Annotated in this window: 53 protein-coding genes (1 of these 53 running past the window's edge); 16 read left to right on the top strand and 37 right to left on the bottom strand. The window is 34.4% G+C overall.

The window, feature by feature from the left end; translation table 11 throughout:
- Positions 1-629, bottom strand: partial view of a methyl-accepting chemotaxis protein gene (locus D8M03_RS09425; RefSeq protein WP_170148423.1) — the beginning only. Its footprint begins 1,057 nt before the window's first position; only the first 629 of its 1,686 coding nucleotides appear in the window; its start codon is at positions 627-629; the stop codon falls past the left edge of the window.
- A 312-nt stretch (positions 630-941) separates the two neighbouring features.
- Between D8M03_RS09425 and D8M03_RS09420 the strand changes: the two genes are divergently transcribed.
- A complete protein-coding gene (locus D8M03_RS09420) occupies positions 942-1,277 on the top strand; it encodes an LAGLIDADG family homing endonuclease (RefSeq protein WP_121214519.1) in 336 nt (111 codons plus the stop codon).
- A gap of 69 nt (positions 1,278-1,346) precedes the next feature.
- Here the strand turns inward: D8M03_RS09420 and D8M03_RS09415 are convergent, their stop codons facing one another.
- Positions 1,347-1,568, bottom strand: coding sequence for a hypothetical protein (locus tag D8M03_RS09415; protein ID WP_121214518.1), 222 nt, complete (start codon positions 1,566-1,568; stop codon positions 1,347-1,349).
- A 913-nt stretch (positions 1,569-2,481) separates the two neighbouring features.
- Here D8M03_RS09415 and D8M03_RS09410 point away from each other — a divergent pair.
- The 5 genes from D8M03_RS09410 to D8M03_RS17700 all read left to right on the top strand — a co-directional run bounded on the left by D8M03_RS09410 (position 2,482) and on the right by D8M03_RS17700 (position 6,994).
- Positions 2,482-2,859 carry a DUF485 domain-containing protein gene (locus D8M03_RS09410; protein ID WP_121214517.1) on the top strand — a complete coding sequence of 126 codons (378 nt, stop codon included), beginning with the start codon at positions 2,482-2,484 and terminating at the stop codon, positions 2,857-2,859.
- On the top strand, positions 2,859-4,412 hold the full coding sequence (locus D8M03_RS09405; RefSeq protein WP_121214516.1) for a solute symporter family protein: 1,554 nt from the start codon (positions 2,859-2,861) through the stop codon (positions 4,410-4,412). The genes D8M03_RS09410 and D8M03_RS09405 overlap by 1 nt, the downstream gene beginning before the upstream one ends.
- A 453-nt stretch (positions 4,413-4,865) precedes the next feature.
- Positions 4,866-5,192 carry a DUF485 domain-containing protein gene (locus tag D8M03_RS09400; RefSeq protein ID WP_121214515.1) on the top strand — a complete coding sequence of 109 codons (327 nt, stop codon included), beginning with the start codon at positions 4,866-4,868 and terminating at the stop codon, positions 5,190-5,192.
- The gene (locus tag D8M03_RS09395; RefSeq protein WP_121214514.1) at positions 5,189-6,733 is read left to right on the top strand and encodes a solute symporter family protein; all 1,545 of its coding nucleotides are present in this window, start codon (positions 5,189-5,191) and stop codon (positions 6,731-6,733) included. The genes D8M03_RS09400 and D8M03_RS09395 overlap by 4 nt, the downstream gene beginning before the upstream one ends.
- Before the next feature lie 87 nt (positions 6,734-6,820).
- Positions 6,821-6,994, top strand: coding sequence for a hypothetical protein (locus tag D8M03_RS17700; protein ID WP_170148422.1), 174 nt, complete (start codon positions 6,821-6,823; stop codon positions 6,992-6,994).
- A gap of 27 nt (positions 6,995-7,021) precedes the next feature.
- Here D8M03_RS17700 and D8M03_RS09390 read toward each other — a convergent pair whose 3' ends face one another.
- From D8M03_RS09390 to parE, 3 genes are all read right to left on the bottom strand, one after another.
- The gene (locus D8M03_RS09390; protein ID WP_121214513.1) at positions 7,022-7,909 is read right to left on the bottom strand and encodes a DMT family transporter; all 888 of its coding nucleotides are present in this window, start codon (positions 7,907-7,909) and stop codon (positions 7,022-7,024) included.
- Positions 7,910-8,036: 127 nt separating this feature from the next.
- On the bottom strand, positions 8,037-10,478 hold the full coding sequence (gene parC, locus D8M03_RS09385) for a DNA topoisomerase IV subunit A (protein ID WP_121214512.1): 2,442 nt from the start codon (positions 10,476-10,478) through the stop codon (positions 8,037-8,039).
- The gene (gene parE, locus D8M03_RS09380; protein WP_121214511.1) at positions 10,475-12,451 is read right to left on the bottom strand and encodes a DNA topoisomerase IV subunit B; all 1,977 of its coding nucleotides are present in this window, start codon (positions 12,449-12,451) and stop codon (positions 10,475-10,477) included. The genes parC and parE overlap by 4 nt, the downstream gene beginning before the upstream one ends.
- Before the next feature lie 359 nt (positions 12,452-12,810).
- On the opposite strand from parE, the gene plsY reads away from it, so the two are divergent.
- Entirely contained in the window at positions 12,811-13,413 is a 603-nt protein-coding gene (gene plsY / locus D8M03_RS09375; protein WP_121214510.1) for a glycerol-3-phosphate 1-O-acyltransferase PlsY, read from the top strand.
- A 25-nt stretch (positions 13,414-13,438) separates the two neighbouring features.
- Positions 13,439-13,729 carry a HesB/YadR/YfhF family protein gene (locus tag D8M03_RS09370; RefSeq protein ID WP_121214509.1) on the top strand — a complete coding sequence of 97 codons (291 nt, stop codon included), beginning with the start codon at positions 13,439-13,441 and terminating at the stop codon, positions 13,727-13,729.
- A 36-nt stretch (positions 13,730-13,765) separates the two neighbouring features.
- On the opposite strand, the gene D8M03_RS09365 is transcribed toward D8M03_RS09370, so the two are convergent.
- Complete coding sequence (locus tag D8M03_RS09365; protein ID WP_121214508.1) at positions 13,766-14,950, bottom strand: serine hydrolase domain-containing protein; 1,185 nt, start codon at positions 14,948-14,950, stop codon at positions 13,766-13,768.
- 160 nt (positions 14,951-15,110) lie between these two features.
- Here D8M03_RS09365 and D8M03_RS09360 point away from each other — a divergent pair, with 160 nt between their 5' ends.
- The gene (locus D8M03_RS09360) at positions 15,111-15,473 is read left to right on the top strand and encodes a hypothetical protein (RefSeq protein ID WP_121214507.1); all 363 of its coding nucleotides are present in this window, start codon (positions 15,111-15,113) and stop codon (positions 15,471-15,473) included.
- Between the two features lie 96 nt (positions 15,474-15,569).
- Here the strand turns inward: D8M03_RS09360 and D8M03_RS09355 are convergent, their stop codons facing one another.
- Positions 15,570-15,944 (bottom strand): hypothetical protein, encoded by a 375-nt coding sequence (locus D8M03_RS09355; protein ID WP_147404817.1) that lies wholly within the window; start codon positions 15,942-15,944, stop codon positions 15,570-15,572.
- Positions 15,945-16,078: 134 nt separating this feature from the next.
- A complete protein-coding gene (locus D8M03_RS09350; RefSeq protein WP_121214505.1) occupies positions 16,079-16,903 on the bottom strand; it encodes a pentapeptide repeat-containing protein in 825 nt (274 codons plus the stop codon).
- A 140-nt stretch (positions 16,904-17,043) separates the two neighbouring features.
- On the opposite strand from D8M03_RS09350, the gene D8M03_RS09345 reads away from it, so the two are divergent.
- Positions 17,044-17,652 (top strand): TetR/AcrR family transcriptional regulator, encoded by a 609-nt coding sequence (locus D8M03_RS09345; protein ID WP_170148421.1) that lies wholly within the window; start codon positions 17,044-17,046, stop codon positions 17,650-17,652.
- 97 nt (positions 17,653-17,749) lie between these two features.
- Here the strand turns inward: D8M03_RS09345 and D8M03_RS09340 are convergent, their stop codons facing one another.
- The 3 genes from D8M03_RS09340 to D8M03_RS09330 form a co-directional block, all read right to left on the bottom strand.
- Complete coding sequence (locus D8M03_RS09340) at positions 17,750-18,478, bottom strand: CPBP family glutamic-type intramembrane protease (protein WP_121214503.1); 729 nt, start codon at positions 18,476-18,478, stop codon at positions 17,750-17,752.
- A gap of 103 nt (positions 18,479-18,581) precedes the next feature.
- Complete coding sequence (gene tlp, locus D8M03_RS09335) at positions 18,582-18,803, bottom strand: small acid-soluble spore protein Tlp (protein ID WP_121214502.1); 222 nt, start codon at positions 18,801-18,803, stop codon at positions 18,582-18,584.
- A 111-nt stretch (positions 18,804-18,914) separates the two neighbouring features.
- Positions 18,915-19,463, bottom strand: a complete 549-nt coding sequence (locus D8M03_RS09330; RefSeq protein WP_121214501.1) for a flavodoxin family protein — start codon at positions 19,461-19,463, stop codon at positions 18,915-18,917.
- Positions 19,464-19,621: 158 nt separating this feature from the next.
- Here D8M03_RS09330 and D8M03_RS09325 point away from each other — a divergent pair, with 158 nt between their 5' ends.
- Positions 19,622-20,518 (top strand): 3-hydroxyacyl-CoA dehydrogenase, encoded by an 897-nt coding sequence (locus D8M03_RS09325; protein ID WP_121214500.1) that lies wholly within the window; start codon positions 19,622-19,624, stop codon positions 20,516-20,518.
- 38 nt (positions 20,519-20,556) lie between these two features.
- Here the strand turns inward: D8M03_RS09325 and D8M03_RS09320 are convergent, their stop codons facing one another.
- Positions 20,557-21,204 carry a glycoside hydrolase domain-containing protein gene (locus D8M03_RS09320; protein WP_121214499.1) on the bottom strand — a complete coding sequence of 216 codons (648 nt, stop codon included), beginning with the start codon at positions 21,202-21,204 and terminating at the stop codon, positions 20,557-20,559.
- A 150-nt stretch (positions 21,205-21,354) separates the two neighbouring features.
- Between D8M03_RS09320 and D8M03_RS09315 the strand changes: the two genes are divergently transcribed.
- Positions 21,355-22,296 (top strand): oxidoreductase, encoded by a 942-nt coding sequence (locus tag D8M03_RS09315; protein WP_121214498.1) that lies wholly within the window; start codon positions 21,355-21,357, stop codon positions 22,294-22,296.
- A gap of 38 nt (positions 22,297-22,334) precedes the next feature.
- Positions 22,335-22,685: a hypothetical protein gene (locus D8M03_RS09310; RefSeq protein WP_121214497.1), complete on the top strand. Its 351-nt coding sequence runs from the start codon at positions 22,335-22,337 to the stop codon at positions 22,683-22,685.
- A 32-nt stretch (positions 22,686-22,717) separates the two neighbouring features.
- Here D8M03_RS09310 and D8M03_RS09305 read toward each other — a convergent pair whose 3' ends face one another.
- Together D8M03_RS09305 and D8M03_RS09300 are read right to left on the bottom strand one after the other, a co-directional pair.
- Positions 22,718-24,307, bottom strand: coding sequence for an amidohydrolase (locus D8M03_RS09305; RefSeq protein WP_121214496.1), 1,590 nt, complete (start codon positions 24,305-24,307; stop codon positions 22,718-22,720).
- Positions 24,308-24,324: 17 nt separating this feature from the next.
- Complete coding sequence (locus D8M03_RS09300; protein ID WP_121214495.1) at positions 24,325-25,041, bottom strand: SIR2 family NAD-dependent protein deacylase; 717 nt, start codon at positions 25,039-25,041, stop codon at positions 24,325-24,327.
- Between the two features lie 133 nt (positions 25,042-25,174).
- On the opposite strand from D8M03_RS09300, the gene D8M03_RS09295 reads away from it, so the two are divergent.
- The gene (locus tag D8M03_RS09295) at positions 25,175-25,489 is read left to right on the top strand and encodes a hypothetical protein (RefSeq protein ID WP_121214494.1); all 315 of its coding nucleotides are present in this window, start codon (positions 25,175-25,177) and stop codon (positions 25,487-25,489) included.
- Between the two features lie 33 nt (positions 25,490-25,522).
- Here the strand turns inward: D8M03_RS09295 and D8M03_RS09290 are convergent, their stop codons facing one another.
- The 12 genes from D8M03_RS09290 to D8M03_RS09235 all read right to left on the bottom strand — a co-directional run bounded on the left by D8M03_RS09290 (position 25,523) and on the right by D8M03_RS09235 (position 43,345).
- Positions 25,523-26,431, bottom strand: a complete 909-nt coding sequence (locus D8M03_RS09290) for a VanW family protein (RefSeq protein ID WP_121214493.1) — start codon at positions 26,429-26,431, stop codon at positions 25,523-25,525.
- 107 nt (positions 26,432-26,538) lie between these two features.
- The gene (locus tag D8M03_RS09285) at positions 26,539-27,654 is read right to left on the bottom strand and encodes a Ger(x)C family spore germination protein (protein WP_121214492.1); all 1,116 of its coding nucleotides are present in this window, start codon (positions 27,652-27,654) and stop codon (positions 26,539-26,541) included.
- Positions 27,644-28,771: a GerAB/ArcD/ProY family transporter gene (locus tag D8M03_RS09280; protein WP_121214491.1), complete on the bottom strand. Its 1,128-nt coding sequence runs from the start codon at positions 28,769-28,771 to the stop codon at positions 27,644-27,646. The genes D8M03_RS09285 and D8M03_RS09280 overlap by 11 nt, the downstream gene beginning before the upstream one ends.
- Positions 28,768-30,303 (bottom strand): spore germination protein, encoded by a 1,536-nt coding sequence (locus tag D8M03_RS09275; RefSeq protein WP_121214490.1) that lies wholly within the window; start codon positions 30,301-30,303, stop codon positions 28,768-28,770. The genes D8M03_RS09280 and D8M03_RS09275 overlap by 4 nt, the downstream gene beginning before the upstream one ends.
- Positions 30,304-31,516: 1,213 nt before the next feature.
- Complete coding sequence (locus D8M03_RS09270) at positions 31,517-32,365, bottom strand: CheR family methyltransferase (protein WP_121214489.1); 849 nt, start codon at positions 32,363-32,365, stop codon at positions 31,517-31,519.
- 16 nt (positions 32,366-32,381) lie between these two features.
- On the bottom strand, positions 32,382-35,594 hold the full coding sequence (locus tag D8M03_RS09265; RefSeq protein ID WP_121214488.1) for a response regulator: 3,213 nt from the start codon (positions 35,592-35,594) through the stop codon (positions 32,382-32,384).
- A gap of 25 nt (positions 35,595-35,619) precedes the next feature.
- Positions 35,620-37,686, bottom strand: coding sequence for an EAL domain-containing protein (locus tag D8M03_RS09260; protein WP_121214487.1), 2,067 nt, complete (start codon positions 37,684-37,686; stop codon positions 35,620-35,622).
- Between the two features lie 252 nt (positions 37,687-37,938).
- On the bottom strand, positions 37,939-38,712 hold the full coding sequence (locus D8M03_RS09255) for a PAS domain-containing protein (protein WP_121214486.1): 774 nt from the start codon (positions 38,710-38,712) through the stop codon (positions 37,939-37,941).
- Between the two features lie 335 nt (positions 38,713-39,047).
- Positions 39,048-39,503 carry a DUF2269 family protein gene (locus D8M03_RS09250; protein ID WP_170148420.1) on the bottom strand — a complete coding sequence of 152 codons (456 nt, stop codon included), beginning with the start codon at positions 39,501-39,503 and terminating at the stop codon, positions 39,048-39,050.
- 148 nt (positions 39,504-39,651) lie between these two features.
- Complete coding sequence (locus D8M03_RS09245; RefSeq protein ID WP_121214484.1) at positions 39,652-40,548, bottom strand: alpha/beta hydrolase; 897 nt, start codon at positions 40,546-40,548, stop codon at positions 39,652-39,654.
- 183 nt (positions 40,549-40,731) lie between these two features.
- Positions 40,732-41,913, bottom strand: a complete 1,182-nt coding sequence (locus D8M03_RS09240) for a CapA family protein (protein WP_121214483.1) — start codon at positions 41,911-41,913, stop codon at positions 40,732-40,734.
- A gap of 592 nt (positions 41,914-42,505) precedes the next feature.
- Positions 42,506-43,345 carry a pyridoxamine kinase gene (locus tag D8M03_RS09235; protein ID WP_121214482.1) on the bottom strand — a complete coding sequence of 280 codons (840 nt, stop codon included), beginning with the start codon at positions 43,343-43,345 and terminating at the stop codon, positions 42,506-42,508.
- Between the two features lie 194 nt (positions 43,346-43,539).
- Between D8M03_RS09235 and D8M03_RS09230 the strand changes: the two genes are divergently transcribed.
- Positions 43,540-44,085 (top strand): ECF transporter S component, encoded by a 546-nt coding sequence (locus D8M03_RS09230; RefSeq protein WP_121214481.1) that lies wholly within the window; start codon positions 43,540-43,542, stop codon positions 44,083-44,085.
- Between the two features lie 28 nt (positions 44,086-44,113).
- Here D8M03_RS09230 and D8M03_RS09225 read toward each other — a convergent pair whose 3' ends face one another.
- The 8 genes from D8M03_RS09225 to D8M03_RS09190 form a co-directional block, all read right to left on the bottom strand.
- Positions 44,114-45,202: a hypothetical protein gene (locus tag D8M03_RS09225; protein WP_121214480.1), complete on the bottom strand. Its 1,089-nt coding sequence runs from the start codon at positions 45,200-45,202 to the stop codon at positions 44,114-44,116.
- A gap of 100 nt (positions 45,203-45,302) precedes the next feature.
- Entirely contained in the window at positions 45,303-46,049 is a 747-nt protein-coding gene (locus tag D8M03_RS09220; protein ID WP_121214479.1) for an amidohydrolase family protein, read from the bottom strand.
- A gap of 72 nt (positions 46,050-46,121) precedes the next feature.
- Positions 46,122-47,183: a ribosome small subunit-dependent GTPase A gene (rsgA, locus tag D8M03_RS09215; protein WP_245987526.1), complete on the bottom strand. Its 1,062-nt coding sequence runs from the start codon at positions 47,181-47,183 to the stop codon at positions 46,122-46,124.
- 145 nt (positions 47,184-47,328) lie between these two features.
- On the bottom strand, positions 47,329-48,783 hold the full coding sequence (locus tag D8M03_RS09210) for an Msr family ABC-F type ribosomal protection protein (RefSeq protein ID WP_121214478.1): 1,455 nt from the start codon (positions 48,781-48,783) through the stop codon (positions 47,329-47,331).
- Positions 48,784-49,098: 315 nt separating this feature from the next.
- Entirely contained in the window at positions 49,099-49,143 is a 45-nt protein-coding gene (locus D8M03_RS18090) for an erythromycin resistance leader peptide (RefSeq protein ID WP_121214524.1), read from the bottom strand.
- Positions 49,144-49,303: 160 nt separating this feature from the next.
- Positions 49,304-50,239, bottom strand: a complete 936-nt coding sequence (locus D8M03_RS09200) for a nucleoside hydrolase (RefSeq protein ID WP_121214523.1) — start codon at positions 50,237-50,239, stop codon at positions 49,304-49,306.
- Between the two features lie 309 nt (positions 50,240-50,548).
- The gene (locus D8M03_RS09195) at positions 50,549-52,009 is read right to left on the bottom strand and encodes an aldehyde dehydrogenase family protein (protein ID WP_121214522.1); all 1,461 of its coding nucleotides are present in this window, start codon (positions 52,007-52,009) and stop codon (positions 50,549-50,551) included.
- A 51-nt stretch (positions 52,010-52,060) separates the two neighbouring features.
- Complete coding sequence (locus D8M03_RS09190; RefSeq protein ID WP_121214477.1) at positions 52,061-53,149, bottom strand: NAD(P)-dependent alcohol dehydrogenase; 1,089 nt, start codon at positions 53,147-53,149, stop codon at positions 52,061-52,063.
- 183 nt (positions 53,150-53,332) lie between these two features.
- Here D8M03_RS09190 and D8M03_RS09185 point away from each other — a divergent pair, with 183 nt between their 5' ends.
- Positions 53,333-54,022 carry a response regulator transcription factor gene (locus tag D8M03_RS09185; protein ID WP_121214476.1) on the top strand — a complete coding sequence of 230 codons (690 nt, stop codon included), beginning with the start codon at positions 53,333-53,335 and terminating at the stop codon, positions 54,020-54,022.
- Positions 54,023-54,233: 211 nt separating this feature from the next.
- Here D8M03_RS09185 and D8M03_RS09180 read toward each other — a convergent pair whose 3' ends face one another.
- From D8M03_RS09180 to D8M03_RS09170, 3 genes are all read right to left on the bottom strand, one after another.
- Entirely contained in the window at positions 54,234-55,145 is a 912-nt protein-coding gene (locus tag D8M03_RS09180; RefSeq protein ID WP_121214475.1) for a TPM domain-containing protein, read from the bottom strand.
- Between the two features lie 2 nt (positions 55,146-55,147).
- On the bottom strand, positions 55,148-55,732 hold the full coding sequence (locus tag D8M03_RS09175; RefSeq protein ID WP_121214474.1) for a LemA family protein: 585 nt from the start codon (positions 55,730-55,732) through the stop codon (positions 55,148-55,150).
- Between the two features lie 165 nt (positions 55,733-55,897).
- A complete protein-coding gene (locus tag D8M03_RS09170; protein WP_121214473.1) occupies positions 55,898-57,397 on the bottom strand; it encodes an Lsa family ABC-F type ribosomal protection protein in 1,500 nt (499 codons plus the stop codon).
- Positions 57,398-57,671 lie beyond the last annotated feature (274 nt).

Genomic DNA, 57,671 nt, shown 5'->3' with positions numbered 1-57,671 from the left:
TTCAATGGTATTGTAATATTTCTAATGATGAACAGTGATAAAATAATGGCTAAAAATGCACCAACAATAGAGATGATAACAACAAGGGTTTTACTGAAAGATGTACTATCTTTAGTATCGTCACTAATTTGATTCATTCGTTCTTTTTGGTAATCGACAATGTTGTTGATTGATTGTTGAATCGATTTATTTGTTGGAACAGCAAAAACAAAAAGCATATTTTGTGCTTTGTCAATTTGATCGTTTTTAACGTATTCGATAATTGTATCCACATATCCGCTATACAATGCTTGTTGTTCCTTTATGTTTCCAATTTCATACTGCATATCTTCTGTTTTAAAAAGTGGTTCGATTTCACTCAAGGTTTGTGTTACTATTTCTCGTTGTACTGATAGATTATCTATATCAGTTGAATCTTTTCGCAGCACATATGAACGAATATATAATCCTTGTAATGAAACGGCATTTTGAATTTTCGATGCTTCAATCACTTTATGAACATCATCGTCGATTAAATTACTATAATTCTTATCTATATTTGACATCTGAATTACAGCAAATGATGCAAGTGCGACAAGAATTACGATAATAGTACCGAAACTTGTCAATAATTTTTTCTTAATAGACAATTTGTTTATTCCTTTCAAAAACTTTTTTAGTAAAATATACATAATATACTTCGGCAAGATAGCTAGGACTTTAATAGTTTTTTTATATTTATATTAAAATTTAGTTAACTTATTTTTAAAAGATTAGAATGGTAAATATCGTTTTTTGTTGAATTATTGAAATCGAGAACAAATGTTTGTATAATTGAGTTAATTAGAAAATTTCGCCATCTAGTAAAACCAATTGGGGGATATTATATGCCGAGAAAAAAGGGGATAACAGATGAGATAATTATTCATTTATATAAAAGTGGAAAGCCTTACTAGGAAATCATGGAGTATACTGAGTTATCTGATCGTGCTATTTATAATGTTTTGAAGAAAAATAATGTTACTTTAAAACATAAACAATATAGTGGTCAACCTAGAAAACATAAAGTAAATGAAAACTTTTTTAAGGTCTTGTCTCATGTAATGGCTTGGATTCTAGGCTTGTTTGTAACAGATGGTACAGTTAGTGGAACAACACATTCCATTCACTTTGCGCAAAAGGATGAAAGAATTTTACAAGTGATTGCAAAATATATGGATGCTGATTATGTGTTAGCTCCTATGGGGAAAACTAGAACCGTACAGTTGCTGTTACTAAATATACAACTAACTTCATAAAAACAAAAAATAAACATGGCGGCTATGTCAAAAAACAACCCCGTAAACATTGCTTACGAGGTTGTTTTTTTAAGACATCGAATATAAACTTTCATCCGTTATTACTAAATCAGTTTGATTAAACTTCACCATACTCCCAACAATCGGCATATGGATCCATGCTTCTAAAACCGGTTTTTCACTTGCAACTTCTAAAGCATGTGCATAGATTTGAAGTTGTGGTAAATGTGATAGTGCGCGGTCGACCCATAAATCTTCACGACCAGGGAATGTTTTATGATATTGTTCCAAAGTGGAAGATTAACCTTATTAAAGAAACTTAGAGGGGATATACACACTTTAAGTTTTAAAATTTTTAGTTTACATAATATAAATTATACGAAGTTAAATCTCATTCTATAAGTATACTTATGATAGTGAGACGGAAACAAAAAATCCAATAAATCTAATGCAATTTAATTTGATTCAATTGAATATTACATAATCTCAACTAATTCATCTTACATTTTAAAATCTTGATTTCAATTCTCCAAACTTAACTTAAGCTATATTTTTGTAACTGGAATTTATAATTTTTATCTAAGTTATAATTTCAATTCAATTTCTAGTCGTTTTATTCAATTTGCTGCCATTCACAAATTCACCTTGGATTAATCCATAAAATAGATTCTAATTTTTATCCAATTTTTCTATTTCAATCTTCAATTTCAGCTTCTTTTATTCGAGTTCACCTTTATCAGATCCATCTTAAATTTCCTTATATTACTATTTATTAATGAAAAATTTAAAATTCATACTAAAAATTTTAAATTTTCTTTTATATCAAAAAATTATCTTTTCCCTGTGTACTATAACAATTAGTTCGGATAACTAAATAAAATTGGTAATAATCGCCTCAGATAAACGATTCATTATATTTCTAAAAGTTGATTTATATTTTCTACTTTAAGTATTATTTTTGTTATTATTATTTTAAAAATGTAATTATTGGTTTGAATTCCTTTCTCTTTTATGTAGTTTTTTTCTCCTTAAGCCTTGATAATTCTAGGCTCTAATTAATTATCTAAATTTTTTGTCAAGGGATTTTTTTGAAAAAATAGTATTGAATTATATAACACTCTCCTCTACAATATGGATTTATAACGGGGGTGGCAAAGAAATAAAACGCTTAAAGTAGAATAATATTTCATAAGGGGGAAATTTTATGGCGAATGTGGGAACTTTAAACAAACCAGTAGAAAAAGAAGCAAAACCAGCAGTAAATAATGTTAAAATTAAGGACATTAACTACTCTAAGATCAATCAAATGGAATCATTTAATGGATTCGTTAAGAAGAAGAACACCTTCTTGTTTGGCGTTACAGCTGCATTCTTAACGTTATATATCCTATTACCAATCTTAGCGTTTACTCCTGTATTACAACAGAAGTGGATCGGTAACATTACCGGAGTATGGGTATACTCTGCTGCCCTATTTATTATGACAGTTGTGTTATGTATGCTTTATACAAAAATGGCGCCAAAGTTCGATAAAATGGCAGCTGAAGTATTAGCTGAATATGAAAGAGATGGTGGTAGGTAATGAATTTAGTAACTATTGGATTTTTCTTAGGGATTGTTGGATTAACATTAATCGTTACTTATATTGCTGCTAAAAGAACTTCATCTGCAAGTGACTTTTATACAGCAGGTGGCGGACTGAAAGGTTGGCAAAATGGATTTGCCATTGCTGGGGATTATTTATCAGCGGCGGCATTTTTGGGAGTATCTGGCGCAATCGCACTAACAGGGTTTGATGGGTTCTTCTTCTCTGTTGGTTATGTTGTTGCTAATTTAGTTCTTCTATATATTATTGCTGAACCAATGAGAAATTTAGGACGTTATACGTTGGCAGATATGTTAACTGCTCGTTTTAATGAAAAGCGTATACGTGGGGTTGCTGCAACAGGTACGATTATTATTGTTATTCTTTATATGATTGCACAATTAGTAGGTGCAGGTGCTCTAATCAAATTATTATTTGGTATTGACTATTGGATGGCTGTATTAATTGTTGGTGTAATGATGACGACTTACGTATTATTTGGTGGTATGACTGCTACATCGTGGGTACAAATTATTAAAGCTGCACTTTTATTATTTGGTACTACCCTTCTTGCATTTTTAGTTTTCTCGAAATTTGATTTTAGTTTAATGAAAATGTTTGATACTATTTCAGCTGAACATGGTGATCAATTCTTAGTTCCTGGAATGAAGTACACATCTTCAATTGATTCTGTTTCAATGATGATGGCTCTTGTATTAGGAACTTCTGGTTTACCGCATATTTTAATGCGATTCTTTACAGTTAAAGATGCAAAAACAGCACGTGCTTCTATTTCTTGGACTACATGGATTACTGCAATCTTCTTCTCTTTAACTATTTTCCTAGGTTTCGGTGCGATGAATTTTGTTGGAATCGATGCAATTAAATTAGAAAATGCTGCGGGTAACACTGCTGCCCCACTTTTAGCTGAATTTTTAGGTGGAAATATTCTATTATCATTTATTTGTGCAGTTGCATTCGCTACGATTTTAGCGGTAGTTTCTGGTTTAGTATTAACTGGAGCTTCTGCAATTTCTCATGATATTTATGGAGAAATTTTAAACGATGGTAAATTAACAGAAAAGCAACAAGTAATGGCTGCTCGAATTGGTTCTATTTCTATTGCAATTGTTTCGATTATTTTAGCTTTATTTGCTCAAAGTCTAAATGTTTCATTCTTAGTTTCTTTTGCATTCTGTATTGGTGCATCTGCAAACCTGCCTGTTATTCTATACACAATCTATTGGAAGAAATTCAATTCAAACGGAGCGGTTGCTGCTATCGTTACAGGATTAGTTTCTTGTTTAGTATTAGGTGCAATGGGTCCAAACGTTTGGAATCCAGTTGAAGGTGCTGCTATTTTTGTTGGTGAGCCATTAGTAAAATTATCAGTTCCTGCGATTATTACAATTCCATTAGGATTTATTGCTGGTTACTTAGGTACGGTTCTTACTCAACATAAAGTGGAATCTAAAAAATCAAAAGAAATCTATCAAGAGATTCGTGTAAAAGCAAATACTGGCGTTTCTGTGTCAGATGTTTCACACTAAAAATAGAATATTTATAGTTTTTAAGAGAAGTCTAATTTAGTTTAGACTTCTCTTTTTTAATAAAAATTATTATTTTAATCTCTCTTTCTATGTTTTTTTTATTTTTAATATTTCTTTTTCACCATTGTTATTGTGGTAATGATTAACAAATTTTATCTATCGAAAAATACCTTTTTTTCTCGTTTGTGCACTTAAATAGTTTGTCAAGAGTTAGAAAAAAGGCTCTAAATCAACGTTTATAGGTACATGTAATTATTGAACATTCGTTATTTTTCTATAACCTGTAATAAATTTTCTCGTAAAATTCAAAAATTCTAGAATTTTTTTTAGATAATTTTATAAAAAACTATTGCAATTCTGTGAACTATTAAATAGAATGAAAATTGTAAAATCTATTAAATAGAATTTTACGAACATGAAGCAGTAAAAATAAACACAAACGGGGGTATGTTTATGGCGAATAATCAAAAACAGAATATTGATTATGACAAAATCGCTGAAATGGCATCGTTCAAAGCCTTAACGAAAAAGAAAAATTCGTTTTTATGGACGATGACAGTGATCTTCCTAGCGGCGTATATGTTATTACCAGTACTAACATCTTACACGCAAATTTTACATCAAAAGGCTGTTGGGGATATTACATGGGTATGGTTCTACGCTGCAGGACTATTCATCATGACTTGGGGGCTTGCTCACCTTTATGTATCAAAAGCTAACTCTTACGATAAAGATGCAAAAGCGATTATCGATGAGTACGAAAGAGGTGCTAGCAAATGAGTGTAACAGCTGTTGTAATGTTCTTAGCGATTGTTGGTTTAACTCTAGTAATTACTTGGTGGGCTTCTAAAAGAACAAGTACTGCAAGTGATTTCTACACTGCTGGCGGTGGATTAAAAGGTTGGCAAAACGGACTAGCTATTTCAGGTGACTACTTATCTGCGGCATCATTCTTAGGTATTGCAGGGTCAATCGCATTAACTGGATTTGACGGTTTCTTCTTCTCTATCGGATACTTAGTTGCTTATTTAGTGGTATTATATATCGTTGCTGAGCCATTACGTAACCTTGGTAAGTTTACATTAGCTGACATGATTAACGCTCGTTTCGATGCGAAAAAAGTTCGTGGTACAGCTGCTTTAAGTACAATTGTAATCGTTTTATTCTACATGATCGCACAACTTGTTGGTGCAGGCGCACTTATTCAATTATTATTAGGTATCGATTACTGGATTGCGGTTTTACTTGTAGGTTTCATGATGACAATCTACGTATTATTCGGTGGTATGACTGCAACATCTTGGGTACAAATTATTAAAGCTTGTTTATTAATGTTAGGTACAGTAATTATTTCATTCTTAGTATTAGCAAAATTCAATTTCAACATTCTAACAATGTTCTCTGAAATGACAACAGCAACTGATGCTGGTGAAGCTTACTTAAATCCAGGATTAAAATATACTAATGGTATTGATACTATCTCAATGTTAATCGCATTAGTATTAGGGACAGCCGGATTACCACACATCTTAATGCGTTTCTTCACAGTAAAAGACGCGCAAACTGCTCGTTCATCAGTTATCTGGGCTACTTGGATTGTAGGTTTATTCTACGTATTGACTATCTTCTTAGGATTCGGTGCTGCTGCATTCGTAGGTAAAGAAACAATCGTAGCTGCTAACCCTGCTGGTAACATGGCTGCTCCATTACTTGCAGAGGCTTTAGGTGGAGACATCTTATTCTCATTCGTTTGTGCCGTTGCATTCGCGACAATCTTAGCCGTAGTAGCGGGTCTTGTACTTTCTGGTGCATCTGCCCTATCACATGACATTTACGGCGAAATCATTAAAAAAGGTAAAATTAGTCCAAAAGAGCAAGTTGTTGCTGCACGTGTTGGTTCTATCATCATCGCAGTAGTTTCTATCCTATTAGCATTAGGTGCTCAAACATTAAACGTTGCATTCTTAGTATCATTAGCATTCTGTATTGCAGCTTCTTCAAACTTACCAGTAATTATCTACACAATTTATTGGAAACGCTTCAATACTGCTGGTGCTATCACAGCAATGTTAACTGGTCTAATTTCAGCATTAATTTTAGTAGCAGTATCTCCAAACGTTTGGAATCCAGAAGCTGGTAAAGCGATCTTTGTTGGTGACCCATTAATCATGTTAACTAACCCAGCAATTATCTCAGTTCCACTTGGATTCATCGGTGGTTGGTTAGGTACTATCCTTTCTAAAGAAACGAACGAAGCGAAATACCGTGAAGTTGAAGTTAAAGCTCAAACTGGTATCTCAGTACAAGACGTTTCTCACTAATAAAACATTAACCTCGAGTTATCACAACTCGAGGTTTTTACTTTTCCCCTTCCCTTTTTACAATTAATATAAGTATTGGGTGATGTTATGAGTAATTCAAACGCGAAGAAAAAACGATTGAAGCTATTAAGACAACATGGAAAAGATGTCACACTTTCTAGAGGCAGTGTGAGTTTTAGTACCCATGAACGTAAAACGAAAACAAAATTAGAAGCTTTAGAGAAAATGGATAAGAAATATAAAAAGCAATTCCTTGATTAGTAGGAATTGCTTTTTCGGTTTTGTTCTCTATTTACGTGATAAAATTAATATCGTCCCTAAAATGAATAGTGTTCCAATCCAATCGATCCAACTGAACGCTACCCCAAGGAAAATAACAGCTGTGATAGCTGCTGACAGAGGCTCAGCACATGCTAGTAAGCTCGTTTCCGATGCAGTTAGATATTTCAAGCTTTCTAGATAGCTATAAAATGAAAGGACCGTCCCACATAATACAACAAATAAAAAGGCAAAGTTTGTTGTCCAATACCATTCCCCTTCAAATTGCCATGGAGCGTGTACAAAACTGAACACAAATCCACCAATAACCATTCCCCATCCCACAACAATTAAAGCTCCCCAGCGTCTTAGTAAAGGTATTGGCTGTATAGTATAGAAGGCTAAGCCAAATGCTGAAATGATACCCCAGATGAATGCTGCTTTTGAAATCGATAACGTTTGGATGTTGCCGTGTGTTACCAGTAAAAAGGTTCCAACTAAAGCTAGAATTATAGCGAACACTTCTTTTTTATTTGGTAGACGTTTTGCTTTAAGAACATAATATCCAGTAACCAAGGCAGGCCCTAAATATTGTAATACTGTGGCAGTAGCAGCGTTTCCGTGAGTAATCGCAGCAAGGTAAGTATATTGAACACCAATCATCCCAACAACGCCAAAAATGACGATACCCACAATATCAGCTTTGGTAGTCCAAATATCAAAAATTCGCTTGCCTTCCTTCTTATAGGCGATTATTAATAATAGGAGGCCAGCACTTAGTAATCGAACAGTTGTTAGCCACTCTGTACTGATATGTAAGCCTTGGAATAAATATTGTGAAACCGTACCAGAAATCCCCCAAAATAATGCGGCAGTGAGGACAAGAATTATCCCCTTTGTTCGATCTTGTATAACCATATGCCCCTCCCTATGATGTAAACTTTCCAATATATTGTAATATGAATATATTATAACAAAAGCTAGATTCAAACAATGTGAAAAACGCAAGAATATATGGGCTGCCCATAATTCTTGCGTTGACTTTTTAAGATTCGTTATTTGAACTTGAAATAATTTTAACAACAGATAAATTGCCATCATTTGTAATGTCAATTTTTAATGAACCGTTTGAGTATCGATCTGCTTTTGATAGATCTGCTACTCTCACCTGTTCTTGTACCCGTTTTTCTGTTTCTAACAGAACTGTGTCATTTGGAGTAACGACTTTTACCGTGTAAATGCGATGAGGATTTGATTTTAATTCTTTTAAGATGACAACTCCTCGTTTCGCACGGCTACTTTTTTCAATTTCAGAGAGATTCATTCGCTTAATGGCTCCTCGATGTGTAACAACAATCACATCTTCTTCCCCGGTTACTAATGCATTGACGACTGCTAGGGAATCTCCTTCTTTAAGGTTCATTCCTTTTACGCCACCGGTTTTCACACCCGTTACTGGGAGCTCTTCAAGATCGAAACGAATACTATAACTTAAATAACTTGTTAACAGCAGTTCTTTATCTGTATCTGCATTAATTAAGCTTGCATGAACCATTTCGTCATTATCTTTAAGGTTCATTGTTCGAATTGGTTTTGAATATCTTGTTACAGCATAATCGGATAGTTTCGAACGTTTAATTTGCCCTTCTTTTGTTGCAGTTAAGATAAATAGATTGTCTTGGTCAAACTTTTCTACACCAATGACTTCGATGATTTCTTCATCTTTATCAATCGGCACAATACTTGAAATATGTTGTCCGAGATCTTTCCAACGTATATCTGGTAGTTCATGGACCGGTTGGTAAATATAGTTTCCTTTATTAGTGAACAAAAGGATAAAGTGTTGCGTATTCAATGTTTGCTCAAATAATAGATAGTCTGATTCCTTCATTGCGAAATCTTGACCATTTGAGGCAGCATGAGAACGAGTGCTTGTACGTTTTACATAACCATCTTTAGTTACAGTAACAACCACTTCCTCACTTGGTACCAACACATCTAATGTTAATTTAATCTCTTCTATTTCTGCTTCAATAACTGAACGTCTTGGTTCGGCAAATCTTTTACGGATATCAGCTAATTCGGATTTAATAACTTTTATTAGCTGTTTTTCATTCGCTAGAATATCACTTAATTTTGCAATAGATTTTTCTAGCTCTTCTTTTTCAGCTTTCAGTTCAGTAATATCCGTATTCGTTAAACGGTAAAGTTGTAAGCTTACGATAGCTTCTGATTGGATTTCAGTAAATCCGAATTGAGTTTCGATATTTTGTTTTGCATCGCTTTTATTTTTTGAAGCGCGAATTGTAGCAATCACTTCATCTAAAATGGAGATTGCCTTCATTAACCCTTCAACGATATGTAAACGATCATTTGCCTTTTGAAGGTCATATTTAGAACGTTTCGTTACGACATCCTTCTGGTGGGCAATATAAGAGTCTAACAATAATGGTAACGTCATCATTGTCGGGCGTCTGTTGTGAATGGCAATCATATTAAAATTGTAATTAACTTGTAGTTCAGTTGATTTATATAAATAGTTTAAAATGCCTTGTGCTTGAACGTCTTTTTTTAGTTCAATGACGATTCTTAGTCCAGTTCGGTCGGATTCATCGCGAATGTCAGCAATGCCTTCTAAACGTTTGTCAACACGCTGCTCATCTATTTTTTTCACTAGATTTGCTTTATTCACTTCAAATGGAAGTTCAGTGATGACGATTTGTTCTTTACCGCCTTTAATTGGCTCTATTTCAGCCTTCGCACGAACGATAATTTTACCCTTACCTGTTTCGTAAGCTTTCTTAATTCCATCAATGCCTTGAATAATTCCACCTGTTGGGAAATCAGGACCTTTTAATACAGTCATTAATTCATCGACCGTACAGTTACTATTATCAAGGCGCATTAGTACCGCATCGAGTGCTTCTGTTAAATTATGTGGTGGAATATCTGTTGCATAACCAGCAGAAATCCCAGTAGAACCATTGACTAAAAGATTCGGGAATCGTGATGGCAATACAGTTGGTTCAATATCTTGATCGTCAAAGTTTGGTACGAAATCTACAGTTCTCTTTGTGATATCCCGTAACATTTCAGCAGCAATGGATGATAGTCTAGCTTCTGTATAACGCATTGCTGCAGGTGGGTCTCCATCGACAGAACCGTTATTTCCGTGCATTTCAATTAACATATGACGCATTTTCCAATCTTGACTTAGACGGACCATTGCATCATATACGGATGAGTCACCATGTGGATGGAAATTACCAATTACGTTTCCGACCGTTTTTGCGGATTTTCGGAATGGTTTGTCATTAGTATTTCCATCGTTAAACATAGCGTATAGTATACGGCGTTGTACAGGTTTTAGTCCATCGCGGGCGTCAGGTAAAGCGCGGTCTTGAATAATATATTTACTATAACGACCGAACCGATCACCCATGACTTCTTCTAGTGGTAATTCTTGAAATACTTCCGCTGACGTCATACTTCTAATTCCTCCTCATGTTGGATGAATTCGCTTTCTAAAATATTCAAATCATCCTCCATACCAAAATCAACGTTTGACTCAATCCACTTACGGCGAGGTTCTACTTTATCCCCCATTAATGTAGTGACACGTCGCTCTGCACGGGCACCATCATCAATTGTAACGCGGATAAGAGTACGAGTTTCAGGGTTCATGGTTGTTTCCCATAGTTGGTCTGCGTTCATTTCCCCTAAACCTTTATAACGTTGAATCATGTAGCCTTTACCAACTTTTTTAATGGCAGCTTGTAATTCTTTTTCTGTCCATGCGTATTCGATGATTTCTTTTTTGCCTGTCCCTTTTGAAATTTTATAAAGTGGCGGCAATGCAATATAAACTTTCCCTGCATCGATTAATGGACGCATATATTTATAGAAGAAAGTTAGTAATAGCACTTGAATATGGGCACCGTCTGTATCTGCATCGGTCATAATGATGATTTTATCGTATGCTGCATCTTCAACGGCAAATTCTGGTCCTACGCCTGCCCCAATTGTATGGATAATTGTAGCAATCTCTTCATTTTTCATAATGTCGGATAGTTTTGCTTTTTCTGTGTTAATAACTTTACCACGTAATGGCAAAATGGCTTGGAATGTTCTGTCACGGCCTTGCTTTGCAGAACCGCCCGCAGAGTCACCTTCCACAAGATAGAGTTCATTTTTAGCAGCATTTCGAGATTGTGCAGGTGTCAACTTTCCTGATAGTAATGTGCTAGATTTCTTCTTTTTCCCATTTCGTGCATCTTCACGGGCTTTTCGTGCTGCTTCACGTGCAGATTGTGCTCGGATGGCTTTACGAACTAAAGAAGCGGAAAGATCAGCATTTTCTTCTAAAACATATAACAATTGTTCAGAAACAACTGCTTCTACAGCATAACGCGCTTCCGTAGTACCAAGTTTCCCTTTTGTTTGCCCTTCAAATTGCAATAAGTGCTCAGGAATACGAACTGATACGATGGCAGATAAGCCTTCACGAATATCTGTACCCTCTAAGTTTTTGTCCTTTTCCTTTAAAAGACCAACTTTTCGTGCATATTCATTGAAAACACGCGTCATTGCTGATTTGGCACCGGTTTCATGAGTACCACCATCACGAGTACGCACATTGTTTACAAAGGAAAGAATTGTTTCTGTATATCCATCATTAAATTGAAAGGCGAATTCTACTTCGATTTCATCTTGATTGCCCTCGACATATTTAACTGGATGAATGACATCTTTTTCTTCGTTTAAATAAGCAACGAAAGCTTCAATTCCATTTTCATAGTGGAATACATCCGATTGCCCTTCTCCACGCTCATCGATTAGTTCAATTTTTAACCCTTTAAGTAGGAAAGCAGATTCACGTAAACGTTCTGCTAAAGTTTCGTAGTTATATTTTGTACTAGAGAATATTTCTTTATCTGGAAGGAAGTGAACTTGTGTACCAGTTTCTTTTGTTGTACCGATTACTTCTAAGGTAGTGGCTGGTTTACCACCGTGTTCAAAACGTTGACGGAAGATTTGTCCGTCACGATGAATCGTTACTTCTAAAAATTCGGATAGAGCATTAACAACGGAAGAACCTACCCCGTGAAGTCCTCCACTTGTTTTATAGCCACCTTGTCCAAATTTACCTCCAGCATGAAGAATGGTAAAAATGACTTCAGGTGTTGGTTTCCCCATTTTATGCATACCAGTTGGCATACCTCGTCCGAAATCACGAACACTGATTGAATTATCTTCATGAATTTTTACAATGATATGAGAACCAAATCCAGCAAGAGCTTCATCCACCGCGTTATCGACAATTTCATAAACTAGATGGTGAAGGCCACGGCTGTCTGTGGAACCAATATACATCCCTGGTCTTTTACGAACAGCTTCTAATCCTTCTAATACTTGAATGGCATCGTCATTATATGCGATCCCTTGTTGATTTATTGCCAAATCAAATCCCCTCCAAAAATACAAACATCCGTTCTCTATTTCTATTAATCGTACTGTTTATAGGTTCTTCTGTCAATATTTCGCATAAGAACAAGCTTTTATATTGTAACAGAGAAAATTCAAGTTTCAAAACAAACTTCCTATTTTCATTTATTTACATATCAGTAAATTATAATATATCATAGTTCTTTTATTCATGATAATTTTCACTTTTTCCTTCAAGTTCATTCACTTTCTTTGAAAAATTATTTAGTATGATAAATGTAACGATTTTCGTTTACGATGAAAATACTCTTTCGAACATGTTCAAAAAAGAGTAAACTGTTATTACATTTATTAGTATTAGAAAGGAACTAAATATGATTAATGCAATTATAATAATTTGTGCTTATGTAATTGGGTCAATTCCATCTGGATTATGGATCGGCAAAATCTTCTATAATACAGATATTCGAGAACATGGAAGTGGAAACTTAGGTGGGACAAACTCTTTTCGTGTTCTAGGTAAAAAAGCAGGAATTGTTGTAACATTATTAGATATTTTAAAAGGAACAGCAGCAACGCTACTTCCACTACTGCCCTTCTTTGGGGATGCATCAATTCATCCATTAATTTTGGGTGCGATCGCAGTAGTAGGTCATATGTTTCCGCTATTTGCAGGCTTCCGTGGTGGTAAAGCAGTTGCAACGTCTGGTGGCGTATTGTTAGGGTATGCGTGGCCTTTATTTATCCTATTAATTGTCGGATTTTTCATTTCGTTAAAAATAACGAAAATGGTTAGTTTGTCTTCAATGATTGTTTCTGTTATTGCCGTGATTTATTGTATTATTTACATGTTTGTCACAGGTGATTATGCGCTATTAATTTTAGTATTAATTTTAGCTGGATTTATTTTCTACCGTCACCGTGCAAATATTCAACGTATAAAAGAAGGTACTGAACCGAAAGTAAAATGGATATAAAATCGTCTGAAGGGATGTCTTTAAATTGAAACTAATTATAACAAATGATGCACTAGATTGGTTTAAAAAAGAGATGGAAGCTACAAAAGGCGATTACATTCGTTTTTATGCACGATATGGAGGTTCTTCCCCATTTCATGAAGCATTTTCGCTAGGCATGAATCGTGAGGAACCGCATGATATCGGAGTAGAAACTGTTGAAGATGGTATTCATTTTTATATTGAAAACGATGATTTATGGTTTTTCAATGAGCATGATTTACATGTAAAAGTAGATTCAACTTTAGATGAGTTGAAATATGAATATACTAAGTAAAAAAATCGGGGAGCTTAATAGGCTTCCCGATTTTTTTTATAAATTAGCTTCTTTCACCAATCGTTTAATCATCATGTAGAGGTTAATCGAACTCACTTCACGTTCTACTTCCTTGTTCATAAAGATAATTAATCCATTCCCCTTTTCCCGATTGTACAAGCCGAGAGAAAAGAATCCAGGGTTTGAACCACTGTGTCCGATGATTTTGCCGTTATTTAATTTTTTCAGGTATAATTCGTCCAAAGTTGAATAGCTCCATCCTAATGCTTGCTTTCCTTTATTTAATTGTGGTTTTAGCATTTCTCCTATTGTTTCAGCTTGAAGAATGTTGGTTTCAGTTTCTTCTATTGACATGCTCGTTAAAAACTTAGCAAAATCGAGGATGTTTGTTTTTAACGCTCCAGCTGGATAGGTTGGGAATGAATATTGTGGTATTTCTTTTCCATATTCATAGGGTGAAGCAATATTATCTGTTTCGATATTTTGGTGCAACCATTCAGTTTTTCTCATTTTTAGCGGTTTGAAAATTGTTTCTTTCACATATTTCTCAAAGGGCATTTTCGTCACATTTTCTACGATATAGCCTAATAATCCGTAGCCCACATTACTATATTCAAATTTTTCACCAGGTTTGTTTTTGGTGAAGTTTTTTTCTTTTGAATACCATTCTCCACCTTCTTTAAGGTAGCCTTTTGCAAATTGTTCTAAGGTGATGTCAGAATCTCCCCCACCCTTTTTAATGGTATAGAGCTCGTCCAACACGTTCCAATTATCTTTAATACTTGATGTATGATTCAACAACATACGAATGGTAATGGCTTTTTTTGGATATTTAGGGTTTATCAATTTGAATGGTAAATAGTTATTCACATTTTCATCTAAATTAATTAAACCATCTTCAACTAACTTCATAACGGCAGTTGCGGTAACAACCTTTGAGAGTGGTGCAATTTGAAATAATGTTTCATCATTCACTTCCAATTTTTCGTTGGCATACCCGTAATTTATTGTTTTTTCAATTTTATTATCTTTTATGATGGCAATCGATGCACCTTTCACATTTGCCTTTTCAAGTTTGGTGTTTACATATTCCTCTAATTTAGTAGGATTGGAAAAATCTACATTTGTAAAGATGACAGCAATGGTTATTACTGTAAAAGCAAGTAAAAATATCAAAAGTATTTTTAGAGCTTTGTTTTTCAGAAAAATTCCTCCTTTCACTACTTACATTCTCTAACGTTATTATGATAGATTTGTTGCATTTTTCCAATTAAAGAAAATATTTTTTTAGTGGATGTTACATTTTTATTCCTTATCCGTTTTTATTTATGGAAAGACAAAGGGCCCCGTCGAACCAACTACTTATTAGAAGGAAATAAAAATGTTTAAAAGAGCAATTCTAGGTACTGCCCTAGCTTTAGTAATATTAACGGTAGGTTTTGTTCAACTTGCAGATCAACCCTTCAAAAATGTAGAGGCGAGTGAGATTCAACAACAAATTCAAAAATCTTCACTTCAAGTACGATTAGAAATGCTGGAGTTAAGTGTGATGCCAACTACGGCGGAAGAAGCAGTTCAAACTTTTGCAAAGGCTGTAAAATTGAGAAATGGCGGTTGCAATATGCAATCCTTACTGAAAAGGAAAAAGCCAGAGTTAAGAAGAGTTTCGAGGAAAGTCATTGGGTTACGGGCGTTTCAAGTCCATGGGTTGAAACATATCAAATTATTTGTGAAAAGGAATTAAAACCTGGAACGAAGATGGAGTATAAGTCGTTTGAAAAATGGAAAATGTAACATGAAAAAAAACTGCCAAAGAATGTCTCTTTGGCAGCAGGAATTATTATTTATATTTTTTAATATTTACAGCTTCATTTGGTAAGTCCAGTGCTGTAATAAGGGCGTTATAGGCGTTAACAATTTCAGGGTAAATCGTTTCAACCTGATCGATGTTTACTTCGCCTTCAAAATCATAACGTGCCGAATTAAATTCAGCATCAAATGATTGCAAGTTTTTTAATAGGTTTTGCATTTCCTCAGAATCTCGAATCGAAGGATCCATATTCGTATGGATTTGTAGGGAATGTTTGTTGGCAGTATATCGTTGAATATATGATCCGCGTTTTTTCCCACTTTTATGTGCAATTGCTCTTAACTCTTTTGCACTATCTAGTACATTTTTTGCTTGTTGAACTATCAATTCTTTTGGTTCCATCAATCTTACAACCCTTCCGAAAAATGTTTCTATTAATTTATTTTTATCGACATTATTTTATCATTTTTCCCCAAAGAGTACATACATGGCGCTTTGTGTCTAAATCGCACTATTTTCCAGGGAATTAAAATTTCCCATTATTTCAGCCAATGTTGGGGAATGTTTAAGTGCTGTGGTAATTTTGTTTGTTTATTTCCAATGGCCGCATTTACTTGTGCCTGAGTAAGGAATATACTGCCCGACAAGTTTGCATTGCTTAAGTCAGCATCTCGAAGGTCTGCACCTAAAAAGTCACAGTTTTGCAAATCTGCGTTACTTAAGTTTGTTGCTATTAATAATGAACCTCTAAAATTCGTCCCTTTTAATTTTTTGCCTTTTAAATTTGTACCAAATAGATTACCTGTTTTCTTGAGTTGTGTTTTTTCGTTTCCCCGGACGATTGAACTGATTTTCTCAAGAACGATTGAAACTTTCATTCTATGTTGGGGAATGTTTAATTCAAGGACGGAATTTGGACTAAGCTCCGTCAGTGCCTCAACTTCTTCCTTCACTTTTAATATTTCATTATGTAATGGTTGAGTTATTTCTAAATTGAGACCTTCTTGTAAATAATATAACATTTCGAATAATTGTTGCATTTTAGGAAATACGTTAAACATTTCGTCTGCAATTTGTGGATGTTTGCGCCAATCTTGGCCATTAAACGTATTTTGAGAAACTTGTTGACCAGCTCCGAAGCATTCATAAACCGTACATCCTTTAAAGCCTTTGTTTCTCAAATCACTATGAATACGACAACGAAAATGTTCATCTAAGTTTTTACATGGAGTGCCACCGTCTTTATCTACTGCAAAATCGGCAGACTTGGCATATGGCAATGCAACACAACACAAGCCGAAACAATTTTCACAATCTGCTTTATAAACGTTAGTCCGTTGATTTTTTAATAGTTTATTTGTCAATTTTTCTCGTCCTTTATATTTGCTTCTATGCTAATTTATTTCATGAGCAATAAAATTACAAGGAATTTTATATTATATAGTAATTTAAATTTAAAACTAACGAACGTTAGCGTATAATGAGATGTAAGGAGGCAATTGTGATGACACTAAATACGAAAGAAAAAATATTTTATACAGCACTTGATTTATTTTCTAAAAAAGGCTTCAGTGGTGTATCGATTCGTGAAATTACAAGAGAAGTTGGTATTAAAGAGAGTTCATTGTATAACCACTTCGCAAATAAAGACGAAATTTTAGAATCAATATTAACTTATTTTCGAAGCGATTTTTCCAAAACGTTGCCACCAATTGAGATGTTAGATGCCATCTTACAAAAAAGTACTGTTGAAGAATTTTTGAAAGCGGGTCATCGAAATTTTAAACAGTTTATGGAAGATGAAAACCGAGTAAAAATGTGGCGAATTTTGCAAATTGAACAGTTTCGATCGCCTCTTGCACGTGAAGTCATTTTAGAAGATTTATTTAAGACTACGATTCATTTCTTAGAAATTGTTTTCCAAAAGTTGATTGACTTAAACAAAATACGACCTTATAATCCAAAAACTTTGGCAATCGAGTATCAGTATCCGGTATTTTCCCTACTTACGGAATATACAATATTAAAATTTGATGGTAAAGATACAAGTGAGGTAGAGACAAGATTAGATAATCATATAGATTTCTTTTTAGAAATAGTAACAATAAAATAGCAGGTGTCCAAAAAGTGAAAACTTTTTGGACACCCTTTTCTTTCTAAAAAAATCTTATTCCTAATGTAGAGTCAAATGGTGCTGTTTCAAGCAGCCCCTACGCTAATGATATCCCTAAAGCAGCTAATAATACATACATCACCATTTGAAGATCCATAACGAAATGTGCGATAAGTAGAGGCGTTATGTTTCTTGTTTTATGGAATAAAAAAGCAACAACAAATGCTAACGGAATAAACGCTAACAATCTCCAAGTCATATAGTCTCCACCTAATACAATCGGCAGTGGCCCATGTTGAAGTGAAAGAAATAGTGCTGGTAACACTATTGCTAATGCAACACTTCCCCATTTTTTCTCAATTCTCGGAAAGGCATAGCCAAAATAAGTTGGTAGCTCCACTAATGCATTACTTAGTGGGAATAAGATTAATGCAATAACGGCTGCGCCCAGAGGAATAGCTTGCATCATATTCGTTGGAGGTTGCATTGTTCCAAACACTAAATACGCCACGCCATATAATCCGATTGCAGCGAAAGGAAAACTAATTAACAGATATAATAGTCCTTTTAGGATGTCTTTACCAAACTTCTTTTTCTTAAAATGTAAAATACTATTATACGATTTACCTTCACGTTTCAGAAAATACCTTAAAACAATAAAGCTTGCTATGTTGGCTAGAATTGCTTGATATGGCCACCACTTTTCTGCCTCTTTCATTGCATTTGTAGCCCCTGTTAACTCTAATACCGATATTATAACAAGCCCAAAGATAAGGAAAAATATAGTCCTCATTGTTAACGATAATAATATAGCTTTATTCCCCATAATATCCCCTTTTCAATTGTACTAACGTTCGTTAGTTATATATTATGCTAACGAACGTTAGTTTTCAATTACTAAATAAAAAAGACTGCAAAAAAAAGCAGTCTTAGATTTCCCCATTTTTTCGTGCTTGCATTTCATCTCGTATTTCCTCTTTCATCGCTGCTATGGAGTTTCTTCTTCGTTCATTTTTTTGTTTTAATCGTTCACGCTCTTCTGCTTCCGCAAATTCCATACTAATCTCAGCTTCATGGAGTTTATGTTCGGTATTCTCCACCATTTCCTGTAATCGTTCCACATTGTTATGTCTATTATCTGGTTTTGCCATTTGCTCTTCCTCCGTTATACTTGTTCTCGCTTTAGTTTGTTTTTTATTTACGTTCGTTATACTTTATAAAACTTCAAATAAAAAGGAGAAGAATTGTTAAAATTCCTCTCCTTAAATCTGTTCCTTTAAAATATTTCGTAATTGTTCAGCGGATACGAAGGCTTTTTTGTCTTGTGGGATTTCCCCTGGTTTACTTGCACGACCAATTAAATACCCTTCAAAGGATGTATTGAAGAAGTTAAAAATATATTGGAATTGTTGAATTAACGTAAGACCTTTTATGTAGGGATTATCTCCTCCTACTGCAATGACATATGCTTTTTTCTTTGCCATATCAGCTCGGAAATTTGGAAAGTTTTGATCGCGTAAAGTTTGTGACCAACGATCGATAAATAATTTCATCGTTCCCGACATGCTATACCAATAGATTGGAGTTGCAAAAATGAAAATATCATGTTTCATAACTCGCTCAATGATTTGATTATAATCATCCTCTACTTCCTGAAAGCCCTTTTCTGAATGTCGTTCGTCTACAATCGGAAGAATCTTATGATGTCTTAAGTAGATTTTTTCAACTGGTAAATCTTTAATCACTTGCTCCGTTAACATCTCTGTATTGCCATTTTCTCGAGTACTACCGTAAATTACCACTATGGACATTAGAATCGCTCCTTTGTTAATAGGTTATTCAAAATGAAGCTCTATTAAAACAATTGTACCGCTTTTATGTCCAAATGATTAAAAAATTTATGCATGTATATGATAAAAATTGAGCAATTATGTAAGTTGTTCAAATATTAGAAACGAGGAGATCTCAGATGACGTTTCAAAATGTAACTGTGGCTGGAAGTGGTGTGTTAGGAAGTCAAATCGCATTTCAAACAGCTTATAAAGAATTTAAAGTATCTGTTTATGATATTAATGAAGAAGCCATTGCCAATGCAAAAGAACGTATGTTGAAATTAAAAGAACGTTATAAGCAGGATTTAGGTGCGAGTGAAGAAGCATTAGAATCTGCTTATAATCGTATCTCTTTTTACACCGATTTGGCAGACGCAGTAAATGATGCTGATTTAGTCATTGAAGCAGTCCCAGAGTTGGTGGACATTAAGACGAAATTTTATCAACAGTTAGCACAAGTCGCACCGGAAAAAACAATATTTGCAACGAATTCATCGACATTACTTCCAAGTCAGTTTGCGGATGCAACGGGAAGACCTGAGAAGTTTTTAGCGCTTCATTTTGCAAATGAAATCTGGGTAAATAATACAGCAGAAATAATGAAGCACCCAAATACAGACCCAGCTGTATTTGAGGCAATTATTGATTTTGCAAGGGCAATTGGCATGGTAGCCTTACCATTACAGAAAGAACAACCTGGATACATTTTAAATTCTTTATTAGTACCATTTTTAGAAGCTGCACAAATGTTATTAGTAAATGGAGTTGCTGATGCAGAAACGATTGATAAAACTTGGATGATTGCGACAGGTTCTCCGAAAGGGCCATTTGCTATTTTAGATGTGGTCGGAATCAATACGGCATATAATATTGTTTACGCGAAAGGACAAGCTGGAAATGAACAATCGAAAAAAGTTGCCGACTATTTAAAATCTGAGTATATCGATAAAGGAAAACTAGGCACAGGAACAAATGAAGGATTTTACTCTTATCCAAATCCAAAATATTTAGAACATGATTTTTTAGCTGATTAAGATGATCTGGGCGGCAAATACACCGCCCTAATTTTTAATTAGAGCATATCTAAAATACGAGGATCAATTAAGTTTGTATTGATATGGAGATTTTCTGTATCCCTTCCATATTGCCAAGCCCAAACATTTGCATCACAATTTGGCTCAATTGGCTTAAATGGTGGTGCATCCTTAGCTGTAGTGAGTCCAACTTCAGGTTCTGCACTCCATAAGATTGATTGATTAGCTACCCTTTTATCTCGCTCTATGGCCTCACAATAAGATTCTACAAATTTACCTTCTGACGGATAATAGTAGAATCCTGGTTTGTAATTCGTATTGTATAAATAATCTACATATCCTCGAATCCAATCACTATCAACTTCTATGGAGCGATCGATGTATGCAAAAATCGGTGCGCCCATCTTAATGCCTAAACGCTTTGCTTGATAAGCTGCATTCATCGCTACAACTTTTGCATGATTTTCTCCAACAGCCCTTTTGAAATCATTATAAATGGGCATAAGTTTAGTTCCATTTTGAAGAATCAGTCGAATTTCATCATTCGTTAACCCTTCAGATGCACCCTCTACCCTTGTTAAGTATCTTCCCCAAAAATCCGGTTTACCATATGTTTGGCGAACAGCATTATACAACTGTTGTGTTACGTTTTGAGAAGAGTCTACACCCCAATGATAATGAACCATTTGCGTACCTCTTTTCTATTAAATTTTGTTGATGAAATCTGACAAGTCTAATCACCGTAGATTTTTAAACATATAATGTTTACTAGACATGTGACCTAATTTTTCAAATCTCCATCTATTTATATGAAACGGTTAAGGAGTGTGTGATAAATGATGAGCAAAGGATGGACGAAAAACGACATTGGTGATTTGACCGGTAAAGTAGTACTTGTAACGGGTGCAAATAGTGGTTTAGGCTATGAAACATGTTTAGCCCTAGCGGAAAAAAATGCGATTGTTGTTCTTGCTGTACGTAATTTGAATAAAGGACTTGAAGCAATTGATAAAATTAAGGCAGTAGTCCCTGAAGCAAAATGTCATGCCATGCAATTAGATATGAATGATTTATCGAGCATTCGTGAATTTGTACATCAATTTAAAGCAAGATATAATTCCCTTTCCATTTTGATTAATAACGCAGGGATTATGGCTTCATCGTATCAACAAACAAAAGATGGATTTGAATCTCAAATGGGTATTAATTATCTTGGTCACTTTGCGTTGACGGGCTTATTATTGGACCTTTTAATTAAAACGCCTAATTCACGGGTTGTTTCAGTAGGTTCTTTAATTGCCCATAAAATTAAACCGGAGTTCCATAATTTTAAAGGATCGAAGCGTATGAAACCGATAAAATATTATGGAGAAAGTAAACTCGCTTGTATGTTGTTTGCTAAAGAGCTACAATATCGTTTTCGATTGCATAACATGGAAACGAAAAGCATTGTGTGTCATCCAGGAATTTCCCAAACAAAATTATTTGCTCGAGGTTCGAATAAATTAAAGAGAAAATTGACACGTGCATCGGTTAAATTTGTTGGGCAAGGTGCTGAAACAGGTGCTTATCCGATTTTGTATGCAGCAACAAGTCCAAACATCCGAGGCGGAGAATATATTGGTCCAGATGGTCGTGGAGGAAGTAAAGGGGCTCCAACAGAATTAGAAATAATCGATGAACTTTACAATGAGCACGTAGCAAGTAATCTATGGAAAATCTCAGAAACGTTAACTGGGGTAACTTATAAATTTAAAAATGAACAAAAAGTGTTATAAAATAAGATTCTAGTTAAATAGAAAGGATTACACAATTTATGGAGACTGAAATCAAACAAGAATCAATCAAATCCTTCCAATCAACTATAAAAAAAACGGAAAAAGCATTGAAACAAATGACGGAAAAGAAAGCAAATACGACTTTAATTAAGAAAAGACTTAATGCTTTTCATATTGGTTTAGCAGTTTTAGAGAAGGCATGGAATAATCAACCTCATCCATATAACTCGAAAGATTTAGAAGAAGCTCGCAACACACTCATTGGTTTATTGCCTTCTATACAATCGATTTATGAGAAATCAAAAGAAGGTAGTCCACAAAAAACTCTTTTAGAAAGAAGAATAACATCAATGGAACTAGCGATTGAAGAAATCGAAAAAACCGTGTAAGTAGCTGTGAGTTACTTACACGGTTTTTGTTGTTAGTTTACTGTTTTTCGCTCAAAAACAATTTTCCCCGCAACTACAGTTTTTACTGCTTTTGCCTTTAGCATGTCTTCTGATGTTCCATCAAATAAATCGCGATCGAATATTGAAAAGTCAGCATCGTACCCTTCTTTGATTAACCCGCGTTCATGTTCTTTACAAATGGCTTGGGCACTGCCATAAGTATACATTTTGATTGCTTCAAACCGCGTTAATTTTTCAGAAGGTAGATATCCATCATGGTTTTCCCCCACTTTTTTACGTTCTACAGCTGCATAGATTGATAAAAGTGGATCAATATCTTCTATCGGCGCGTCGGTACCTGCTGCACACATAAACCCTCGATCAAGTAATTTTTTCCATGAATAGGCATTCTTCAATCGCTCTTCGCCGAGGCGATTAATAACCCATGGGAAATCAGAAGGAACAAAGGCTGGTTGTAAATCTAAAACTACCGGAAGCTTTGACATTCTCTCAATCAACTCTTCATTTAATACGCAACAGTGAATTAATCGGTCCCTTTTCCCAGTAGGAGCTGGATATTTCTCGATTGCACTAATTATTTGTTCGGCACCGGCATCCCCTATAATGTGAACCGCAATGGCCTCATTATATTGTCGTGCAAGTTTGACTAAATTTTCTACCTCCTCATCGGTTTGAATTAATAGTCCTTTGTTGTTTGGCTGATCTGTATATGGTTGTAATAATGCTGCAGTTGAACCACCTAAAGCACCGTCAGCAAAGATTTTCATTGCACCTAGTTCAATAAAAGGTCCATCAAATTCTACATTGGCCATCATCATTTCTTCAAAAACGGCATTATGACGTAATAAATGTACACGGAAATGTTGTTTTTCACCTACTACACGATTATAAGCAGTTAAAGGATTTGTAAAATGTCCGAAGTAGCTCATATCTTCTGAATGTGCACCAGTTAATCCTTTTGACAACATATCATCAATAGCGAAGTTGAGCAATTCCACTAATGAATCAATATAGCTTTGTCCTTCGCGAGGAATTGATTCTGTTACTAGATTGGTTGCTTTGTCATAAAGCAACCCGTTTAATTTTCCTTGAGCATCTCGACCAATTTCTCCACCAGATGGTGAAACGGTTTCTTCTGTAATACCACCATTCTTGAGCGCGGCTGTATTCCCTAACATTACATGATGACAAATACGTGTTAGTAAGATTGGTGCTTTTCGTATTTCATCCAGTTCACTGATTGTCGGAATTCTCTTGTCAGGGAAATTGTTTTCGTTCCACCCTTCCCCAAACAACCATTGATCAGCCGGCGTGTTTTTTGCCGCTTCTCTAACTAAATCGAGCATTTCTTCCGCTGTTCTTGCTTGGGATAAATCAAGACGTACTAATTTTTCTCCTTGGAAGAGGATGTGTAAATGGCTATCGACAAATCCAGGATACATCGTTGCCCCTTGTAAATCATGGAATTCATCTGCTTGAGTTTGTAACTCTACAAAACTTCCCAAGGCAATGATTTTCCCTTGTTCCACTAGTACTGCTTCTACAGTTTCTTGTTCTTTTTCCATCGTATATATTTTTCCGCCATACCAAAGCTGTTTCATTTGAACAATCCTTTCTACTAATGGGTAAGTAAAAGATTAATGTTTGTTAGAATTTCTTTTGCTTTACCCTCTATCACTAAATCAAAACCATTTGCATTGCTCGTAATATCTTTATTAATAAATACAGTTTTCCCCTTTGTCATCGTTGGGAGTTGATTGACTGGGTACACTTCCAGGCTTGTCCCAATAACAATGACTAATTCCGCTTCACGAATGGCATTAAGTGCTTTCATCCAACTATTTTCAGGCAAACTCTCACCAAATAATACAACATTCGGTCGTAATTTGCCTCCACAGTTCAGGCATTTTTCCTTGTTGAGAAACGCTTCTCTTGTTGCTTGAGATTCGCATTGATGACATCTGAAATTTTGGATCGAACCATGTAATTCAGCTATGATTTGATTCCCTGCTTTTGCATGGAAGCCGTCTACATTTTGGGTTGCTATTGTATGGACAAGTCCCCTTTTCTCCCAGTCCGCTAATATAAAATGGCCATCATGTGGCTCACAGGAATCTAAAGTTGATAGTCTCATAGAATAAAACTCATGAAACAGGTCATAATTATTTTCTAAAGCAGTTATATGTGCCACGGTATGAGGGTCAATATTTTTCCACCAGCCCGAAGATGAACGAAAATCAGGAATTCCGCTTTCTGTCGACATCCCAGCGCCTGTAAGAATAACCGTTTGTTTCGATGATTGAACCCAATCTCGAACTGTTTCTAACTCTTTCATCCACTTAATACCCCTTTCTACTACATGCTAGTCATTTAATTCGATATGTATTTTAAAAAATCCTATTCTATAGAGTAGTGAATATTTTGAAACTTTTATTCGGGTGATTCGTATATAAGATGAGGTGATAGGCATGAGAAAAAGTAAGTGGATGATTGTAATTGCTATCATAGTTGTTGCATTCATGGGAGTTGGATTTTATTCATTTAATGATGTATCGATTGAAGGTACCTTTGAAATAGAAAAAGAAAATATAGTTGAGAACAATGGTGAGTACTATTTGTTGATTGATGAACGCGAACTTGTTTTACCGAAGAATTTTTATGAAAAAATTGACTTTGATAAACATAACGAATATAAAATAAATTATGTTTATAATCGATTAAAAAATAATGATGGTGAAGTTGTAGGACTAAGACGATACGGTGAGCAGCCTTGGGGAAATTAAAAGCGTATTAGAAGAGCCTTTCTAATACGCTTTTTATAATTCATTTCTTAGTATTTCAGCATATTCTTGAGATGTTCGAATTTGAACGGTTAATGATCCAGGATGATAATAAGTTTTAATAACAAAAGGGACTCCTGTTGTATTTTTAAATTGATAGTCTAAGCCTCCAAAAGAAACAGTAGCATCTCTTCCTTTTGGAACATAGCCTATGTCTTTTGAGTGTCTGTGTCGTTCGATGGTTTTTACACCTAATCGATCGACCGCATTGAATAGTGTGGAAGAAGTTTGACAAATTCCTCCCCCAATACCCATTACTAATTTTCCTTTAATAATTTCAGGTGCCTCTTGATAGCCATTAGTGACATCTCTTGGCCCAACAATGGTATTAAAGGAGAAAATATCGCCAATCCCAACGATCACATTATTAATTGCCATAGCTGATAATTCGATATTTTTACTACGTCCAGTGTTAGCACTATTAAAAAAAGTTGTATAAGAAGCTAAAACCACTTCTGTTAAATAAGGTACGTCTTTAGTGTCATAATCACTCTCTGTATAAATTAATGGTAATTCCACTTCTCCACCGGAAAAGGATAGTTCTAAAATAGAATGAACTAATGATGTTTCATCAATGGTGATGCGCGGTTTCCCCTTAGCCACTTCCCCATTATCCTCTAAACGATCAAGTATCATAGGCTTTTTATAGATTCTTGCATATTCTGAAACCCATTTTTCAATGTTTTGCTTATAGGATTCTATGTTAGTCAGAAGCTGCAAATCATCTGGTTCGAATTCTTTGACGATTTTTTCTGTTAGTGGATCTATAATTTTTATCGTTTGATCTTTAGGATTAATTTCTGTAAATGGAACAAAAGCGAATGTTTGATAAGGGTAAAGCAATATTAAGATAGAAAAGAAAAAAACAGTACATTGATTCTTCAATACATAACCCAACCTTGTCTTTTGAAATTATGTAAGTTCTTAAATGTACTGTTCCCTATTCGATATGGTTTTATCCTGTAAAATGTTAATCAGCTCACCACAAAATATTATTCAAATATTCCATTTCGGAGTATTTCAACTTTCACTTTAGGATTCATCTTCGCATTTGGGTACATTTCGTACCATTTTTCCTCTGTTAAACCGGAATGACGCACGCTTGCATGATATACATCACCAAAGCCAAAAATATCTGAATTTTTCTCTTGTGTAATTTTAATCACTCGAGCTAGTTCTTTTTCTATCTCTGCAGCAATAGCCTTTTCTAATTTTTTGGTTACCTCTGGTTCTCCAGTATTTTCATTAGAGTGGAGTTCAACCAATCGACATTTAATTTCAACGTTAATATCAAATTCTATTGTTGAAGCATCAACTAATTTTAAGGATCGATTGGATCTAATCGAATTGATTCCTACTTCTAATTTATTATCCTTATCCTGAGTACTACTTAACGTGTTACCAGGTAAGGTTAATTCCAACGCTCCAGACTCAAATTTATCACGTAGCATTATGACATAAAAGGTATCCGTTGAAGATAACTCGCCAACCATTTTAGATTTTTGAAATAGAGCAAGACCTTTAATACTAATAACTTGGTCATTTTTTTTGATAATAGGAATCGCGTTATCACGAAAAGGTGAGTAATCGTTACGCACAATTTCATGCAACGTAGGGGAAACGGAATGTTGGGATTCTACGTTATGATGGATTAAATTATAAACATGTTGCCCTATGTCTGTAATATGTTCATACTCACCTTCAATAATTTCTTTCGCAGTTCCATCAGCTATTGCGAAATAAATACTATTACTAATTTCTGAATTCATCATGTTTCTTTGCAAAGGTTGTTCAATTCCTGATTTCGCAAGTTCATTTCCAACTAATATTACACGTAGTTGGCCGGCCATTACTTTTTTCGCCGTTTGTAAATCCACTTTTATACGGGTTCCGAAGCTAGTATCTTCGGTATTTGTTTGCGTTTCAACACTACTTTTATCATCGGGGGATACTTGTCGTACAGTTACTGTTGTCGTCACTTTATTTTCTTCCTCTAGGTCATATCCGAGTAAAGTTGTGATACTGATTCTTTCAAGAATTCTTGATTCTGCACAACCAGTCAAAATTATTATGCAAATGAGAACAATTATAAAGTTTTTAATTTTCATTATTATGCTCACCTGCAGTTTTTATTTTTCTAAATTTTTTCTTTATCCATGCTAAGAGAAATAGGATAAAAGGATAAATAAATACAATAAAAAACGCTACTCGACCATAATACTTGTCATATATATTAATTGTAGACCTTTTATAGAAAAGGATATTAGCTATAAAAATGATAATAGCAAAGAAAACGGAAAATTTTACAGGACTTATGACCTTCATTCTAATAATCCCTCTATAAGCGGACCACATGAATAAACAAAGATTTGGTAAAATAATAATCAACCAAACACAAATAGTAATAATCTCCACTCTCTCTATAAACGGGAGACGAATAATACTAAATAACGTTAAAGTTGCCCAAATGGTTTTACTTAATTGTCCCCCACTGAAAAAAGTGAGGGATATCAATAAAATTGCTAAATATAATAAAAAAGTGAAAAGTAAACCCAAATGGACATAGCGTTTATATTTATCTTTTTCTTTTACAAAAGGATAAATAACATTAATAATTTCAAACCCAATTATCGTAAAAGTCATCGAAAGAACACCTTTTGCAATATCCTTAAGTTCATTATCTAATATAGGTAATAGGAAATTCCAATCAGAATATTTTAATGGAATAATAAGTATTGGTGGAATCCAAAGAATAAAAAAGAAGCTAAAAAAACAAAGTCCAACGATTATTCGAAGTCCACCTGTAAACGCATAAATGGTAATAATTAATATAGTTAAGCACAAAAAATTTGGACTTAAATACGGGAATACCCATGTATTAATTACTTCAATATAATTTATTACTATAGCTATAAATGCGAACAAAGGATAAAGGCAGTAGATACAATTTAGAGTTGTCCCAAAGTATTTACCGAAAATATCTAAATGTATGCCGTAAAGATCATTAGATTCAAACATATCTAATGTTTTCATCATGACAGTAACGACAATATGTGCAAATACAAAGCTTAAAACTAATGATATCCATGCATCTTGTTTTGCGTCTTCGTATAGAACTCGTTGAAACCCATGAATTCCTACACCAATTTGTGCAGCGACAACAATATAGAAAAGTAAAAATGCATTAAATTGTTGAGTGTTCCCCACATAAATAGTATTTTTCACTTTGACACCTTCTTTCCACTCTGTTCTGAATCATTTTTTTTGTTTCGAGAATTCACAGCTTGGCGTTGGATAAATGTAATTGGAAAGCGAATAATACTATTCGGCCACTGTTTGAATCTTGGTGGATAAAAAGGAGCCATATATGGTGCACCTAATGTAGTTAAACGTAATAAATGGATGAACAAAATACATACTGCTATCATGACACCATAATATCCCCAGAACCCAGCTAATAATATAATGGGAAATCTTATAATGCGAATTACATTACCCATCATATAGTTTGGTGTTGTAAAGGAAGATAGAGCTCCAAGTGCAACGATGATGATTAAAATATTACTCGTAATCCCAGCTTCAACCGCGGCAGTACCGATAACAATACCACCTACGATACCGATTGTTTGACCTACTTTTGTAGGTAATTTAGCACCAGCTTCTCGTAACAATTCAATAATCAGTTCTAAAATAAGTGCCTCGATAATTGGTGGAAATGGAACAATCGCTCTTGATTCACTTAATGGTACTAATAAAGGCTGTGGAATTACTTCATAATGAAATGTAAGAGAAGCAACGTAAATGGGCGTAAGAAAAATCGAAATTAGAATGGCAAAAAATCGTAAAAGGCGAATAAAAGATGCAATTGGCCATCGTAAGTTCTGGTCTTCTCTACTTTGGAAAAATTCTATAAATGAATAAGGGCAAAGGATTCCCATTGAACTGCCATTCACAATAATTCCAATCTTGCCGCTTAATAAACCGTCACAAAATCTATCTGGTCTTTCCGTTAATAGCATTTGTGGAAATATAGATCTCGAATTATCATCAATTAATTCAGCTAAAACGGAACTATCTATTAAATCTTCAATTTCAAGATCAGTAATTCTTTGTTTTACGGTGTTGATATACTCTTCAATGGCAATCCCGTGTATATACAATACGGAAAGTGAAGTTTTGGTTTGTTTTCCTAAGACAAATTTTTCATTACATAAATTTGGATTCGTTATATATCGTCTAATAAGGGAAATATTGGTTGATAAGTTTTCATTAAACCCGACTTGCGAACCAATAACTTGCGATTCGTTTTCTGGTGCAGATAGTCCTCTTGATTGATATGCTGAAATCTTGGCAACGACCACTTGATCATATCCATTTACGTGAACAATGGCGGCACCTTGTAGCATATCACCAATGAATTTGTTTAGTTCATTAACAACATCAACTTCAGGAATGCTTAATTTTAGGTGGATTGCTTCAGGTATTTCTTCTACTTCGTGTAATTGAGTTAAGATTATTTCGTTTAACATTTTGTTATCAACTAAGTTATCAACGTAGACTAATGTCATGTTGTCGGAAACAAAGCGAACAATGAAATCCGATGGTGAATGAAGTTTTTGTTTTACATCTAAAAGAAATTGATTTTTGTCAGGAGAAATTGGTTCGTGTTTTGGTTTTTCTTCATTCTGTTGTTGTTCTTTGTTTTCTTGGTCTTTGTTTTCGTTTTTTTCTTTGTCTTGCTTTTTTTTGTTGAACATCGCAATCTCCCCATTTTTATTCTTGTTTATATATTTTTTACAATGGATGCAAAAACTATACGGTAATTCATTTTTTGCCTTGTAAAAGTCGAATAAAAATTATTTAATAAGGATTTTAATTAAGTGTGGTTAGATGTGAGCGGACTACGCACACAAGTCGCAAAGCCAACTTGTGGTTGTCTTTACGACTTGTCTTAGTGCTTGTGTTAGGTCCGCTCACAAACTGTTCAGCTTTTAAAACTTCTAATTGAGTAGGCGGCTTACAGTAGTAGGCCGCCTTTGTTTTAAAGGAATTGTTTCCTTTTTATAAAAATATAATTTAGGATTATTTTTGATTGGTTTTATGAATTAGGATTCTAATAAAGTGTGTAATTGATGTGAGCGGACTTGGCACACAAGCCGCAAAGCCAACTTGTGGTTGTCTTTACGACTTGTCTTAGTGCTTGTGTAAATGTCCGCTCACAATATGTATAGCTTCTAAAACATGTAATAAAATAGGCGGCTTACGGTGGTAGGCCGCCTTTGTTTTAAAGGAATTGTCTCTTTTTTATAAAAATATAATTTAGGATTATTTTTGATTGGTTTTATGAATTAGGATTTTAATAAAGTGTGTAATTGATGTGAGCGGACTAAGCACACAAGCCGCAAAGCCAACTTGTGGTTGTCTTTACGACTAGTCTTAGTGCTTGTGTTAGGTCCGCTCACAAACTGTTTAGCTTCTAAAACTTCTAATAAAATAGGCGGCTTACAGTGGTAGGCCGCCTTTGTTTTAAAGGAATTGTCTCCTTTTTATAAAAATAATTTAGGACTATTGTGATTGGTTTTATGAATTAGGATTTTAATAAAGTGTGTAATTGATGTGAGCGGACTAAGCACACAAGCCGCAAAGCCAACTTGTGGTTGTCTTTACGACTTGTCTTAGTGCTTATGTTAGGTCCGCTCACAAACTGTTCAGCTTCTAAAACTTCTAATAAAGTAGGCGGCTTACAGTAGTAGGCTGCCTTTGTTCTAAAAGAATCGTCTCCTTTTTTTAAAAAATACCGCCATTGTTTTATGGGGATTAAACATTTTTAATAAAAAATTTAATATATGTACTTACACAAAATCTTCACCCTATTCCACCGTTTATACACTGAATAATTAATGAGTCATCACAAAAAATTCAAAAAGCAACCAATAAAAAAACGGCCTACCTCAGTAAGCCGTTTCTAACTTATTTAATCTTTCGATAAATCTTTTGGTGATGATTAATTGCTTCGTAATAATTTTGTAGTTTTGTGTAGTTAATAGATTCCTTATTACCTAGACATAAAACTCCAAACATGCCTAAGCTATTGTAGAATAATTCATGCACACTATTTTGTAATTCTTTATTAAAATAGATTAAAACATTACGACATAGTATGACGTGGAATTCGTTAAACGAACTGTCTGTTACAAGGTTATGTTGAGCAAATACAACGTTTCTTGTTAAATCCGAATTGAACTTTACGCCAACATCTGTCACCTTATAGTAGTCGGAAAAGGATTTTTCTCCACCAGCTTGTAAATAATTATTCGTGTACTTCTTCATTGCATTTAATGGAAAAATGCCACTTTTCGCTGTTTTTAAAACATCTGAATTGATATCAGTTGCATAAATTTTAGATTTATCATACAGTCCTTCTTCTTGTAGTAATATGGCCATTGAATAAACTTCTTCCCCTGTTGAACAACCTGCATGCCAGATACGAATCGATGGATAAGTTTTAAGCAGTGGAATTACTTTTTCCTTAAATTCTTTAAAAAAGGGCGGGTCACGAAACATTTCAGTAACATTAATTGAAAAATCTCCAACTAATCGTTGAAAACATGCCGTATCGTGAAATACTTTGTCTAGTAAACTGGTGATAGTCGTTAATTTTTCTGCAAATAAACGATGCTTTATCCTTCTTCTAATGGAAGGATAGGCATAGTTTCGGTAATCGTACCCGTATTTTAAATAAATCGCTTCTAATAACAATTGAATTTCTAATTTTTCAGTTTCGTCAATTTCTTCTTCAGTGAATCCGATTGTTTGCATTTGAAAACCCCTTCACCTAATATAGCCATACTTTTAATAATGATAGTAATTGGTCAGGTTCAACAGGTTTAGAAATATAATCCGAAGCACCAATTTGTAAACATTTTTCACGATCCTCTTTCATCGCTTTTGCAGTTAATGCGATAACTGGCAATTGTTTATATACTGGGTTTGAGCGAATTTTCGTAATAGCCTCGTATCCGTCCATTTCAGGCATCATGATATCCATTAATACTAAATCGATGTTTGGATTGTTAGTTAAAACTTCTAAACTTTCAAGGCCATTCTCTGCAAATAAAACTTCTAAGCCAGCCATTTCTAAAACGCTAGAAAGTGCGAAGACATTCCGTACATCATCATCAACCAACAATATTTTTTTACCTGCTAATTTGTGATTTTTTGCCTCAAGTTCTTGTGCTGGAGACATTGGAATATCATTGTCCACCTCGTGACTTAAGAAAAGTTCAAGCTCTGCAATCAGTCGTTCTGGTGAATGTTCATTTTTAATAATGATTGTTTCCGCGTGTTTACTAAGCTCCATTTCTTCACGTTTTGTTAAATCACGACCAGTATAAATAATTACTTTAATAGATTGGTATTCTTCATGGTTTTTAATTTGAGTTAATAAATCGAAACCATTTGTATCTAATAATCCTAAATCTAAAATAATGCAATCGAATTTGTTTATTTTTAATATTTCGATAGCTTCACGTCCTGATGAAACGGAATTGATTACAAAATCCATATTTCCGATTAGTTCCATCAAACTGTTGCGATGATTCAGGTCATCATCTACAATTAGCAATCTCTTTATATGGCTATTTTCTTTTGTTTGATCGTTTGTGAAATCTGGGATGGTAATTTTCATTTCTTCCACGACAGGTTCAACTACTGTTACAGCTACTTCTTCATATGAATCCTGTTGAGTAACCTGTTCGTAATCACCAATAAATAAAGTAAATGTACTACCTTTTCCTTCAATACTTTCTACTTCAATTTCTCCACCTAGAAGACTTGCAATTTCTTTACTAATAGACAGGCCAAGACCAGTGCCACCAAATTTTCGACTTGTTGTGCCATCCGCTTGTTGGAATGCTTCAAATATTAGATCCAGTTTGTTTTGAGGAATTCCAATACCAGTATCTTTTACAGAAAATGCTATAACAGGTTTGCCTTTTCGTTTTGAGCGATTTGAATCTAGTGAAATGTTTAACTGAATTTCACCTTCATTTGTAAATTTAAAGGCGTTGGATAAAAGATTTTTTAGAACTTGCTGGATTCGAACTTCATCACTCGTAATTGTTTTAGGAGTATTTTCTTCCACATAGATATGGAATGGTAAATTTTTATTGTCTGCGATTGGTTTGAAGTTATTTTCCACAAATTCAATTAAGTTAGCTAAATTAACTTCTCCTGTAATGATTTCAGTTTTTCCAGATTCAATTTTTGCTAAGTCTAAAATATTATTAATTAGAACTAATAAATCATTCCCACTTGCATAAATCGTCTTGGCATATTCCACTTGTTTATCCGTTAAGTTATGCGTTGGGTTATCAGATAGTAATTTTGATAAAATAATTAAACTATTTAAAGGTGTTCTTAATTCATGGGACATATTTGCAAGGAATTCTGATTTGTATTTAGAACTTAATGCTAGTTGTTCAGCTTTTTGTTCAAGTTCTAATCTTGCCTGTTCGACAATTCGATTTGCTTCTTCATATTTGATATTTTGCTCTACAAGAATTTTTGCTTTTTCTTCTAGTTCCACATTTGTTTGAGCTAACTCTTCCTGTTGTAATTGTAGTTTTTGCTCCGATTGTCGAAGTGCGATTGTTTGTTCCTCTAACTCTTCATTGGTTGCTCTCAATTCCTCTTGCTGATTCTGCAATTCTTCTGATTGCGCTTGTACTTCTTCCATAAGTGTTTGAGATTCTTCTAATAGTTTTGCTAATTGGATTCGTCCCATCACACTATCTAAAACGATGCCTAAATTACTTTCTAGATCATCTAAAAATTGTCTTCTTTTTTCAATGCATGTATTAAAAGTAGCAAATTCTAACACTGCATTGACTTCTCCTTCATATTGAATCGGCAAAATATATACCACAGAAGGTGCAGCTTCCCCGATTGCTGAGGAAATTCGAATATAATTTGCAGGGATATCTCTTAACTCAATTGGTCGTTTTTCGACGATTGCTTGTCCAAGTAAACCTTCCCCCGGCTCAATTACTTTTTTAATTAACTCTTTTTTGTTAGCCGCAAAACTAGCAAGATATTTATACCTAGGACTATCAAAATCTTTTACATAAAAAACGGCATAACTGCAATCTAACAGTGGAACTAGTTTGGACAATAATGTTTGACCTAAAGCTTCTAGATCTCTTGTTCCAGTTAAACTTGTCGTTATATCTGTAATATTTGTTGTTTTCCATGTTGTTTCTTGATCTTTTGTTTTTTGTATTTCTAGAGTTTCGGTCATTCGATTAAAAGATGTTGCCATTGCATCTAACTCATCGTTGCCTTTAATGCTAAGTTTTGTGGTAAGTTTTTCATTATTATTTGCAATCTTACTCATAATTGTTGCCATATTCCCAATTCGCTTTATAAGGGAAAAGACGATTTTAGCTGAAATAAATAGCATGAGAATGATACTTGCAGCTAAAATAATGCTGAAAGTAATAATTTCTTTTTTCATACTACTTAAAAAATCAATAAGAGTTTCCTTTAAACCGTTATCAAAGGTATTGGTTAAGCTTCTCATGGTTAAAGTTAATTCTTCATGTAAGGGCTCTGAATTTTCATTTAGTAAACGTTTCGCAACATCTGGTTTTCCTGTATCAAAATATTGAATAATTTGATTGGCAAAATGGACAAAATTCGTATTAATATTTTTCAAATCATGCATAATTTTTTGCTGCTCGGAAGTTTTTACATAATTTTCTAACATGAGCATATTTTCTGTTACATTATCCTTCTCCTGTTGTAATTCCGCTAACTCTCGATTTATTAATGCTTCATCTTCAAAGATCATTAAGTTTCTTAAGATGATTTCTTGGTCTTTAATATCTGCTCGAATTTGTCCAGATAGAACCGAAGCGTCAAAGTTTGCTTTTATATTTGCTGACGCATTGTTCAAATCTGTAGTTTGATTGAAGATCATAATGATAATCAAAACTAACAAAAATGGCAGCGCGAGTAGGGAAATTAGCATTTTAGTGCGAACTTTCATTAAAACACTCCCCGTTCAAAAGCAATCATTGAGCTTCCTCTTTTTGAATGCATGTTTCATAAACTAACGCAATCGCCTGCACTCGATCTGAAACATTTATTTTTGAAAAAATATTGGTAATGTGATTTTTTACTGTATGTTCACTAATATAGAGTTTTTCAGAAATTTCCTTATTGGTTAGACCATCTACAATTAATGAAAAAACATCCACTTCCCTCGTAGAAAGAAGGTATGAAGTTTTGACTTGTTGTATAGCAAGTTTTACAATGTCATGGTTTAACCGAATTGGTTCTTTTTGAATCTCAATTACGTTATTAAGTAATGGTGCAGATTCTGTTGGTGATTCAGTTAGTATAGTTTCATATTTTTCCAAAAATTCGAATAGCTCTTCAGGCGGTAATGGCCTGCAAAAATGATAGCCCTGATATTCATTACATTGTAATTCTTTTAATATTTTTAATTGCTCTAAAGTTTCTACCCCTTCAGCCACTACATTAATGGATAATCTATTTGCTAAATGAATGATTGATTCTACAATGGCTAGGCTTTTTTCACCTTGATTAGTTATTTCTTGAATAAATGCTTTATCAATCTTAACAGTACTAAATGGAAACACCCTTAAGTAATTTAATGAAGAATAACCTGTACCAAAATCGTCCAGACTTACATGGATCTTTAATTCTTTTAATTTTAGTAACGTGGAAATAATAAACTCTTCATTTCCTAAAAGTGCTGTCTCAGTGATTTCTATTTCCAATAAATTAGGGTCAATATTCGATATTGCTAATTGTTCAATAATTTCATTCACTAAGTTTTTTTGAAGAAAATGTTGTGCAGAAAAATTGACTGCAATCCGAATTGAACCTAATTCATTATTTCTCCATTGAGCGATTTGATTGCACGCATTTTGCAACACCCATTTATCAATTTCCACAATTAACCCAATTTCTTCTGCTAAAGGGATAAATTCATTGGGTGGGATCATACCCCATTTTGGATGATGCCATCTAACGAGTGCTTCTACGCTACTAATTTTTCCCGTGTGAATATTGACTTTTGGTTGATATACAACGGAAAGTTCATCACGTTCAATAGCTTTTCGTAAATCACTTTGAAGTAAAAAAGTGCGATACGATTCAATATTCATACCTGTGTGGAAAACTTTGTATTTATTTTTCCCTTGTTCTTTAGCTCTGTATAATGCTGCATCTGCATTTTTTAATAAGGAGATTGAATCTTCCCCGTCATATGGAAAAACAGCAAGGCCGATACATGTAGTGATATAAAATTCATACGTATCTAAATAGAAGGGTTGTTTAAAAGCTTCCAAGATGGTTTGAGCTACCATTAAGGACTCATCACGGTCACTATTAGTGAGTAAAATCACAAATTCATCGCCACCAATTCGTGCCACAAAGTCTTGTTCAAGAATATTAGATTGTAATCTTTTTGCGACTAACTGTAGTAGCTTGTCCCCCATTAAATGACCTAATGAATCATTAACATATTTAAAACGATCTAAATCTAAAAACAACACACCAAGGGGCTCATTTAAACGTTTTGATTTGTTAATATTCTGAATAATTTGTTCGTTCAACATCCGCCGATTGGGCAATTCAGTTAACCCATCATGATAGGCCATATATTTTATAACATTATTTTTTTCTTCTAATTCTTTTGTTTGTGCAATGAGTTTTTGACGAAGTATGTATTGCTCTACAAATCTAGCAACCTTCGATTTTAAAATTAAGGGGTCTACGGGTTTTAAAATATAGTCAATGGCACCAACAGAATACCCCATGAAAATCTGTTCAGAATCTAAATTATTCGCTGTAACAAAAAGGATTGGGATGTTTTTTGTTTTTTCACGAGCTCGAATAATTTTTGCAGTACTAAATCCATCCAGCCCAGGCATTTGAACATCTAATAATATAACTGCAAAATCAAACTTTAAAAGGTATTTTAATGCTTCTTCCCCCGAATAAGCTTTTACTAAATTATAATCTTCTTGTTCAATAATAGCTTCTAACGCTAATAGATTTTCAGGGCGATCATCTACTAAAAGAATGTTAATTGTATCTGTTTGATTCATCTATAAAATCTCCACCCTTCATCGATGATAATTCTCCATCGTATTAAGAAAAGAATACCATAATATTATGCAGTAATGGTAGAGATTTGGTAGAACAATGAAAATATTTAATCTTTAGTAATAGGTAAAAAGATACAATAAAATCGTAAAATATTGATGGTTTAATAAAAAAATAATCTGATTGTAAAAAGTTTACTATTTTTTACAATCAGAGGAATGAAATCAGATTATTCAGATAGAGGGAAAATGTTACTATGATGTTACAACTTCCCTTTTTAGCATTTTTTCTACTTTTCCAGTGACACCTTTTATTTTTCCATTTTTGATGTCTGGTTTTAGGGATAATTTAAAGGTTACCAATTGTCCATTTTTATGAACCAGTTCAGTTTTAAATTGAACGGATTGCCCTTCTAAAACTTGTTGGAAGTATTGCTTCACTTTAAATAATTCGTTAAATGGGAGAAGTTGAGAAAAGTTTGTACCTACTAATTCAAATGGTAGATAGCCAATAATATCTTCAACCTCACGATTTGCCTTTAAAAAATATCCATCACAATCTAACTGATATTCGGCACTAGTTTTTTGTTCATTTAAATTTGTAGGATTTTTTAATATTAATGGGTTTGTAAATTGTTCAAAATTTGTAGAATGAGAACGGATAATCGTTAAAATATAAAAGCCATCTGAGTGTTTAATTGGTGTTAGTTCCGTTTCATAAGTACCAATCCGTTGATGGCTCCGTTTATAACTGTTAAATGTTGTAATTTGATTCGTAGATGCGGTCATGTAGTAATATTTTTTCAAAAACGCTGCTTCAAACGGTGGAAAAAGATCGTCAATAGTCTTTCCTTCAACATTCTCTGTAAGATTTAATAAATCTACCCCAGCAGGATTTGCATACTTGTATATAAATTGATGATCAAGAAGTTCTAATACAAATACACCGTCTTTGGAGTTATGTAATTTTGATGAAGGAAAACGATAGAGAATATTGTCAGGAAATCTATTGGGATGATTAAGTGACATAAAAAATGTTACCTCCAATATAGTTCAAAAACTGCCTCTTAATAATAGGTGAAAAACATATAACAATTATATCCCCGTGAGTTCTTATTTCGATAGGAACCTATTCCTATTTTTAGAATAGGTTCCAAATTGAGAGTCTGAAAGGTCAATTTCAGACTCTCAATTTGCGACGAGGATGGTGACAACGTGTTGTGACCACCGCAGGAGCAAAAATAAGTATAAAAAAGCTATGCAGAAAACTCCTTCTGGAAAGAACCATGCCTATTTTTAGATGTGACCAAAGCAGGAACAATAAAAAAGCCATGCAGATTCACTCCTGCATAGCCTAATTCACATTAAAATGGCTTGAAAACCATAAGAAAAACTAATATTACTAATAAAACTTGTGCTGCCATTGTGAGCGGTGCAATTTTTTTGGACACTTGGATATAATCATAAGGAAGTTCGTCTCCCTCTGCCTGTCCTAAAATCGATATGAGGGTTTTCGTATGTTTCGGAATAAGATAAGCAACAATCGGTTGAGTTAATATATATAAAGCAATCGAAACTATATACCATCCCGTTTTAAATAAATATGGATGGATTATGGCCATAATTAATCCTGTTAATAATAAAGTGATACTTCCTATTTTAGCTAATTTTTCTACTTTTCCATTTACCATATGAGCATAAGCGGCAGTTCGAACATTCCGAGCATTTTTCATAATAAAAGGTGATGCAAAAGTTGCTCCTAAGCCGCATATTGCGCCTAAAATGTGTAATAATAACAACAGTTTAAATAGAATTTCCAACATTCCACCCCATATTATTAGTATAGTTATGTATACGTCTTTGTATATATATTTATTAAGGTTTTTGTGAAAAAGCATTTTAAGACAAGACCTTTGACAGCTATATAGGAAAAAAGGTGTCCAAAGAGTACTTTTGGACACCCATGGATTAACCAATTAAAAATTCAGAAGTAATATCGTATCCACGCATATAGTCAGGAGATCCTGGGAATCGTTGCATAAATCCGTGGATATCACCGTCAAATCGGACAAGTTTTACATCTACTCCTGCCTCTTTTAATTTTTCAGCATATATTTCCCCCTCATCACAAAGTGGGTCGTATTCTGCTGTGAAAATTAATGTTTGGGGCATTTGTGCTAATAATGTTGTATCAGCATGGATTGGCGAAAGAAAAAGAAGGCTATCCGGATCCTCATGTTTTAGTGAGTCATGTCCTTTAGCGATGTCTAGACCATATCGTGCGTTGTATAGCATTCGGGATTGATATTCACTACCTTTAATTTTGTCATCATGCAAGTCAATTGCTGGATAATGTAACACTTGTTTTGCTAAACGGAAATCCCCTGTTACAATTGATTTTAATACAACGACTGTAGCAAGATTTCCCCCACCACTTGCACCACCTATCATGATTTTTTTTAGATCACCATCCAATTGCTTGGCATGTTCTACTACCCATTTGGTAACGTTGTAACAATCATGAAATGCAGCTGGTGCAGGTTGTGTTGAAGCCAGTCGATAATCAACGGCAATTACTTTTACTCCTGATAGTGAAGAAATTAGTCGACAGGAAACATCATCAGTTTCGAGGTTACCTTGCATATATTCCCCACCATGAAAATAAATATAAAGTGGATACGGGGGTTTTTCCTCAGGAGTATAAATGCGAATGTGGATTTTATGGGTCTTTAAATCAACCTCTAATTCCTCTATATTCAACACTTTTGGACGTTTATCTATTGGAGGATTTTCAACTGGAACACCTAATTGTCGGGCTTGTGGATTATTTTGAAAATATTGCTCAATATAATGGTGTAAGGGCATAACATCTCTCCTTTCGTTATTCAATTGAAGTTAAATATAGTTCTGTTTTGATGATTGAGACATACCTCCGATAGATAAAATATTCTTGAAATTTAGGTTGTCCATTGATGACATCTCTATGACAAAATAAAAAAACCAAGTTTAGAGGTGAATTTCCTAAAAACTTGGCTTTTGGCATTCTCATTAATCTTCAATGAACATTAACTCAGGAACGTATTGTGACATATACGATTTAATTTCTTCGTATAAATGTTCTTGATTCGGTAATACTTCTTTCGATACTTGTTTTAGCGGGATGATTTCGTAATTTCTCCAATTGCTAAACTTTACATAAGTCGGAAGAAGGCTTGGGTTTGTGACCTCAATTGATGAGGTTGCATTACCTTCAATATCATAGGTAATCGTTTTACTCACCTCTAACTGTAAGACAGCACCAATTTGGCGATACAGTTTATCCTGTCCCGATAAAAAATTGCCCAATGAGTGGATGACAAAAGTTTTGTTTCCATTCATCCCTTCATACCACTTCACCGGTTGTAAAACATGGGGATGATGGGCAAAAATAATATCTGCACCATTATCAGAAGCTAACTGAGCAATTTTTTCTTGATAGGCGTTTATTTTTCGTTCGTATTCATTTCCAATGTGGAGGCTTAGAATGACTACATCTGCAAGTTTTTTTGCACTTTGAATGTCAGTGATTAATTTTTCTTCGTCTATATAATTAACTAAGTAGTCTTTTCCTTCTGGTGGGACGATTCCATTCGTACCGTACGTATAGGCTAAAAATGCAAAGGAAATTCCGTTTGCTGTTAGTATTTTTATTTCCTCGGCTTCTTCTTGACTTGTTGCTGCTCCTACATAAGTGATACCGAGATTATTCCAATGTTTCGTTGCACTTATAATTGCCTTTTCCCCACGATCGAGCGTATGGTTATTTGCCATACTAACCACATCGACTCCTATATCTTTTAAGACATTTCCGACTTCGAAAGGACTATTAAAGGCTGGATAATCAGATAAGCCTATTCCCTGCCCCCCTACAATACTTTCACTGTTCGCAAAAGTGAGGTCAGTATTTTCTAAATATGGTTTTACATGATTAAACATTTTTGAAAAATCATATCGGTTATTTCCAATGGCTGCATCCTTATAGACAGAGGAATGAATTAAAATATCGCCAATTGCAGAAATGGATACAGAATAATGTTCCGGTTTTTTTGGTTCTGGTTTTGGTGGCTCAGGTTGTGGCGCTTCTTCTTTTAAAGTGGGATATTCAGTTATGACTTTAGTTTCAGTAGTAGAACAACCTGTTGTCAAAATAATTGCTACTAAGAGAAAAAGTTTCTTTAATATGTTCCTCAACCTCCTCTAACAAATTCCATTATATACCAAGAACAAACTTAAATTTACACTTTTTTACAATTATCCACTTCGAAATATACTATATAATCTGGTAATACCCTTTTACTTGTCGCTAAAACCATATTCTGACAATATTAGCGAATATCATTTCTATTGGACAAATATAAAAAGTAGACAAAAATTAGAAGGTTGGTGAGGATAAATGTGAGGTTTGCTGTGAAAATGGCTTAACAAGGAATGTCTTATTTGTTGGTCTCGAAAAAGGAATAATGGTTTCATGAGGTTGTACTCAGTGTAGAAGGTAATAATTGGAGTTCCTTATGATTGGGGATGCAATACGTCAAATAGCTCTAGTTTTTACACTATATTTATGGAAAAGTTGGGTTGTCTATTCCTCGGAGATTTGTTACATCTCCATGAGAAGAAATTGTGTACTTTTACACCTCAAAAAATGGCTCGAGTCTTGTAGGGATTAACTTTGTTGATAATTCATTCATGTTTGCTAAATAACGATCACTTTAAAAATTAGAATGCTCGTTATTGAGGTGTTAATTTACAAAATAAAGGGAGAATCCGCTTAGGGGTTCTCCTTTTAAATTAGCATCTTTAAAAATTTTTCAAAATTGACCCCAGCTTCTCTTGGGATTTGTTCTTTGGACGTATCTTGAATAGCGGCTGTTAAAAAGTTTTGTGCAAGCTGAACACAGTGTTCTAGTTTTTCCCCACGCATCAAGCCACCCATAATAACCGAAGCAAATAAATCTCCTGTACCAGAGTAGTTTTCGCCGTTATATTCATTCTGCGAGTAGAAAGTATTTGTTCCATCAAGATACATATTGCCAATTTGGGAATGTTTTGATGGTGGATTAATTCCTGTAATGATTACTTTTGCCTTCGTTTGTTGTTGTAATATCGTACCGGCTTCTTCTAAGGCTTTCATAAAGTCCTGTTCTTTTGTATAGCTATGTAATTTTGTATAGGAAACGCCCGTTAATAAACAGCATTCCGTGATATTTGGTGTAATGACATCCGCACATTTCACCAATTGTTTCATCTGATGCAATAATCCGTCATCGTAAAGTTTATATACTTCCCCCACATCTCCCATGACTGGATCGACTAGGAGCGCAGTTTCTTTTGTTTGAAATGTTTCTAAAAATCGGAAAATATTATCGATTTGTTCCTTTCCCGTTACAAAGCCTGTGTATATACCTTCAAAGGTTATATTTAATTTACTCCACTCTTCTGTGAAATAGTTCATTTTTGATGTGAAATCTTCACAATAAAAGCTTGGATAGCCCGTTTGTGCAGAAAATACGGCAGTTGGTAGAGGACATGCTTGTACCCCCATTACTGATAGCACTGGAATGGCAGCAGTTAATGAACACTTCCCAAATGATGATAAATCTTGTATGACAGCTACTTTTTTCATCGTTACCCTCCAAAACGTTAAAGCTAAAGTTCATATTACCATAAAACGACGAAATGAGAAGTGTCGTTAAAAAACTTGGTGAACGAACAAATTTTAGAACTGACCACTAAGTTTTTAAAAAAATTGGCACTTTTATAACAATCAGTTTTTTGCTAAAGTTATCGATAAATTCAAACAGTTAGGAGATCAAAGATATGCAAAATACACAAACACAAAGTATTTCAAAACCACGTAGTCAAACGTTTGATTTAATCATTACTGCGATGTTAATTGCCCTTGTTTTCGTGTCTACGGTGTTTTTAAATATTAAACTACCGATTACGGCAAATGGTGGTTTAGTGCATTTAGGAACAGCTATGCTATTTATTGCATCGATTCTTTTTGGTCCTAAAAAAGGTGCCATCGCTGGTGCTGCTGGTATGGGATTGTTCGATATTTTTGGTGGATGGTTAGTGTGGGCGCCAATTACGATAGTTGCGCGCGGAATTCAAGGTTATATCGTCGGGAAGATTGCTTATGCAAAGGGTCGTGAAGGTAACAGTATTGGGTTAAACTTAATTGCTACAATTGTTTCAATTCCATTTATGGTCGCTGTTTATTACATTGGTGAAGGTATCCTTTACTCAAATTGGATTGCTCCACTTGCTTCAATTCCAGGTGATCTTGTTCAAAACGTATTAGGGATTATCATTGCCGTTCCAGTTTGTGTAGTATTAAAGAAAATTCCATATTTCAAGTAATGTAATAGAGGACTGTGAAGGCAGTCCTCTATTTTAATCCTAAGTATTCACATAGTTCTTCTGTGAAATATTCATTCAATTTACGATACTTACCACTTGATGAGCGTAATACAAATCCATCTTCGTAAGACCAAATTTGATACGTACTATTATCAATTTTTATTTCGTAATCAGGAGCACGTGACATTTCGAAATTTGCTTTATCCCAATGAAGCATGCCAAGGAATCGTTTCACTTTCGTTTTATTTTCTTCTGGTATTATAAGCTGAATCGTATCATTTTCAGTGTTCTCCGAGATAAATTTATCTATTATTTTTAAGTCCCATATATCTATAACATAGGGTGATGTATCATTCGAAAGCATTTTATAATATACTTCTACTAAATCTCCAATATTTAAAGAAGGTATGTTATCTTGGGGAACCCAGTAATTTTCGTGGTTTGATTCAACTAAAAACATATTATCTTCAATGGTGATAATCCGACCTAATAGTTTTGTTCCCGTACCTATGTTGGAATCTATTAAAGGAAGTTTTTGTTTTTCTTTAAATGCTTTTATTTCTTTTGCGAAATGCTGTCGGAAATAAGGTATAGCATGTTTTCTTGCGAGTTGATTTGCAATGGAGCGATCAATCTTTGGATATTGCTTCATAAAATGTTCTTCTAATTTAGTCTGGGCTACCTGATAAGGTGTATTTTTATAAAGATATCGTTCATATTCTTTCAGTGAAAGTTTAGCAGATTTAACCATTTCTTTATGGGATTTTTTTGATTCTTTAGTTTGATATATAAATTGAATCGTTTGTTCATAGGATTGTTCAATTTCTGATTTTGTAATCTTGTAGCCTAAAGATTGTACGTAAACATAAAAAGCGATGTTTTTTTCGAAGACTTCCTCATACACTCCCTGCTTAAATAATTCATCTTCAATATCTTCAACATTTTCTAATGTTCCCCTTAGTTTTAATGCTACTATGAATTGTTGATTATCAAAGTGAGTAATTTGTGTCTTATTCTTCAAAAGTGTAGTAATAGCAAACAATAATGCCATCATTGCTACAATGATGATTGTGTTGAGGAAGATTCGTTTAGGCTTTTTCTTTTGGTGAGGGTTCATATTTACACCTCCTATATTTTAGGAAAAAAAAGACCTTTCATTTGAATTGTACTTTAAACTAGGTCTAGCTAGGTGATGAAAATTTTTAGATGTTGTCACTTTAGCAATTAAAGTACCAATTCAAAGCATTTGTATAGAAAATTTTCTCGCATGCTTGTTCATCAAAGTTTTGCTGAATGATTTCAATATCTCCAAATTCGAAAGGTCTTTTAGCTCTTGTAGAGGGTAAATCGGTACCAAACATTAAAGCATCTGGGTTAATTTCATAGATTGCATTAAGTGTTTTTGGAACAGTTAAGTCGACTCGACCGAAACCAGTAGCTTTTACCCGCACTCCTTTTTCTACAAGTTTTAAAAGATGCGGTAACCCATCTTGAGATAACCCTAAATGGTCGATAGAGATGGCCGGTAGCGATTCAATCACATGTGAAATTTCTGGCAAATCTATTGAATCAATATATAGCTCACAATGCCAACCGACTAATTCATATACTCTTCTAGCAAAATAATCTAGCTTCGAAATATCTTCAGAACCGCCTCTTTTAATATTGAAACGTAATGCTTTCACACCATGTTCATTTAAGGATAATAGTTCATCATCAGTGACTGTATAAGGTAATTGCGTTACCCCACAAAAGCTTGGCCCTAATTGTTTTAGTGCATGGAGTAAATAATTTTGATCAAAACCTTGAAAGGAACCAGAGACGATTGCACCACCTAATATGTTTAGTTGAGCCGTATCGTTTTGATAATGTTCAATCGTATATTGTGGTGGGATATATCCTTGGTTCTCGATGATTGGAAAGTTAAAATCAATAATGTGAAGATGTGCATCAAAAATTTGCATCACTTTACCCCCTATCAATTGTAATAAAAGCTAAGTATGACACTATGTTGTGACATACTTAGCTTTTAATTTTTATCTACCCTTATTCTTTTTTTGCTCTTTCATAAATTTTCGAGCGTTTTTCAATCCACCAAACTCATGAAAAATTGTATTTATCTTTTCTTTTTCAATCATTCTTGAATTTAAGCCATCGTATTTTGTTTCTTTTTTAAGTTTCCAATAGCTTTCTAGCCGTTCTACAGTTAATTCACCAGTTGTAATGGCATTTTGCACAGCACATTTTGGCTCATTTTTATGAGTACAATCATTAAATTTACATTGAGTGGCAAGTTCATCAATATCTGCAAAAGATTTAGATAGATCGGCACTAATTATCCCCAATTCTCGCATCCCTGGAGTATCGATTACTACGCCTAACGCTGGCAATATAAACAGCTCCCGGCGAGTTGTCGTATGTCTTCCCTTATCATCATTTCGAATGCTACTTGTTTCTAAACGTTCTTGACCAAGTAACCGATTGATTAAGGTAGATTTGCCAACACCTGATGAGCCGATGAATGCTGCTGTGTGCCCTGGTGAAAGATAGTTTTTTAGTGAATCAAAACCGTCCTCTGACATACTGGAAGTAACTAATACATCTACACCGAATGCAATTAAAGAAATTTCATTAAGTTTTTCTTCTATATCATTACATAAATCCGCTTTTGTCAAAACAATGACCGGCTTTGCACCACTATCCCAAGCAATCGATAGATAACGTTCAAGTCTCCGAAGATTAAAATCATTGTTTAGTGACATGCAAATGAAAATTGTATCAATGTTTGTAGCGACAATTTGCGTATCCGTTTTAGATCCTGCTACTTTACGAGCAAAAACACTTTTTCGTGTTAATACGTGGTGGATAACGGCTGTTCCTTGAGAATTGTCGATTAAAACGAAATCTCCAACAGCAGGATAATCGGATAAATCAATAACATTATAGCGAAATTTCCCTGAAATCTGTGCTGAGATTTCACCTAGTTCTGTAATGACTTTATAATTGTTTTTTGATTGTGATGATACTCGACCAATTATTAGATTGTTAAATTTTTTCGCCTCTTGTAGCATTTCTTCAGTAAGTCCAAGATTTTTCAACTTTATTTCCTCCTAAGGTTTCAATCATGACCTTTTGGGAGGTTGTATGCAGGGGTTTAGTTTGCACGTACCTCCCCATTTGCTACAATCTCAGTGTTAAAGTTGTTTGTCATAAAACATCACCCTTTCTATTTCATTACCTATATCATAATGGTTTTAGTCGTTGTTGTTCAATAAGATAAATGTAATCAGCAACACGTTTCATAAATATTTGGTCATGGGATACGAAAATAATGGTGCCTTTATATGCATGTATAAATTTTTCCAGTGCTTCAATCGCATAGATATCTAAAAAATTTGTTGGTTCATCTAATAGTAGAATATTATATTCCCCTAAGAATAGGTGACATAATTGCAGTCGAATCGCCTCTCCACCACTTAATGATTTCACGCTTTTCTGTAAATCGGTTCCTACAAACTGCATCGAATGTAAAACAGTTCGTAAAAATCCTTCATCATATTGGGAGCGATTTTTTACAAATTGAAGCACTGTTTCATCCGTTGTGAATTGATAACTCATTTGCTTAAAATAGCCGATTACTGCTTTTGGAGAAATAATTAAATTCGGGTCCTTATCTGCAATATGGGTTAATAATGTACTTTTCCCGCTCCCATTGTTCCCCGTAATGGCAATTTTTTTGCCTAGTGGAAATTGAAAGCTCACTTGATCTAATAGTAATTTATTCTCAATTTGAAGTGTGAATCGATCTGCCATAATTGGGAACTTATTATGCAATTCAAGTGTTTTTGATGGGTGAAAGATAATCGGTCGCTCTTCCACCACTGCTTGCACTTCTTGAAGTTTTCCCATTCGACTTTCGATAGCTTTAGCTGCTTTTTGCATTGTTTTTTGGCTTGTGCCTTTTGATTTGGTCATGAATGATTTATTTGGTTTAGCCTTCGCTTCCCTTTTCGACATCTTCCCTTCTTGGGCAACTTTTTGAGCTTTTTTCATTTTTTCTTCTACGGCTTTTTCAAGTCGACTCTTTTCTTTTATATACTGTTCATGGGCTTGCTGCTGCTGTTCACGTTGTACCTGTTTTTGGGTCATGTATTCACTATAGTTCCCGGAATACACTTTCACTTCCCCATCTTCAATTTCCCAAATGGTTGTGACCAGTTCATTTAATAGCTCCCGGTCATGACTAATTAAAACTAGAGCACCGTAATAATAACGAAGCTGATCTACTAAAAAGGCAATCCCCTCTTGGTCTAAATGAGTGGTTGGTTCATCAATGAGTAATGCCTCATAATAATGGGTAAACAACTGAGCAAGTTTTTTCCGTGTTTGTTCCCCACCACTTAAAGCTCGTGAATCTTTTGGAAGTTTTAATTTTCCAACGAGTGATGGATCGATATCGGTTTCAGATGGTGCTTCAAGCTGAGCAAAATAGGCGAATTCGTTATAACGATGCACCTTTCCTTTTGTAGGCTGTTCTTTACCTGCTAGTAATTTTAAGAGCGTACTTTTCCCAGCTCCATTTTTCCCCACGATTCCAATTCGATCAAATTGGTGTACAGCTAAACGATCAATTTTTAAAATTTCTTTATCAAAATAAGACATTTCAACATGTTCTAGTTCAAAACAAATTTGTTCCATTTTCGCTACCTCCCGAAATTTTTACGATTTCGTATCGATAGCTAGGATCGATACAAGCTTATTTAAAACTCGTATCGAATCAATGGAAGAATAACATCCACATAGAAAAATCCCCTTTCGTAACTTAAAAATAAAAAAATCACAGACGAATAAGCCTGTGATGTGAGAGTAAATGGGATTCAATTTGTATAAAAAAAGAAAGGTAGAAAAATCCCCTTCCTTAAAAAATTGCTATTAAAAAGAAGATGATTAAAAAAAGACACACTTATCCCGTTTACTCTGTATAGACATAACAGAGTCTTTGACCATATTCAATTATTGGTTCAAAGTACGGAAACAAAGTCTCATAGCATGTGTCATTTTTTAATAGCCCTCCAATCAAAAATTTAATAATATTATAGATTTATTGTGTTTTGAAGTCAAGAAAGGTGCGGTCTGAAAACTATTTTTAAAACCGCACCTTTTTGATTGTCGCTAAACCTTTCTTAAAAAAATATTAGTTACTAAATATATTGAATCCTTATCTTAACAAAATATTACTTAATTCTTTAATAAATTCATTGTAATGAAGTTTGATAGCAATTTTTGTTTTCCCTTTTTTACTTGTTGGTCGACAGTCAACATAGGACATTCCTTTTGCTTCAGTCGTTCCCTCAATTACTTTTGCATCATAGTGAATGTAATCCACAAGTGTTGGGTTATTCACCACCATGACTGTCAGCAAATCGTGGATTGGTGCGCCTTGAATACCTGGATTCGTTTTTTTATAAAATTCTTGATAATATTTAAAAATTGGTTCTATTAATGAAGCATAGACGTTGTTTTTATTTTGCGATATGGTATTTACAAATTCTTGAGTTAGAATAGCATGTTGGGTTGCATTTAGTGGTGTGATGGTCAAGTTATGAGCAAATTGGGTAACTAAGTTCGATGAGGCTGGATCGCCGTAGAAATTTGCTTCGGCCAATGCCGTAATGTTTCCTGGCATAAAAAAGGCACCACCCATTACATAAAAGGATTGAACCATTTTCATTTGATCAGGATATAAAATAAAGGCAGTTGCTAAGCTTGTTGAACGTCCTGTATCCACAATAATGAGTTCGTTTTTATATTTTTCAATAATAAATCGGATTGTATCAAATGGATAGATAGAAAATCGAAAATCTCGTGGAACTTCAATCGGTCCTAATCCATCCTCACCGTGAATTTCTGGATAGAATGTAACATGTTCTTCTTGTACAGGTTTTGTAGCACCAGGAATAATCGGAATATCGCTTCTTCCAGCTAAGTGGACTAAATATGCAGCATTTGCGGTTGATTTATCTCTTGTAATATTCCCATAACTTGTCACTATCCCGACCAGTTCTATATTTGGATCTAAAATGGAGTACATAATGGCAATCGAATCATCAATACCAGGGTCACAAAATAACAAGATTTTTTTCGTAATTTCCAGTACCCTCCCGAAACCATCATATTCCAAACTTATGGACGATAATGACAGATTCGAATCTGAATGAATCAATTGTAATATCTTAACTGTAGTGAATATGTATCAGATGTATTTTTGAACAATCACTTACTAACATTGAGCGTAAATTTATTGCATCTATTATTATTTTGGAGCGGCTCGTAATAAATTTTTTCAATTATTAGTGTCGGATAATATGTAATATTCAGATAAAAAAGCCAAGAATGCTTCTTCCATCCTTGGCTTCTAAATTGTATTGAATTTTCAGAATTGTTTGTGTACCGGGTACATTAATTAGAACGGGTATTCCCGCTTTTCTTCTTGAATTGAAATCCACTTAAATTGAGTAAACTCATCGATAACAAATGGCACTCCGAAACGTCCAACACCAGAGTTGCGCATGCCACCAAATGGAGCATTCGGTAGATCGTTTACTGTTTGGTCGTTAATGTGTGTCATACCGAATTCAAGCCCTACTGCATATTCACGTGCTTTTTCAATATCACTTGTAAAGATAGCAGAACTTAATCCGAATTCTGTATCATTCGCAAATTGAATCGCCTCTTCATCGCTCGCAGCTTTAACCACTAATGCGATTGGTGCAAATAATTCTGTTTGAGCAATCTCACTTGCGTTATCCACGTTTCCAAATACGTATGGTGTCATTACGTTGTCTTCTACTTTACCTTCTAGTAAAACGTCTAGCCCTGCATTTTTTGCTTTTTCCACGTTGTTAATCGCTTTCTCTAATTGTATTGGGTTGATTAGTGGCCCAATAACAGTATTCGGATTTAGTGGGTCCCCATATGGTAAATTTTTCGCACGCTCCACAAATTTAGTTGTGAATTCATCATAATGCTTTTCATGTACGATAAAACGATTAATGATCATACAAATTTGCCCTTGATGTAGGAACTTACCAAAGATTGCAGCATTCACAGCTTGGTCTACATCTGCATCCTCTAATACAACAAATGGTGCGTTCCCGCCAAGTTCTAATGCTACACGTTTAAAGTGCTTCCCTGCAACAGTTGAAATATGGCGTCCAACTGGTGTTGAACCTGTAAATGCAATTAGCTTCACTCGTGGATCTTCTAACATTAAATCACCAATTTCTTGTGGTGTTGTTAAAATAGAAGAAAATACGCCAGCTGGAATTCCTGCTTCTTCAAAAGCCTTAGCAATCAATGAACCTGAAACAATACCCACTTGAATATCTGCTTTATGAACAACAGCATTGCCAAGTGCTAGTGCTGGTAAAATGCCTCTAAGTGATAAATATAGAGGGAAATTAAACGGTGCAATTGATGAAATAACACCTAAAGGTAATCGATGAATTTCATTTGCTTTACCAGGCATAAATTCTTGCTCTGGAGTCCACTTTTCATATGCTTTGTCAATAATACTGCTATAAGCTTGGAATGCACCTAACGTAATGTTATATTCTAACTCTGCTTTGAACGGTGCACTTCCCGTTTCCACAGCTAGTAAATGTAGAATCTCTTCTTTATGGATAACAAAGAACTCAGAAGCTTTTTGGAACACTTCTTTTCTTAATTCTGCATTTTTTCCCCATTCTAAATGAGCTTTCTCAGCAAACTGGTATGCTTCTTCCACTTGCTGTTTCGAAGCAATTTTCACTTCTGTTAATGTTTCATTGTTAAATGGATTTGAAATTGTTACCGTTTCACTTCCTTGTCCTTCTACCCATTGACCGTTAATAAAGCTTTTATTTAATTGTAAAAACTGATCCACTTTGTTTTTTTGTAACGTGTTTTTCATTTCATCCCATCCCCTTCAATCATATTAGCTAAATAAAATAACTGGTTTTATCGTTTTCCCAGACTCCATATCATGAATTGCTTGATCTAAATTGTCCATTTCATAGGTTTTGATTAATTTATCAAACGGGAAATTACCTTCTTTATAGTATTTAATCAGTTCAGGAATAAACAATTTTGGAATGGATTGCCCCTCTACAACCCCAACAAGTGTTTTATTCATTGGAATTAACTCATCGTGAATGTGGAATTCTAACATTCCTGATGCACCTACAACGGGAATTGTGCCTAATGCACGTACTGCACGAATTGCTTGTAATACGACAGCTGAAACACCAGATGATTCAATTGCATAGTGTGCACCACCATTAGTGATGTCCTGAATCGCTTTAACAGCATCTTCTGAACGACCGTTTACCACATGAGTAGCCCCTAGTTCAAGTGCCAAATCTAATCGTTCGTCGTTTACATCTACAGCGATAATTGTTTTACAGTTTGCTAGTTTTGCCCCCATTACAGCACTTAATCCAACTGAACCGCAACCGAAAATAACTACCGATTCATGTATAATCGGTTTCAATTTATTTAAAATCGTACCTGCCCCAGTTTGAATACCACACGCTAAAGGGCCTAGTAAAGATAAATCAATCTCTTTATCTTCAATTTTTACTGTATTGCGAACGTTTGCTACACAGTAAGTCGCAAGGGATGATTGTCCAAAAAGGTTGGCTATTTTTTGCTCCCCATCTACAATTTTTGAATTTGATGTTTCCAATGAAAGTCCAAAATTATCTTGGAAGAAGTTTTCACATGCACTAGGTACACCGTGTAAACAATTCACGCATTTTCCGCAATAATTGAAGGAAACAACAACATGGTCCCCTACTTCAAATTCAGTAACTCCACTACCCACTTTTTCAACAACACCTGCTCCTTCATGTCCTAAAACAATCGGCATCGGTGTTGGGGTAATTGAATGGAGAACATTCAAATCTGTATGGCATAGCCCAGTCCCAACTATTTTTACTACGATTTCATCTGCATCGATTTCTTTAAGTTGTACTTCTTTTAATGAAACCTGTTCATTATCAGCTACATATGCTTGTATTTTCATATTATCTTCCCTTTGTGTAATAACTATGAAACTAGCTAAGCCATAGAGTAAAGCGTTTACAAATTTATGATAGTTGATATAATTTTAATTGAATATTCCTAAAATTCGAGAATTTGTATCCCTAAAAATTGGGCAGCACCCCTATTATTAGGGGCCAATTATATAGAGAGAGGATGGGTTAATATGGATAAAGAACTTACAAAATATATTCGAGAAATTTATAATGCTACGGATATTGAAGAAAGAGTGTTAATTGCAGCAAGGGGATTTATTAATCTATTTCCATTTTCACGCGTCCAAATAAACGAATATTCAATATTGAGCGGCAATGTAAAAGGCGTTCTTGATGTGAGTGTCCATGGAACCCGTTCCCTAGATTTTCAAGATAATATTCGTGATATTCCGTTATTGCGCAAAGCCATTCGAAAACGAGAAGCAATTTATTCAACTGGCTCAGAATACATACAACAGTCCCCTGCAAAATATATCGCGATTGACATGTATCGCTCCTTTGTGGTTATTGTTCCGATAACGAGTCATGGAAATGTTATTGGTTATGCGTGTCCGAGTACTATCGATGATTCCGTTGATATAAATGATGCATTGTTAGAACAATTAACTTTATATGGACAAATGATTGGGAATGCGTTAGTAACGTTGAGTCATCTAGATAATTCTCATAACCTATCAAAACGCGAAATCGAAATATTACAGCATGTTTCATGGGGCGAAACGGTCAAGGAAATGGCTTCTTTTCTACAAATAAGTGAATTTACGATTCAAGATTACATAAAATCTGCAATTAAAAAACTAAATGCGCACAATCGTATGCATGCAGTTTCTGAAGCGTTACGGTTAGGAATAATTGTTTAATTTGGAGAGAGTTTTTCTCTCATTTTTCTTATTGGATTATTGCGTGAAGTTTATATGTTTTTCGAGATGCTTGATGCGTGAGTAATAAAATAATAAAAGTGAAGTGACGGATAATATGTAATATTGCGACAAATTAAAACCAAGAATGTTCATCGCATCCTTGGTTTTCTAAATTGCATTAAATTTTCAGAATTGTTTGTGTACCGGGTACTTAAAAGCGATCATCTGAACCGCCGCCTCCACTGTCACCGCTGCCGTATGAATAGCTATCACTTGAATTAGAGCTATCGTAATGATTATCATAATACAGCCCCGATGCCTTCCTTGCTTTGTTTTTCTTCTGTTCTTGTTTCTTATTTTCTAAATATTTTATATAACCTTTCGACCGGATATCCTTTCTAAAAATCGCTTCAAATATCCAATAAAATAACCCTTGGAGCCTCCTGAAAATACCCTCTAAAACAACATATGCGATGAGTAATGCAACTCCTGCCATAATTAAAAAGAAGAGTATACCGATGATTGTAAAGAAAATTCCAGTTATTTTTTCAAATAATGTTTCTTCACTTTCCTCTGTATTTTCACTCATCTCCTCAATAACTGCACCGTCATTTTCCCACGTATAATCAATGTCTTCTTTTACACGAATGGCTTCTACGACATTTGCAAATGCTGATGTGTAATCACCGGACTTCAAAGACTCTTTCATATACGTTTGGATTAATCGCTGTGTCTCGCTGTCTGGATAACTACCTTCCATTCCGTAACCTGTTGAAATACGAACTACGTTATTGCCTTCCCCCATATCAGTCGTGATATAAATTAACATTCCGTTATCTTTTTCCGCATCCCCAATGCCCCATTCCCTGAAAAACTTCATCCCGTATTCATAGGGTTCTAATTCGCCAATGGTTGGGACAGTAACAATCATTAATTCCATCTTACCTTCTTCTTGAAGCCTTTTAGCAATTTCATTGATCTCTGCTTCAACTGCATCATCTATCACATTTTGATAATCAAACACAAAGCCTGCTGTTGTCGGTCTTTCAGGAATGTCTTGGGCAACAACACTCAGTGGCAAAACGAGAAGCAAAACAAATGTGAACATCCATTTTTTTAACATTGTTATTCATCCTCAAATTGAATAGTTGGTACTTCCTCGATGCCTTCTTGTACCTCAAAATATGTTTTTAATTCAAAATCAAACATGTTAGCAATAATACTTCCCGGGAATCTTCGAATGGTAGAATTATACTCCTGAACCGCTTCGTTATAATCTTTCCGTGCCACTGCTATACGATTTTCTGTTCCTGCCAGCTCCGTCATTAACATATTAAATTGCTCGTTCGATTTTAGCTCCGGGTAATTTTCTACAACGACAAATAAATTGGATAACGCTTGAGAAAGTTCATCATTGGCGTTGGCTACATCTTCTATTGACTTTGCTGAACCATATTCCGAACGTGCTTCCGCTAATTTTAAGAAAATTTCCTCTTCATGTGCGGCATAGCCTTTTGCTGTATTCACTAGATTTGGAATTAAATCAAATCTTCGCTGGAGCTGATTTTCTACCTGGGACCACTTACTGCTAATATTCTCCTCACTCGTTACTATACTATTATATTTTGAAAATACATAAATACCGAATATGCCAATTGCAACTAGAATAATAACGGAGATTAATAATGCATTCCCCTTTTCATTTTTCACCTTTTGCACCCCTTCCTATTTCCTAAATTATACAACAAACTTAGTAAGTAATTCCCACTTTTTTACTTTATTCTTGAAGTGGAATTCCCATGCAATGGACTCCTGCCCAAAATAAAAACCAAGAATGGTATTTCATCCTTGGTTTTTGGAAATTGTATTAAATTTTCAGAATTGTTTGTGTACCGGGTACAGGCTAATAATCTTAGTACCAATCTTCTCTTGAAACGCTTGATCATGCTCCACAAACACCATTGTGGGATTAAATTTTTGAATAAGCTCTTCAATTTGAATTCGGGAGTAAATATCGATAAAGTTAAGCGGTTCATCCCAAATATACAAATGAGCTTGTTCACATAGACTTTTGGCGATTAACAGCTTTTTCTTTTGCCCACCTGAATAATGGGAGATATCTTTCTCAAATTGAATACGGTCAAAATCCATTTTGCGCAAGATAGATTTAAATAACGTTTCATCTATCCCATTGTCCTGAATAAAGTCTGAAAGTTGGCCTTTCAAATGAGAAGTATCCTGTTGAACATAGGAAATAATTAAGCCCGAACTAACATGCATAGAACCTGTATGCTGAATGGCATTTCCTAAAATGAGCTTTAAAATGCTACTCTTTCCGCTACCATTCTTTCCATTCAAAACAATTCGGTCCCCTTGTTCAATTTTAAAGCTTATTGGTTGATTGACTATTTGCCCATCGTACTGAATAGACACATCAGTCAACGTAACTAAGTCATTCGAATGATATATTATAGGTCTTAATTTTAAAGGCTCCGTCTTTTCTACATTTTTAAGCAACTTCGACTTTTCCTCTAGTGCTTTTTGTTGTCTCGATTCAAGGGTCTTAGCTCTTTTCATCATCTTTGCTGCTTTATGTCCTACGTAACCTTTATCCGGTTTCAAACCAGCAATTTTTGTCCCATTTTTTGAGGACTCGACTTTATGAGACCAACCTTCTGAACGTTTTGCAGCTTGTTTTAATCGACCAATGTCCTTTTGTAGACGTTCATTCTTGGCCACTTCATATTCCTGCTGTCGATCGAAATTTAATTTCCAAGATGAATAGTTCCCACTTTGTACTTCGATATTTGCACGATTAATCGATAGAATATGGTCTACACACCCGTCTAAAAAATTTCGGTCGTGAGAAATTAAGATAAATCCTTTTTTCTTTTGAAGATAATTCGAGACAATCTTACGTCCTTCGATATCAAGATGATTCGTAGGCTCATCGATTAATAAAAATTGCCCTTCATTCAAAAATAGTGCAGCAAGCAATACTTTTGTTTGTTCACCATTTGATAGTAAATGAAACGGTCGGTACATTATTTCTGCATCTACGTTTAAATAGGCAATTTCACGAAGAAACTCCCAATCCTCTGCTTGAGGGCAAATCTCTTCTAATATTTCATAGGTATATTTATTCGGATCAGAAACGGGATACGGAAAATAATTAAACTCTACAGAGGAAGTGATTTTCCCACTATATTCATATTTTCCTAATAATAAATTAAAGAATGTGGTTTTCCCCCGTCCATTTCTCCCGATAAAACCTAATTTCCAATCTGTATCAATTTGAAAGCTTACTTTTTCAAATATATTGTCAAAACTACTTGGATAAGCAAAAGTTAAATCTTGAACTTGTATCATTGCCATCATTATTCCTCCTTTGTAATTCATCACTACAAAGTCGGTAATTCTGTTATTCATGATTTAACTGAATAGGTTTGATGGAATTAACGACTATTTTGTAGTGAAACATGTGTTCTAATAGCATCTAAACTGTCCATTTTTCCATCTCCTTTATATAGATCGTATTGTCAAAACTTATATATATAAATCGCTAATAATCGTTGGTTTTATAGTCTTTTACGCAAAAAAACTTGCCACCCCCTGGATTTTGGTGTTAGTTGAGGTTACCACACACAAA

This window comes from Ureibacillus endophyticus (assembly GCF_003628435.1).
In the GTDB taxonomy this organism is placed as follows: domain Bacteria; phylum Bacillota; class Bacilli; order Bacillales_A; family Planococcaceae; genus Ureibacillus; species Ureibacillus endophyticus.
This window is presented reverse-complemented; position numbering and strand designations above follow the sequence as displayed.

Coding starts and splice junctions, on each gene's coding strand:
- D8M03_RS09420 (WP_121214519.1), top strand. CDS start 942: ATGGAGTATACTGAGTTATCTGATCGTGCTATTTATAATGTTTTGAAG.
- D8M03_RS09410 (WP_121214517.1), top strand. CDS start 2,482: ATGGCGAATGTGGGAACTTTAAACAAACCAGTAGAAAAAGAAGCAAAA.
- D8M03_RS09405 (WP_121214516.1), top strand. CDS start 2,859: ATGAATTTAGTAACTATTGGATTTTTCTTAGGGATTGTTGGATTAACA.
- D8M03_RS09400 (WP_121214515.1), top strand. CDS start 4,866: ATGGCGAATAATCAAAAACAGAATATTGATTATGACAAAATCGCTGAA.
- D8M03_RS09395 (WP_121214514.1), top strand. CDS start 5,189: ATGAGTGTAACAGCTGTTGTAATGTTCTTAGCGATTGTTGGTTTAACT.
- D8M03_RS17700 (WP_170148422.1), top strand. CDS start 6,821: ATGAGTAATTCAAACGCGAAGAAAAAACGATTGAAGCTATTAAGACAA.
- D8M03_RS09390 (WP_121214513.1), bottom strand. CDS start 7,909: ATGGTTATACAAGATCGAACAAAGGGGATAATTCTTGTCCTCACTGCC.
- parC (WP_121214512.1), bottom strand. CDS start 10,478: ATGACGTCAGCGGAAGTATTTCAAGAATTACCACTAGAAGAAGTCATG.
- plsY (WP_121214510.1), top strand. CDS start 12,811: ATGATTAATGCAATTATAATAATTTGTGCTTATGTAATTGGGTCAATT.
- D8M03_RS09360 (WP_121214507.1), top strand. CDS start 15,111: ATGTTTAAAAGAGCAATTCTAGGTACTGCCCTAGCTTTAGTAATATTA.
- D8M03_RS09345 (WP_170148421.1), top strand. CDS start 17,044: ATGACACTAAATACGAAAGAAAAAATATTTTATACAGCACTTGATTTA.
- D8M03_RS09340 (WP_121214503.1), bottom strand. CDS start 18,478: ATGGGGAATAAAGCTATATTATTATCGTTAACAATGAGGACTATATTT.
- tlp (WP_121214502.1), bottom strand. CDS start 18,803: ATGGCAAAACCAGATAATAGACATAACAATGTGGAACGATTACAGGAA.
- D8M03_RS09330 (WP_121214501.1), bottom strand. CDS start 19,463: ATGTCCATAGTGGTAATTTACGGTAGTACTCGAGAAAATGGCAATACA.
- D8M03_RS09325 (WP_121214500.1), top strand. CDS start 19,622: ATGACGTTTCAAAATGTAACTGTGGCTGGAAGTGGTGTGTTAGGAAGT.
- D8M03_RS09320 (WP_121214499.1), bottom strand. CDS start 21,204: ATGGTTCATTATCATTGGGGTGTAGACTCTTCTCAAAACGTAACACAA.
- D8M03_RS09315 (WP_121214498.1), top strand. CDS start 21,355: ATGATGAGCAAAGGATGGACGAAAAACGACATTGGTGATTTGACCGGT.
- D8M03_RS09310 (WP_121214497.1), top strand. CDS start 22,335: ATGGAGACTGAAATCAAACAAGAATCAATCAAATCCTTCCAATCAACT.
- D8M03_RS09305 (WP_121214496.1), bottom strand. CDS start 24,307: ATGAAACAGCTTTGGTATGGCGGAAAAATATATACGATGGAAAAAGAA.
- D8M03_RS09300 (WP_121214495.1), bottom strand. CDS start 25,041: ATGAAAGAGTTAGAAACAGTTCGAGATTGGGTTCAATCATCGAAACAA.
- D8M03_RS09295 (WP_121214494.1), top strand. CDS start 25,175: ATGAGAAAAAGTAAGTGGATGATTGTAATTGCTATCATAGTTGTTGCA.
- D8M03_RS09285 (WP_121214492.1), bottom strand. CDS start 27,654: ATGAAAATTAAAAACTTTATAATTGTTCTCATTTGCATAATAATTTTG.
- D8M03_RS09275 (WP_121214490.1), bottom strand. CDS start 30,303: ATGTTCAACAAAAAAAAGCAAGACAAAGAAAAAAACGAAAACAAAGAC.
- D8M03_RS09270 (WP_121214489.1), bottom strand. CDS start 32,365: ATGCAAACAATCGGATTCACTGAAGAAGAAATTGACGAAACTGAAAAA.
- D8M03_RS09265 (WP_121214488.1), bottom strand. CDS start 35,594: ATGAAAGTTCGCACTAAAATGCTAATTTCCCTACTCGCGCTGCCATTT.
- D8M03_RS09260 (WP_121214487.1), bottom strand. CDS start 37,686: ATGAATCAAACAGATACAATTAACATTCTTTTAGTAGATGATCGCCCT.
- D8M03_RS09255 (WP_121214486.1), bottom strand. CDS start 38,712: ATGTCACTTAATCATCCCAATAGATTTCCTGACAATATTCTCTATCGT.
- D8M03_RS09245 (WP_121214484.1), bottom strand. CDS start 40,548: ATGCCCTTACACCATTATATTGAGCAATATTTTCAAAATAATCCACAA.
- D8M03_RS09235 (WP_121214482.1), bottom strand. CDS start 43,345: ATGAAAAAAGTAGCTGTCATACAAGATTTATCATCATTTGGGAAGTGT.
- D8M03_RS09230 (WP_121214481.1), top strand. CDS start 43,540: ATGCAAAATACACAAACACAAAGTATTTCAAAACCACGTAGTCAAACG.
- D8M03_RS09225 (WP_121214480.1), bottom strand. CDS start 45,202: ATGAACCCTCACCAAAAGAAAAAGCCTAAACGAATCTTCCTCAACACA.
- D8M03_RS09220 (WP_121214479.1), bottom strand. CDS start 46,049: ATGCAAATTTTTGATGCACATCTTCACATTATTGATTTTAACTTTCCA.
- D8M03_RS09210 (WP_121214478.1), bottom strand. CDS start 48,783: ATGGAACAAATTTGTTTTGAACTAGAACATGTTGAAATGTCTTATTTT.
- D8M03_RS09190 (WP_121214477.1), bottom strand. CDS start 53,149: ATGAAAATACAAGCATATGTAGCTGATAATGAACAGGTTTCATTAAAA.
- D8M03_RS09185 (WP_121214476.1), top strand. CDS start 53,333: ATGGATAAAGAACTTACAAAATATATTCGAGAAATTTATAATGCTACG.
- D8M03_RS09180 (WP_121214475.1), bottom strand. CDS start 55,145: ATGTTAAAAAAATGGATGTTCACATTTGTTTTGCTTCTCGTTTTGCCA.
- D8M03_RS09170 (WP_121214473.1), bottom strand. CDS start 57,397: ATGGCAATGATACAAGTTCAAGATTTAACTTTTGCTTATCCAAGTAGT.